The organism is Sphingomonas sp. Leaf407, assembly GCF_001425385.1.
In the GTDB taxonomy this organism is placed as follows: Bacteria; Pseudomonadota; Alphaproteobacteria; order Sphingomonadales; family Sphingomonadaceae; genus Sphingomonas.
The window spans coordinates 1-55,608 of sequence record NZ_LMQO01000001.1 but is presented as its reverse complement, the minus strand read 5'-3'; the positions used below and the strand labels follow the sequence as shown (position 1 = coordinate 55,608).

Genomic DNA, 55,608 nt, shown 5'->3' with positions numbered 1-55,608 from the left:
TTCATAGGGCGCGCACTGGATCAACGCGGCGATCGCCAGTTCGGACACACGCTGCGCATAGCGTTCGTTCTCGCCATCGATGCCCTTTTGCCCGCGCAACTGCGGCTTGGCGGCGAGCGTGCCGTCGGCACGCATCTGGAGGCGGATGCTGGAGCGGATCTGGTTCGCGCCCGGCCCCGGATTGGGGATGCGATTGGCGCAGGGCTGCACCTGTCGCTGGATCGCGCTGGCGAGGCCGGCGATCGACTGCGCGCCGACGACGGCGGCGCGCGGGGCCTGCGCCTTGCCGGGGGTCGGGGTGTCGGCGATGCCCTTCAGGAAATCATTGCTTAGCCGGCTGCCGCGCGGGCGCTGTGCGGTTGCCTGCGCGTTGGTCCCCTGCCCCTTGGTCGCGGCGGGCTTGGCCGCCGGTTTGGGCGAAGCGGCGGCGGGTTTGGCCGGCGCTGCCTTCGGAGCGGCTTTGGGCGCGGCTTTCGGCTGCGCGGCCTTGGGCTGCGCCGCCGGACGCGCCGGCGTCGGGCGCGGCGGGGTTCTGGCCGGCGCGGGTTTGGGTTCGGGGGCGGGCGCGGGTTTCGGCGCGGGCCGGGGCACCGGTTTCGGGACGGGCCTGGGTGCCGGGGCGGGTTTCGGCGCGGGTTTGGGTTCCGGCTTCGGTTCAGGACGCGGGGCCGGTTGCGGACGCGGCGCGGGTACGGGCGGTGCCGGGACCGGCGGCGCGGGTTCTGGCTCGGGCACGGGTTCTGGTTCGCTTGCCGCTTCGGGGGGCGCGGCATCTTCGGGCGGACCGGTGTCGGGGGCCTCGCTGACCGCCGGCGCTTCGTTCGGGTTGGGCGAGGTCTGCTCGGCGGCGACCTCTTCCGAGAAGCTGACGTCCATCGGCTTGGATTCGAGCTTCAGCGGGTTGGGCGTGGCGAGGAAGCCGATCGACAGCAGCCCGAACAGGACGGCATGCCCCGCGACCGCGACGCCAAGTCCGATCTTCTCCGCCTTCTGCATCGCGCTATTGCGCCACGCTGATGAGCGACACGCGGTTGAGACCGGCGCGGTTCAGTTCGCCCAGCACCCGGTTGACCCGGCCATAGTCGAGGCTGCGGTCGGCGCGCAGCATCACCTGCCTCGGCTCGGTGGCGCCGGCACCCGCCGCCGCGATCTTTTCGAGTTCGCCCGACAGATTGTCGCCCGAGATTTCGACATCGTCGAGGAAGGTGCGTCCCTCGGCATCCATCGACAGCGTCAGCGGCTCCTGTTCGGGCGTCACCGCCTTGGCGCGGCTGTCGGGCAGGTTCACCGGCACGCCGCTGGTCATCAGCGGTGCCGTCACCATGAAGATGATGAGCAGCACCAGCATGACGTCGACCAATGGCGTCACGTTGATCTCCGCCATCGGCGCGCGGCGGCCCTTGCCCTTGGCGGACGGCAGGTTGATCCCCACGCCTCAGACGCCTTCGAGCTGGCGCGAGAGCGTCGCGTGGAACGCATCGGCGAAGCGGTTGAGGCGCGATTCGATGCGGTTCACGCTATGGCTGAACCGGTTGTAGGCGATGACGGCGGGAATCGCCGCGAACAGGCCGATCGCGGTCGCGAACAGCGCCTCGGCGATGCCCGGCGCCACCACCGCCAGCGAGGTATTCTGTTCGGACGCGATCGAGGTGAACGAGCGCATGATGCCCCACACCGTCCCGAACAGGCCGACGAACGGCGCCACCGACCCGATCGTCGCCAGCACGTTCAGCCGGTCGGCCAGCGTCTCGCTCTCGTCCGCCACGCTCGACGCCATGGCGGTGGCGAGGCGTTCGCGCGTGCCGTCGCGGTCGATTGCCTTGGCGGCGGTCGACCGGCGCCATTCGCGCACCCCCGACGAAAAGACGCGGGCAATCGCGGTATCGCGTGATCCCTGCAGCCGGTGAAACGCGTCGATGTCCTCGGCGCGTTCGAACTCGCCCTCGAACCGGTCGATGTCGCGGCGGACCTTGCGGGCGCGCACCAGGAAGCCGACGATGATCGCCCACGTCCAGACGCTGGCCGCGAGCAGGCCGATCATCACCGCCTTCACCACCCAGTCGGCCTGGAGGAAGAGCGCGACCGGCGACATGGTCGCGGCGTCGGTATTCACGAAAACGTCCATCATGCCCCTTTTCCGGTTGTCGCCAGCCGCGCGAACACATCGATCCACGCCGCCGGTTGCCGCCGTGGTCGCCCGTTGCCGCCAACGAACGCCACCTCGACCCGCGCCGATGCCAACAACACATCGTCGCGGATGACTGTCTGCTGAATATCCACCGCCGCCGCGCGCACCCGGACGACCGTGCTGACCACGACCAGCGCATCGTTGAGCCGGGCGGGCGCCCGCCAGTCGAGCTGCATCGATCGCACGGCGTAATGGCCCTCGCCCGCTTCCTGCGCCGCGCGCTGGTCAACGCCGGCGACCATCAGCATGTCGCTGCGCGCGCGTTCGAAATAACGCAGGTAATTCGCGTGATAGACGACGCCCGACAGGTCGGTATCCTCGAAATAGATCCGCAGCGGGAAGCGGTGCGTGGTCCCGACGAAGCGGCCACCGGTCGGCTGGTCGGGGGCGGTCATGGGCGTGGTCTTACCCCCCGCAGGCGCATGGGGAAAGGGGGAGCGCGCCGGACATGCCGCCAAACACCCCGCCGGTATCGAAATATTAACCGACCCATGATTGGCTGACGCCATGGCTCCCAGCGTTCATCAGTTCGACGATCCGGCCTATACCATCCGCCTGACCCCGGAACGGCGGTTGTTGGAGATCAGTTTTCGCGGATTCTGGGACGATGCGATCTATGACCGGTTCGACCGCAAGGTGCGCGCGCTGCTGCCAGGAATGCCGCTGGTCGGCGTACCGATCGGGTCGCAGGTAACGTTGCTCGACCTGACCGGCTATCCGGTGCAGAACCGGCCGATGCTCGAACGGCTGGCGGTGGTCGGCAACGACACCGATCTGGTCGGCCACCGCGTCGCGACGCTGCTGGCCAGCGCGCTGCTGCGGCAACAGGCGCGGCGGACGGTGCCGGGGCACACGCTGTTCAGCGACCGGGGCGAGGCGATGGCGTGGCTGCTGGGCGAGGCGGCGCCCGCTTGAGCGGATCAGCCGGCCGCCGGGTCGGTGACGACGTTGACCTTCCGGAACCCGGCGGACTGGATCAGATGCAGGATGCCGCCCGCGACCCGCCGGGGCAGCGCGACCGTGCCGGCGACGTCGAGGACGACCGGGCGGCCCTTGTCGGGAATGGCGGCCAGCGCGACCGCCAGCGCGTCCTGATCGTCGGGCAGGACGAACGTCTCCGCCGCGATCGTGACCCGCACGCTCGCGTCCCCGGCCATGGCGACGCCAATCCGCAGCGGGACCGCGGTCGCGACCGGGGCGACGATCAACCCGCGCGCCGTCGACGACAGCCATGTCTTTTTCATGCCCCGCCCCTTCATTCGAACAGCCCGTCCTGCACGCCCGCCGGCGGCTCGAAGCCGAGATGCTTCCATCCGCCGGCATTCAGGCAGCGCCCGCGCGCGGTGCGGGCGATCATGCCGATCTGGATGAGGTACGGCTCGATCACTTCCTCGATCGTGTCGCGCGGTTCGGACAGGCCCGCCGCCAGCGTCTCCACGCCGACCGGGCCACCGCGATAGACGTCGGCGATCATCGTCAGATAGCGGCGGTCCATCGCGTCCAGCCCCTTGGCATCGACCTCCAGCCGGTTGAGCGCCGCGTCCGCCGTGCGCGCATCGACGACATCGACGCCCGCGACATTGGCGAAGTCGCGTACCCGCCGCAGCAGCCGCCCGGCGATGCGCGGGGTGCCCCGCGCGCGCCTAGCCACCTCGGTCGCGCCGTCGGTGGCGATGCCCAGACCCAGCAGTCCGGCGGCGCGGGTCACGACGCGGGTCAGTTCTTCGACCGTATAGAATTGCAGGCGGACCGGGATGCCGAAGCGGTCGCGTAAAGGCGTGGTCAACAACCCCTGCCGCGTCGTCGCGCCGACCAAGGTGAAGCGCGGCAGATCGATGCGGACGCTCCTCGCCGATGGCCCCTCGCCGATCATCAGGTCGAGCGCGCGGTCCTCCATCGCCGGGTACAGCACTTCCTCGACCGCCGGATTGAGGCGGTGGATTTCGTCGATGAACAGCACGTCGCCGTCTTCGAGGTTGGTGAGCAGCGCGGCGAGATCACCCGACTTGGCGATGACCGGGCCGGAGGTGGCGCGGAAGCCAACGCCCATCTCCCGCGCGACGATCTGCGCCAGCGTCGTCTTGCCGAGGCCCGGCGGCCCGAAAAACAGCACATGGTCGAGGACATCGCCCCGCCCGCGCGCGGCATCGATGAACACGCGCAGATTCTCACGCGCCGCCTTCTGCCCGACGAATTCGTCGAGCGCCTTCGGGCGGAGGGCTGCATCGACATCCTCGGGACGGCGAAGCGGGGTGGTCATGCGGTCGTCGGTCACAGGTGTTCCCTAGACGTTCGCGGGGTGGCGCGTCGAGGGGGTTGGTGAACGGTCGGACTTACGGCAGCCGGATTCCAAATTCAGCTCGCCACCATTCGCGATTTTCTACGTTGTCGAGCCTTCTGTCGCATGGGTTCTGGGAACCGGGCTTCGATATTACGGCGATCGCGTCCGGCACCCGTGAAAGCCAGGTGAATAAATCCTGCAACTGTTGCCAACCGATATGGTGCTCGACACCATTGAGTTGCCAAACCAAGCTTCCCGGGTTTGCCCCGTTCGCCGAAGAAATGCCGATCAACCCGTGGCACAGCCCGTTTCGAACACCGAGCGGTTGTTGAAGCCGTTCGCAAAGCGTCTCCGCCAGTAACGTTCTGAGCGGAGCGTTCGCCGGCATGTCGGAAACGATGGCCTGCCATGTCCGAAGGGTTGCCGCGATACCGCGCGCCTGTTTGGGAAGCAATCCGTTAGCGCGGACGATCTCGGCTTGCGCCGCCCGTTCGATCGCGGCCCACAGCAGCAGAAGTGAACCTAGCGAACCAGCCATCCGTTCATAGGTCATATTCGGCTCCCAGACATTTTACCGAAAATGCTACCGCGACGCCTTCCTCAACGCCAACCGCACCAGCGCGTCGAGGGTGACACCCGGCCCCAGTTCCTCCGCCGCCTTGCCGACCGCCGTGGCCGCCTCCGCCGGGCGGAAGCCGAGGTTAAGCAGCGCCGATACCGCATCGCCTTCCACGCCGCCTTCGGCCGCCGCCGGAGCGACCGTGCCGGGGCCGAGCGCGATGCCGCCGACCTTGTCCTTCAGCTCCATCGCGATGCGTTGCGCGAGTTTCGGGCCGACGCCGTTGGCGCGCGCGATGCTGGCCTTGTCGCCGCGCGCGATCGCGGTGCGGACCTCGTCGGGCGACAGCGTCGAGAGGATGCCGAGCGCGACGCGCGCGCCCACCCCCTGCACCCCGGTCAACAGGCGGAACCAGTCGCGCTCGTCGGCGCTGGCGAAGCCGACGAGGCGGATGAAATCCTCGGCGACGAGCATTTCGGTGTGGATCGTGACACTACCCCCGACCGGCCCCAGCGCTTGCAACGTGCGCGACGACGCGCCGACGAGATAGCCGACGCCGCCGACGTCGATGACGGCATGGTCGATGCCGGAGACGGACAGCGTGCCTTTCAGATGCGCGATCATGATGTGCCTGTCTGGAATGGATGGTCGCGACGTTCGGTTTCTCCCCTCCCTGAAAGGGAGGGGGCGGGGGTGGGTCGGGCGGTTGTGGAGCGCCTATCTTTCCTCGCGGGCCAACCCACCCCCAACCCCTCCCTTTCAGAGAGGGGAGCGATGTGGACCCCGGAACAAGTCCGGGGTGACGGCCGGGGGTGGGGCATCGTCACCCCCCGATCCCGGTCGATCGCCGCGCGCGGGCGTGGGCGCTGGCCAGATGGTGGGCGTGGGTGATCGCCACCGCCAGTGCGTCGGCGGCGTCCGGCCCGGTCAGCTTCACGCCGGGCAGGAGATGGCCGACCATTGCCTGAATCTGTTTCTTGTCCGCGCCGCCGGTGCCGACCACCGCCTTCTTGACGACGCTCGGATGATATTCGCCGATGGCGAGGCCGGCGGTCGAAGCGGACAGCAGGACGACGCCGCGCGCCTGCCCGAGCTTGAGCGTCGACTGCGCGTTGCTGTTGCCCAGCACCTCCTCGACCGCCGCGCCGTCGGGGCGTTCGGTGCGGATCACTTCGCCCAGCGCCCCGAACAGCAGCGCCAGCCGCCTCGGCAACTGCATCGACGGATCGGTGCGGATCTGCCCGTTGGCGACATGGCTGAGCCGATTGCCATCGGCGCGGATCAGCCCCCAGCCGGTGGTGCCGAGGCCGGGATCAAGGCCGAGGATCAGCATGGCAACCCTCCCCGTGGACCGGGGAGGATGGCGATGTTCAACCCAGCTTCTCCATCACCTCGTCGGAAACCTCGTAGTTTCCCCAGACGGTCTGCACGTCGTCGTCGTCGTCGAGCGCGTCGATCAGCTTGAACAGCGTGGCGGCATCGTCCTCGCCGACCGAGACCATCGTCTGTGGGCGCCATGCGAGCTTCGCGCCCTCGGCCTCGCCCAGCACCGCTTCCAATGCCTTGGCGACTTCGTGCAAGTCGGCGACGGCGGTCCAGATCTCGTGCCCGTCCTCGCCCGACGTGACGTCCTCGGCCCCGGCTTCCAGCGCGGCCTCGAACACCTTCTCGGCGTCGCCGGCCTTGGCGGGATAGCTGATGAGGCCGACGCGGTCGAAGCCGTGGCTGACCGACCCGGCGGTGCCGAGGTTGCCGCCGTTCTTCGACACGGCGGTGCGCACGTTGGTCGCGGTGCGGTTGCGGTTGTCGGACAATGCCTCGATGATGAGCGACACGCCCGCCGGGCCGAAGCCTTCGTAGCGGATTTCCTCGTAATTCTCGAGGTCGCCCTTCGACGCCTTGTCCACCGCGCGCTGGATATTGTCCTTGGGCATCGACTGCGCCTTGGCGGCGTTGATCGCCGCGCGCAGGCGCGGGTTCATGTCGGGATCGGGCAGACCCATCTTGGCCGCGACGGTGATTTCGCGGCTGAGCTTGCTGAACATGCCCGAGCGCTTCTTATCCTGCGCGCCCTTGCGGTGCATGATGTTCTTGAATTTACTATGGCCTGCCATCGGTGCCTCTTGAGGTTTAGCGCCCGCTCTAGCCCCGGGCGGCGTGTTGCGCCAGCGCGTCGATCTTCGCCTCCAGCGCGGCCAGCCGGTCGATCACGTCGGTGTCCAGCTTGGCGTGGAGCGCGAGGATGTCGATCTCGGCGCGCAGATTGGTTTCATAGTCGAGCCGCGCCGCCAGCCGGTCCTTTTCCGACTGCCGGTTCTGGCTCATCATGATGACCGGCGCCTGGATCGCCGCCAGCGTGGAGAGCATCAGGTTGAGAAAGATGTAGGGATAGGGATCGAACGCCAGCCCGAAATGCGACAGCACGTCGGAGTTGAGCAGCATCCAGCCGAGCAGCACCACGGTGAACGCGATGATGAAGCCCCACGACCCGCCGACCGCCGCCACGCGGTCGGCCAGCCGGTCGCCGAGCGTCGATCGCGCGTCCGATTCGTCGGCGGCGTCACGGCTGACCGGCGCGCCGCGTTCGATCGCGGACAGGACACGGGCCTCTTCCTCCCCATGCGGATCGCCATGCCCCTTGAGCAGACGGGTCGCGAAGTGAAAGACGCTGGCCATGGTCCCACCCCCTTCCCTGCCTAGATGCCGAGCGCGGTCTTGTAGGTTTCGAGCAGCATGTCCGCTTCGTCGCGGTGATGCTTTTCCATGCGACGCAGGCGGATGATCGTGCGCATCGTCTTCACGTCGAACCCGGTCGACTTGGCTTCGCCATAGACGTCCTTGATGTCGTCGCTGATGCCCTTCTTCTCTTCTTCCAGCCGTTCGATACGCTCGATCAGCAGCCGCAGTTGTTCGGCGGAGACGTTGTCGGTCATGGGGTTCCCTTGGATACCGGAGCAAATGGTGAACGGGCGCGCCTAGCCGATCGGCGCGCGCGTCTCAATGGGGGCGTATTGGCGGTTACTTCGGCGGGGAAATCGCGGGCGGATCGCTCGCCGGGACGCTGTTATCGAGCGCCTCGTTCCGGGCCACGCTGGCCTTCATCCGCGCGATCTGTTCGTCACTGGCCGGCTGCTGATGGTTGGCCTTCCAGGTGGCATAGGGCATGCCGTACACCGCCTCGCGCCCCTCGTCCTTCGATATGCCGGCAGCCTCGCCCAGCCAGTCGCCAAGGCAGTTGCGACAGAAACCGGCCAGCCCCATCAGGTCGACATTCTGCGCGTCGGTGCGATGTTGCAGGTGGCGCACCAGCCGGCGGAACGCGGCGGCCTGTGCCGCTTCGTCGATGGAATCGATTGTTGCCATGACTCGGCCCTCCAAGGTTGATCGCGCCGCAATAACCCTTAGAGGCAGGCGCGCAAACGTCGGAGAGTGACAATGACCAAGGCCATCAGCCCCCGTTCGCGTAAGGTTCGCGTCCTTGCCACGCTCGGACCCGCCAGCAACACCCCCGAGATGATCGCCAAGCTGTTCGAGGCGGGGGCCGATGCCTTCCGCGTCAACATGAGTCATGGCGACCAGCAGTCGAAGGTCGCGGTGATCGCGGCGATTCGCGGGCTGGAGCGCGAATATGGCCGCCCGACGACGATCCTCGCCGATCTTCAGGGACCGAAGCTGCGCGTCGGCCGCTTCGCCGAGGGCCGGGTGACCCTCGAAACCGGACAGGTCTTCACCCTCGACCGGTCGAGCGAGCCGGGCGATGCCACCCGCGTCGAACTGCCGCATGACGAGATTTTCGCGGCGATCACGCGCGATGCGCGCCTGCTGCTCGACGACGGCAAGCTGGTGCTGCGCGTCACCGATCACAACGCGGACACGATCGTGACCGAGGTGGTCGTCGGCGGCGCGCTGTCGAATTCGAAGGGGCTGAACGTTCCCGACGTGGTGCTGCCGATGGCCGCGCTGACGCCCAAGGACATTTCCGACCTGCATTTCGCGGTCGATCAGGGCGTGGACTGGATCGCGCTGTCGTTCGTGCAGCGGCCCGAGGATCTGGCCGAGGCGCGCAAGCTGATCCAGGGCCGCGCCGCGCTGCTCGCCAAGATCGAGAAGCCCTCGGCGGTCGCGCGGCTTGAAGAGATCGTCGAACAGTGCGACGGCGTGATGGTGGCGCGCGGAGATCTGGGCGTCGAACTGCCGCCGCAGTCGGTGCCGCCGCTCCAGAAGCGGATCGTCGAGACCGCGCGCCGGCTGGGCCGGCCGGTCGTCGTCGCGACGCAGATGCTCGAATCGATGATCTCGTCGCCCTCGCCGACCCGCGCCGAAGTGTCCGACGTCGCGACCGCCGTCTATGATGGCGCGGACGCGATCATGTTGTCGGCCGAGAGCGCGGCGGGAAGCTGGCCGGTCGAATCGGTCGCGATGATGAACGACATCTCGCATGCCGTCGAACGCGATCCGGCGCATGGCGACCGCGTCCACTTCACCGTGCTGCGCCCCGACCCGACCACCGCCGACGCGCTGGCCGAAGCCGCCAAGAACATCGCCGCCACCGTCGATGCCAAGGCGATCCTGTGCTTCACCAAGTCGGGATCGACCGCGCGCCGCATCGCGCGCGAACGCCCGGCGGTGCCGATCATGGTGCTGACCCCGCAGATCGACACCGCGCGGCGGCTGGGGCTGCTGTGGGGCGTCCATGCCGTCCACACCCGCGACGTCGAATCGTTCGAGGAAATGGTTGCCAAGGCCAAGCGCATGGTGCTGCGCCACAAGCTGGCCAATGCCGGCGACCGGGTGGTGGTGTGCGCCGGCGTGCCGTTCGGGACGCCGGGGTCGACCAACGTGCTGCACGTCGTCCAGATCGTCGGCGACGAGCTGAAGAACTACGCCAACAACCACGAGGGTTGATTCGAACCGCGCCCCTCCCTGACAAGGGAGGGGTTGGGGGTGGGTTGGCCTGCGAGGGTAGTATTGGTGTCCCCGAAACCTACCCACCCCGGCCCCTCCCTTGTCAGGGAGGGGAGCAGTCCTGAAGTCGGGGGGCAGTCCTGCCTTACGCCGCCTCGCTGCCTTCGACCCGGACGTCGACGTCGAGTGCCTCGTCGCCGGTGCCCATGCGCACGCCAGCGATCGGTGCGGCGCCGGCGGCGTCGAGCGCCACCGCTACGCGGATATGGTCGAGCCCCGAGCGCCCGCCGACCGCCGGGTCGAACGCATACCAGCCGCCCGCGACATAGGCTTCGGCCCACGCATGCGGCGCGGGCGTGCGGCGTTCGTCGTCGCCCGACAGACTGTAGCCCGAGACATAGCGCGCCGGCACGTCCGCCGCGCGCGCCGCCGCGACGAAGATCTGCGCCATGTCGCGCGGCGACAGCCGGTCGTCGGCGGCCGCTTCCGCCGCGCTGCGGATCGCGCGTGCCGGGCGGCGGTCGAGCGGCCAGCGCGCGTGGATCGCGCCGGCGAGGTCGGTCATCGCCGCCACGCTGTCACCGCCGCCCAGCGCGAGGATCGCAGCGTCGGCGCGGGTGAGCGGTGTTTCGCGGCGGAACAGGTCGGCGGGGAAGGGTTCGATCGTCCCCTCGATCGCGCCATCGTCCTCGGTCAGCAGCACCTCGCCCGACACTGTCAGCAACAGCCCCTCGACCGGCCCTTCGGCATAGAGCATCCGCGTCAGATTGCCGTAGCCGTCGACACTTTCGCGCAGCCGGGCGTCGCAATCGACATCGATCCGCCAGTGGATGACGGTCTGGTGCGTGGTGTCGCCGGGGAACAACCGCAGCAACTGGACGATACGCGCCTGCGGTTCGGAGAACCGATAGCGCGTCTCGTGGTGGACCGACAGCCGCATCAAATGAAGCGGAACTGGCGGGCGATGGCGGCGTCGAGCATCGCATTCTCCCGGATGAAGGCGGTCAGATATTCGTGCAGCCCGCTCACGATCACCTCATGCGCACGGGTCTTCTGCATCCGCGCGAGGCGGGCGCGCGCCATACGGTCGGCCTCGCCCTGAAAACCGGTGCGCTTGCCGAGCAGGTTGAGCATCTCGACCGTCTCGTCGACGCACGCGGCCAAACTGCGCGGCACCTCGCCCCGGCACAGCAGCAGTTCGATGACATGCGCGGGTTTCAGCCCCTCGCTGTAGAGCCAGCGATAGGCGGTGACGGCGGACACCGTCTGGAGGATCGTGGTCCACTGGTCACGATCGATCGCGCCGCCGACGCGCTCCCCCTCGGGCAGCAGCAGGTGATATTTCACGTCGATCAGCCGCGCGGTATTGTCCGCCCGTTCGATCGCGGCGCCGAGCTGGATGAACCACGTCGCCTCGTTCTTCATCATCCGCTGCACCGCGCCCTCGAAGCCGCGCGCCTCGGCCTTGATCGCTTCGACGAGGTTGAGGATGTCCTCCTCGCCCTCCTCCGTCGGGCCGTTGAAGACGATCCATGCCCGATTGATCGCGGTCCATGCGTCGCGGGTCAGCGCGGTACGCACCGCCTTGGCATTGTTGCGCGCGGCGTCGAGGCACCACAAGATCGATCCGGTGTGGCTGCGATCGCAGGTCAGGAAGCGCGCGACCGCCCCCTGCCCGACCGCCTGCCCGCTGGCGGCGAAACTTTCCTCGGTATAGCTGACCGCCAGTGCGCTGGCCCATGCGGCATCGCCGGCGGGGCGCGACGACAGCGCATCGAGCCGTACCGTCGCCTCGACCAGCCGGGCGAGGAAATCGGCGCGCTCGACATAGCGCCCCAGCCAGTAGAGCGACGCGGCGGTGCGCGAGAGCATCGCCATCAGCGGCCTCCCTGGCGTTGGGTCATGCCGCCCATCGACTGGACCTGTGCAGGTGGGCCGTCGTCGAGCAGGACGAAACTGTCCTTGGTGCCGCCGCCCTGGCTGGAGTTGACCACCAGCGATCCTTCCTTGAGCGCGACGCGGGTCAGGCCGCCGGGCACGACCTGCACGTCCTTCGCGCCGGTCAGCACGAACGGGCGGAAATCGACGTGGCGTGGGCTGAGCCCCGCATCGGTCAGCGTCGGCACGGTCGAGAGCGCCAGCGTCGGCTGGGCGATATAGCGCTGCGGTTCGGCGATGAGCGCGCGGCGGAAGTCCTCGATCTCTTGTTTGCTCGCGGTCGGGCCAACGAGCATGCCATAGCCGCCCGATCCGTCGACCAGCTTCACCACCAGTTCGTCCAGATGGTCGAGGACGTATTTGAACGCTTCGGGTTCACGGCAACGCCATGTCTCGACATTGGGGAGCAGCGGCTCGCTGTCCGAATAGAAGCGGACGATTTCGGGCATGTAGCTGTAGATCGCCTTGTCGTCGGCGATGCCGTTGCCCGGCGCGTTGACCAGCGCGACGTTTCCGGCGCGGTAGGCGGCGATCAGCCCGGGGACGCCCAGCAGCGAATCGGGGCGGAACACCACCGGATCGATATAATCGTCGTCGATCCGGCGATAGATCACGTCGACCCGCACCCGCCCCGACACCGTCTGCATATAGACGCAGTCGTCGTCGATCAGCAGGTCGGCCGGTTCGACCAGTTCGACGCCCATCGAATCGGCGATGAAACTGTGTTCGTAATAGGCCGAATTGAAATGGCCCGGCGTCAGCACGACGCACACCGGATGCGCGCCCGCACGTTCGGGCGCGACCGAGCGCATGGTTTCGAGCAGCCTGTCGGGATAGCTGTCGACCGCCGCCACCCGGAAATTGCGGAACAGTTCGGGGCACAGCCGGATCATCGCCTCGCGATTTTCCAGCATGTACGACACGCCCGAGGGCGTGCGGGCGTTGTCCTCCAGCACGAAGAATTCGTCAGGGCCGGTGCGCACCAGATCGATGCCGCAGATATGCGCCCAGACCCCATGTGGTGGGCGGATGCCGGCGATTTCGGGGCGGAACTGGCTGTTGCCGAAGATCAGGTCGGGCGGCAGGACGCCCGCTTTCAGGATGCGGCGCTCGCCATAGATGTCGTCGAGGAAGGCGTTGATCGCCTGCGTCCGCTGAACCAGCCCCTTGGACAGCCGCGCCCATTCGTCGGGCATGAACACACGCGGCACGATATCGAACGGGATGATCCGCTCCGCCGCCTCGCTGTCGCCATAGACGGCGAAGGTGATGCCGAGTTGGCGGAAGGTCGCTTCGGCCGCCTGCAATCGCCGGCGCAACTCGCGCGGCGGGACGCCCTGCATCCACCGCGCCAGCCCGGCCAGTTCCTCGCGTGGCGAGTCCGGCCCGCCATGTCCCCAGATTTCGTCGAACGCCTGCCCCATCCATCCTCCAAAACGCCGACTGCGGCTTTGGTTGCATGCTGCATTGCGGCAGGAGCAACGGCAAGGCCTATTGCGTGACGAGGCCGGTCAATGTCGCCGGAGTCAAGACCTGCGGCAGCACGCTCGGCTGCGTCGCGCCTGCCGGATACCATAGATACAGCGGCACGCCGGCACGGTTGTGCGCTTCGATGAAGCGGCCGAGTGCGGGATCGCCGTCGGTCCAGTCACCGACCAGCACCGCGACCTTGGCCTTGCCGAAGGCATCGGCGACGGCGCGCGTCTCGATCGCGGCTTTTTCGTTCACCTTGCAGGTCAGGCACCAGTCGGCGGTAAAATAGGCGAATACCGGCCGGCCTTGCGCGCGCAACGCGGCGAGGCGCGCCTCGCTGAATGGCTCTGCCCCGGCGATCGTGGCCGAAGCACCGGGCGCGGCACGGCTGACGAGCAGCGCGAGGGGAAGCGCCAGCACCAGCGCGGCGGCGGTCGGCCACCATGCGCGCGTCAGACTACGAAGCTGACGCCGCCCGGTCCACCACAGCCCCAGCGCGAAGATCAGCAGCGCGGCGAGGCCCAGCGTCATGCCGTCGACCCCGGCCTGCCGCCCGAGCAGCCATGTGAGCGCCAGCGCGGTCGCGAACATCGGCACCGACAGCCCCTTGCGCAACCGGTCCATCCACGCCCCGGGCTTGGGCAAGCGCCGCCGCAACGCGGGCACGAACCCGAGCAGCAGGAACGGCAGCGCCAGCCCCAGCCCCAGCCCGGCGAACACCGCCATCGCCGCGACCGGCGGCAGGATTAGTGCCGATCCCAGCGCCGCGCCCATGAACGGCCCGGTACACGGCGTCGCGACGAAGGCCGCCAGCGCGCCGGTGGCGAACGCCCCGCCGCGCCCGCTGCGCATGCCGACCTGCGGCGTCGGCAGTTCGAACAGCCCGGCGAGGTTCAGCGCGATCCCGCCGGTCAGCAGCAGCAGCAGCAGCACGATACGCGGATCGGTCAACTGAAACGCCCATCCCGCTGCCGCCCCGCCCGCGCGGATCGCCAGCAACATGCCGCCCAGCGCCATGCAGGTCGCGACTGCTCCGGCGGTATAGGCGACTCCCTCCGCCCGCGCCTTCGCATCGCTTTCGCCGGCGCGGGCGAGGCTCAGCGCCTTGAGGCTCAGGATCGGGAACACGCACGGCATGACGTTGAGCAGCAATCCGCCGAGCAGCGCCCCGCCGAACGCCAGCAACGCGGTCCGCCACCAGCCGCCTTCACGCGGAACGGCGACCACGCCCGGCGTGGCGCGGATTGCATAGCCCTGCCCCTCGCCGGTCGCGAGCACGCCTTCGACCACCGGCGGCGTCCCTGCCCCCTTTGTGGAGAGGATGATCGCATCGCCGTCGCGCACCACCGATTGCGGCGCGGCATAATCGATCGCGCCTTCGGTCTGTGCGAAGAAATACGCATCGTCCGGGGCAACGTCCGCCGGAAACGGGATGCGCAAGCGGAAAGCGTCACCACCCTGAAACACCGCCGGCGATCCGATCGGCCGGGGCAGCGCGCGGCGCCAGCCGTCGAACGCCTGCCGCCGCTCCACGCTGACCGCGCCGTCGCCGACGATCAGGTCGGTCGCCAGTTCGGCCTTTTCGGGCACGCAGATTTCGCGGGTGCAGACCAGATAGTCGATCGACAGTCGCACCGGCAGCGGCGTTCCCGCCGACAGCCCGGCGGGTACGCGCAACTCGGTCAGGATCGTCCACGGCCGTTCGTAGACATAGTTCATCAGCCCGGCGACCAGCAGCCGTTCGGGCACCGGATAGCGCAGCGCCCCGACGCTTGCTCCGGTGGGCAAGGTCCAGTCGAGCCGCGACTGGCTGCCGACCGCGCCGGGGTTCTGCCAATAGCCGTGCCAGCCGGCATCGGGTTCGGACACCAGCGCCAGCGCGACACTCTGTCCCGCCGCCGGCCGATCGCTTTCGGCGACCAGCCGCATCGCGACATGGCGCACCGGCGCGGTCTGTGCCGCCGCCGGCAGCGCCGGACCCAACAGCAAGAGCAACAGGATGATTCGCTGCCAGAGCGTTCTTGCCGGTGTCATGGACGCGGAGTAGCGGAAGTCACGGACGGATGCACCGTCCCCGGAGTTGTCGATGCGTCTCGTTCCCCTCGCCGCCGTGCTGCTGGCGACCGCCGCCCCCGCGCTTGCCCAGACGGCGGCCCCCGCCGCGCCGCTAGTCGATCCGGTGGCGGTGCCGCCGGGCTATCCGGCGACGCCGCCCAAACTGATCGTCGCGATCTCGGTCGATCAGTTCTCCGCCGACCTGTTCGCCGAATATCGCGGGCGCTTCACCGGCGGCTTCACCCGGTTGATGCAGGGCGCGGTGTTCCCGGCAGGCTATCAGAGCCATGCCGCGACCGAGACGTGCCCGGGCCATTCGACGATCCTCACCGGATCGCGGCCGGCGCGCACCGGGATCATCGCCAACGACTGGATCGACCAGAAGAGCGGCCGCGCCGACGGCAAGGTCTATTGCGCCGAGGACGAGCGTATTCCGGGATCGACCTTCGATAATTACACCGTGTCCGACGTGCATCTGAAGGTGCCGACGCTGGGCGAGCGGATGAAGGCGGCGGACCCGCGCACCCGCGTCGTCTCGGTCGCGGGCAAGGACCGCGCGGCGGTGATGATGGGCGGCCACAAGGTCGACGAACTCTGGTGGTTCGGCAAGACCGGCTTCGTCAGCTATGCCGGGCGCGCGATGCCGCCGGTGGTCGCGCGCGCCAACGCCGCCGTGGCGAAGCGGATCGCGACGGCGCAGGTCCCGCTCGACCTGCCCGATTATTGCCGCCCGCTCGCCCGCGCGGTGCGGGTTGGCGACAAGACCGTCGGCACCGGCCGCTTCGCGCGCGCAGGCGGTGACATCGCCAATTTCCGGCGTTCGCCCGAATATGACGCGGCGGTGCTGGCGCTCGCCGCTGGCCTCATCCAGGACATGAAACTGGGTCAGGGGCCGCAGACCGACATCATCTCGATCGGCGCGTCGGCGACCGACTATGTCGGCCATGGCTATGGCACCGAGGGCAGCGAGATGTGCCTGCAACTGACCTCGCTCGACCAGTCGCTGGGTGCGTTCTTCCAGATCCTCGATGCGACCGGCGTCGATTATCAGGTGGTGCTGACCGCCGACCATGGCGGCAGCGACGCAAGCGAGCGGCTGGCGGCGCATGCCGTGCCCGACGCGGTGCGGCTCGACGGCGAGCTGACGGTCGACGGCATCGGCAAGGCGATCGGTGCGAAGCTCGGCATCGCCGGCCCGGTCCTGCTCGGCGGGGTCAATGGCGATGTGTGGTACGACGTGAAGCTGGGCGCGGCGCAGAAGGCGGCGGTCGAGCGCGAGGCGATCGCGCGGTTCGCGGCGCACCCGCAGACGCAGGCGGTGTTCACCCGCGCGCAGATCCTCGCCACGCCGATGCCGCAGCATACCCCGCCCGAAACCTGGTCGCTGCTCGAGCGGGCGCGCGCGTCGTACAATCCTGAGCGGTCGGGCGACCTGCTGGTCGCGATGAAGCCGCGCGTGCTGACCGTGCCGCATCCGGTGGCGGGCACGTCGGTGGCGACGCACGGCAGCTTCTGGGACTATGACCGCCGCGTGCCGATCCTGTTCTGGCGCAAGGGTGCCGGCGGGTTCGAGGAGCCGTTCGGCGTCGAGACGGTCGACATCCTCCCCACGCTGGCCGCGACGATCGGGCTGCGGGTGCCGGCGAACGAGATCGACGGCCGCTGCCTCGACCTCGATCCGGGCGAACCATCGATCTGTCGCTAAGGCCGGATCGACTTTCGACGAAGTGCCGACCCGACCTGCTCCCCTCCCTGACAAGGGAGAGGTTAGGGATGGGTCGGCCGGTTGTGGCGCGCCTATTTTTCCTCGCGGGCCAACCCACCCCCGGCCCCTCCCTTGTCAGGGAGGGGAGGTGCGATGGGCCGGCGTCAGGCCAAAGATCGATCTGTCGTTAGTCGCGCAGCCAGCCGGTGTCGGTGCCGAAGAACGCCGGCAGCCGCCACCGGCGGGCCTGCGCGGCGGTCAACTGGTGGGTGCGCGGTTCGCGCGTGGCGGGGGATGCGCCCTGCCCGCGCGAGCGATATTCGGCGAAATACGCGGTATCGAGCGTGGTCGTCTTGCCCGGCGTCCATTCGGTCCAGCCCGCCGGGATCACCGGCGCGTCGAGCCGCGCGTCGAGCAGGATCACCCGCGCATGGGGCCGCCATGCGCGGCCGAGCGCAATGTTGCGCGCGCCCGGTGCGGCGGTGAAGCGCGACCGGTCGAACACATAGGCGCTACCCTCGTCATCGGGCGCGTTGCGGCTTTGCGCGGTGTACCACACGGTTTCATGCGCGAGGCCGTGGAGCTGGCAGCGATTGAAATAGGCGTTGGCGTCGCCGAAGATGAAATCGACATGCCCCTCGATATAACAGTCGCGGAAATACTGCCGGGTCGGCCGGCGGTTGGGGCCGCGATTGGCGTAGAGCGTGTCCTGATGGCCGAGCAGCCGGACGCGGCGCACCACCGCCCGGTCGCCGGTAAGCGCCAGCGCCACCGCCTGCGACGGCGGATGCGCAGGGTTCAGCCAATAGTCATTCTGGATCGTCAGGTTGGTCGCGTGGAACCCGTCGCCGCTGACGGTCATCGACGCCGATTTGAGCGTGCCGCCGACCGTCGCCGACGCATCGCTGTACACCAGCACGACGTCGGCGGGGGTGCGGCCGGTGCCGCGCAGCCGCACGTCGTTGCCCCGGATCACCAGCTTCTCGCGGTAGCGGCCCGGCGCGATCAGGATCGTGCCGCCAGTCGTCGCCAGCGCGTCGATCGCGCGCTGCACGCTGCGATAGGCTCCTGCCCGGTCGGGGGAGACATGGACGACCCGGCGAGCGGCGGGCTGCGCGGGCGCGGCGACGGCGATCGTCGCCAGCATGACGGCAAGCGGGGCAAGACGCATCGTCCGCTCCCTCAGCGCAGCGGCAGCAGGGCGGGCTGCGTCGGGTAGAGCATCGGCCGCATCTCGGGCACCGTCCGTGCCAGCGCGCCGGCCATCAGCGCCGCGACATGGTCGGCACCGGCGCGACCCAGATGGGTGCGGTCGAACGACAGCTTGCGCTGGGCGAAGGGGGTGTCGTTCGTCTCGGTGGTGGCGGCCACGGGCGGCGCGGCGGTGGGTGGCAGTTGCGCGAAGCGTTCGGCCCATCGTTCGCCGTTCGCGTTCAGCTCGGCCAGCGTCAGCGCGTTCAGATCGATCAGCGGCACGTTCATTTCCCGCGCTATACGGCGGACGGCGTCGGCCCAGGGGGCGAGGTCGTTGTCGATCCTGCCGTCCTTGTAGATGCGGCGGCTGAGCGGCGTTACCAGCACCGGGACCGCGCCTGCCGCGCGCGTTTCGGTGACATAGGCGCGCAGATTGGCGGGAAATTCGGTGGCGAGGTCGGTCGAGCGGCCGGGTTTGCCCGGCTGGTCGTTATGGCCGAACTGGATCACCACCCATGTCCTGACGAACCCCGGCGTCCGCATCTCGGACAGCGCCAGCGCCCATGATCCTTCGGCACGGTAGCTGCCCGACGACCGGCCGCCGCGCGCGAGGTTCAAGCAGGCGAGGAACGAGGCGACATGTTCGGCACAGAAGCTGCCGCCCCAGCCGCCGCTGACCGCCGTGGTCGAATCGCCGACGAGGATCACCTTCGACGCGCGGATCGGCACCACCGGCGGCGCGGCGGCGGGTGCGACCTGACCGGTGGTCAGCGCGGCGGCGAGCAGCAGGGCAAGCATCGGCCAGCCCGTTCAGAGCGCGGTGAAGCGGAAGTCGCGGAAGCGCGCGGTGCCGCTGCCTGCCGAATACAGGCCGGGGCGCAGCATCAGGAACCCGCCACGGACATTGTGATGATAACCCGATACCTCCATGCCGCGATCGAACCGGCTCCATGTCCGCCCGCCGTCGCCGCTGGTATGGAACGAGACGATGTGGCGGTCGTTGGTCACGCGCATCCGCATCCGGCCCCCATGCGGATTGGCCGGCCGACCGCGTTCGATGCCGTACTGGTGCGTCACGAAGCGCTTCTCGTCGAAGCCCAGCCCGCAATAGAGCTTCTCGTCGTAGAACAGGATCAGCCCGGCGGTGCCGCCGGGCGCGATCTCGATGTCGCATTCGAAGCGATAGCCGGTGTCGCCGGCGATCAGCAGCAGCGGCGCGCCGTCCGACGGCGCCTTGCCCTTCGCGTCGAGTAGCAGCGCGCCGCCCTCGACCCGCGCCCGCGCGCGGTCCTCGGGCGTCGGCTTGAAGAAATTCCATTTGGTGCCGAGCGCCAGTTTCGCAAAATCGTCGGACAGCGGCTGGCCGTGACGGACCGCGCTGCCGCCCCGGGGCTTGGCGATCGGTTGCGACAGGTCGCCGCCCGTCATGCGGAACCAGCCGTCGGGCGTCCATTCGACCGGATCGAGCAGCGTCTGCCGCCCGAGCGTCCAATAGCCGTTCTCATAGCCGTGATAGACCGACCACCAGCTCCCGTCCGGCCCCTCGATCAGCGTGGCGTGGCCGCGCGACCACCATTTCTCATCGAGCGAGGTCGTGCGGACGATCGGGTTGCCGGGATGATGTTCCCACGGCCCGTGGATCGACTTCGATCGCGCGGCGATCACCATATGGCCGGTCGGCGGCCCCGCCGTGCCGCCGACCGCCGTGACGAGATAAAAGTACTTACCGTGGCGCATCACCTTTGGCCCCTCGGGGCTGAACCCCTCGACATCCCAAGTATCCGGATAGCGCCATGGGTCATAGACATGCTCGACCTTGCCGACCGTCGCGAGGCCGTCGTCGGACAGGCGGATACGGTCGCCACCCGACAGGAACAGCCAGCGCGACCCGTCCTCGCCGACCGCATGGCCGGGATCGATATGATCGGTCAGTTTCAGGTCGACGGGTTCGGACCATGGCCCGTCGATCCGGTCGGCCCAGATCACCCAGTTGGTCGTCGGATTCTTGGTCGGGATATAGAGGTAATAGCGGCCCTTGTGCTTGGTCAGTTCGGGCGCCCAGACCGATCCGATGTTCGTGGTCAACGCGGCGGTGCGCGGAGTCCAGTTGATGAGATCGCGCGAATGCCAGATGACCAGTCCCGGATAGGAATCGAAGGTCGAGAAGGTCATGTAATAATCGCGACCGTCCTTCAGGATGGTCGGGTCGGGATGGTCGCCCGCCATCAACGGGTTGAGGAACCGCCCGTCGCCCAGATCGGCGATCCGCTGGTTATCGTAGCCGCGTTTATAGTCCGGGGCGCGGCCCTGCGCCGACGCCGTGCCGCCGATCGCGGCCGGCAGGCTGGCGACCGCCCCGGCCGCGCCGAGGGTGCGAAACGCATCGCGGCGTGAGATCATGACCATACTCCTGACTGGAACGGATGTTCGGCAACGGATTGTTTATGGCGGAACGTCATACACTTGTCCCCGTTCGGGATCGCTCCGCGCCATTCCAGCCGGCCGAACCGGGAGAAAGGCCCCTCCGCCGGCGGGGCGCCGACGGAGGGAAGGCAGTCCCTGGGGAGAGACATCAGAACCGCAGCCGGGCGCCGACGCGGTAAATCGGACCCGATGCGCTGTACTGCGTCACCGCGTCCTGACCCTGATAGGCGTAGCGCTGGCTTGGCTGGTTGGTCAGGTTCAGCCCTTCGGCGCTGACCGACAGCCAGTCGGTGAATTTGTAGCTCATCGACGCATCGACGTTGGTCGTGTCGCGGCTGAAGATGAAATCGTTGACCAGCGGTGAATCGCACGGCGTGCCCGCGACCGACGGGTTGGCCGGACTGTTCTGCAACCCCGGCGCGCACGATCCGCCCGCGATCGGATAGGTCTGCGAATAGCCCTTGCGATAGGCGACCGAGACGCGCGCGCGGAACTTCGCCGTTTCATAGGCGAGCGTGCCGTTGACCGACTGCGGCGACACGCCGAGGAACGGGGCGGTGCCGGTGCTCGCCGGGATCGCGGCGAGGTTGCCCGAGGCCGCCCGGCCCGGATCGAGGATATAGTTCAGCTCGGACTTGATGTACGTGTAGTTGAGCTGGAGGCCGAGGTTCTTGAAATACCACGGCAGGAAGTCGAGTTCCTGCTGATAGCTGATCTCGACCCCGCGCAGATAGCCGCCCGGCGCATCGGCGAACTGGCGGGCGACGAACGGGTTGTTGGCGTTCAGATAGGCGAGCTGGATCGGATCGGTGATCTGCGCGCGGATCGCCTCGATCGTGGCGGCGTCGGTGAATTGCGACAAGGGACCGGCGAACGAGATCGTCTGCGGGAAGCTGGAGATTTGCTTGCTGAACCCGGCGACGCTGACGAGGCCGCCCGGCGCGAAATACCATTCGAGGCTGGCATCGAGGTTGGTCGAGCGGAACGGGTTCAGGCGCGGGTTGCCGATCGTCAGCGTGGCGCCCACCGCGTCGCCGGTGTTGGGGATGCTGAGGCCCGTGATCGACGGCGACAGATTGCCCAGCAGCGGCCGCGCCATCACCCGCGACGCGCCCAGCCGCACGAGGAGGTCCTCGACCGGTTCGTACACCACGTTCAGCGACGGCAGGAAATCGGTATAGCGGTTGGTGCCGACGATTCCGCGCCCGGCGGGCGTCGTGCCGTTCGACGTCACGTCGGTGATCGCGACGCGCGTGCCGGCGTTGCCGCGGAACGGCCGCCCGAACAGTTCGCTGGTCCAGTCGGCCTGGACGTAGAAGCCGGTATCCTTTTCGAGCACGTCGAAATTCTCGCGCCCGCCGTTGCGCCGGTCGGTAAGGCGCCAGTCGCCCCATTTGTTGACGCAGTTGCAGGTGAAGTCGAACAACTGGTCGAACGCGCCGATATTGGGCGTGTAGAAACGGGTGACGGTGCCTTCGGGCACGTCCAGCCCCTGCCCGAAATCGATGACCTGTCCCACCGATGCCGCGCTGGCCCCCGCCTCGCGCAGCGTCGGGTTGAGCAGGTCGTTGTTCCGTTCGAACTGGCGCGTCGCAAAGGCATATTCGCGGTAATTGCCGCCGAAGCCGACGTTGAAGCTTTCGTTGACCCTCCAGTCGAAATCGATCTTGCCCTGTTTGTAGGTGTTCTTGGTGAAGCGCAGATAGCGGCGGATGCCTGAGAAGCCCTTGACCGTATCCCAGTTGTTCGGATCGGCGGCATCGAAGCCGAAATTGACGAGCGGCATGTCGCCGCCGTCACGCGCGTCGAACACATAGCGTTGCGGTGAATCCATCCGGTTGAACTCGACCAGCAACCCTTCGGAATTGTTGGTCGATTCGGACGCGCCGCCGATGAACACCGCGCGGAAATTGTCGCTGAATTCATGTTCGAGCTGGAGCGACCCCTGCCGGAACTTGGTGGTATAGATCGACTGGTCGACCGCCGAGCGGAAGTCGACGTTGGTCGCGACCATGTAATCGACGTTGCCGTTGGTGACGTTCACTTCCTCCAGCCGCACCGCCGGCCGCCCGATCAGCGACCCGCGATAGGCCAGCCGATTGCTCGACGCGATATAGCCGACGGAATTGGGGTTGTTGTAATAATCATACGGGTCGAGGTTGAACGGATTGGTGCTGAAGATGTTCGACGTCGTCGGATTGTTGGCCGCGACCGTTCCCGGCACCACCGCCGAGGGGGCGAGCACCGATGCGACACGCTGTCCCTGCGCATTGAGCGCGGTCGCGAATGCCGGGGTGGTGCCATAGAGTTGCTGGCCGCAATCCTGTGCCGGGACCAGGCTCGACCCCGCATTGGGCGTGCAGATGCCGGGATAGAGCGCGCGTGCCGCCTGCGGCGTCAGGGTGTTGCCGGCGGTGTTGTAGGCGGCGTTGGTGTTGTTGCGGTTCAGCCCGACCGGCGACACCTGATAGATCGAACTGCGGTTCTTGAAGCGCGAATAGAGGCCATCGATGCTCAGCCGCGTCTTGTCGCCGATCTGCCACTGGTACGACGCGGTCAGGCCAAGGCGCTGATATTCGACGTCCTGCTGCTCGATCGAGGGCAGCGCGGGGAAGCGGACCGTCGAATTGTCGAACCGGCCCGGCGTGTTGAACGGCGCGCCGGGATACAGCGCGGCATAGGCATTGGGGTTCGATCCGGTCAGCGCGGCGATCGCATCGGGGTTGGTGATGGCGGTGCCGAAGCCGGTGCCGGTAGGCGCGGCGAACCCGGCGCGCTGCGGATTCTCGTTCCCCGCCCACGTCGATCCGCGATAGACATAGTCCGACTGTCCGGCGCCGCGACGATATTGGTCGATCGCGTTGCGCGATTCGCTCCACGCCGCCGATACCAGCAGGCCCATCGTGCCATCGGCAAAGGTCTTGGACGCAAGGCCGGCAAGGCGCGGCGTCCATTTGCCGATATTGTCCTGATAGCTGCCCTCCGCCGACAGCGCGAACGCACCCTTCTTGTAATCGAACGGCCGGCCGGTCTGAAGATCGATCGTCGCGCCCAAGGACCCTTCGTCGGTTTCGGCCGAGGGCGTCTTCTGCACTTTCAGCGAACTGAACAGCTCGGAAGCGAAGGTATTGTAGTCGAACGAGCGGCTGCGGTTGGGGCTGGTGCCCGAATCGTTCGAGCCCGCCGTCGCCAGCGCTTCGAGGCCGTTCAGCCGGGTGCGGTTGAAGTCGCCGCCAAGCCCGCGCACGGTGATCGACCGCCCCTCGCCATTGTCGCGGTCGATCGACACGCCGGGCAGGCGCTGGAGCGATTCCGCCAGATTATTGTCGGGGAAGTCGGCAATATCCTCGGCATTGATCGAATCGATCTGGACCGCCGCGTCGCGCTTCTCGACGATCGAGGTGCGCAGCGATGCGCGGTAACCGGTGACGATGATCTCGCCGGCGTCGCCGCCATCGTCGAGCGCCTGCGTCTCCTGCGCCTGTGCGCCCGGCGCGTTGCTCGCCTCGGGCGATCCGGGCGGCGGTGCCGGCCGGTCCTGCGCCGAGGGCAGCGGTGCCTGAGTCACCGGGGCGATGGCAGTGCCGTCCTGTGCGGCGGCGGTGCCGGCGATGGCCAGCGCCAGTCCCGACGCGCCGAGGCGGAGCATCCTGCGTGCGATCATGATTCCAATCCTCCCCTTTTTATCTTTGGAAACCGGTGTCATCTGCGAACCATAAAATCGAGATAGTCTTCGAGATTGGTGCGGCCGTCGCCGTTGCGATCGGCGTTGCCGTCGGGGCGCTGCGGGTCGAGGCCGTTGGCGCGTTCCCAGCCATCGGCCATGCCGTCGCCGTCACTGTCCCTCGCCGCCGGTCCGCCGCGCAGGGTCGGCCAGCCGCCGGCATCGGCTTCGGTATCGATCTGCCGGCCGGTGCCACGGCGCACCCCGTCGATGATCGCCACGTCGACGGAATCGCGCGCGCGGCTGGCCCCAGCATCGGCCAGCACCCGCTCGACCACGGCCAGCGCCGCGACGGTCGCGACCGGCGGCATGTCGACCGGCGCGGACAAGCGGTAGGCCCCGCCGGTTTCGCCCGACACCAGCGACCAAGGATCGGCCGGCACGTCGCCCGCCATCGCATTGTCGGCGAACCATGCCTGCGCATGGCGATTGCTTTCGGCAAAGGCGATCCGTCCCTTGCTGTCGGGGCCGGGCAGATAGGCGTTGGCGACGAAATTGTAGCGCGCGACGCTTTGCGTGTCGGCATTGTAGCCCGAACGGCCCCCGCCCCAGTTGTAGAAGACGTTGTTGCGGAAATCGAAGTCCGCGCCGCGCGGGTCGGCTTCGGCGGGGGCGTAATTGCCAGGGCGCGGCATTCGCGCGGCATGGTTGGCCCATAGATTATGGTGGAAGCTCATCCGCGATCCGCGACCGCCGCGCACCAGGCTGCCATAGCCGTGCTCGCCCTTCACATGGCCGGCACGGCGCAGCGAGTTGGCGATCACGCTCCACTGGACGGTCAGGTCGCCGATGCTGTTGGCGGCATCGCGGTAGTTGGCGGAGGCGGACAGGGTTTCGTCGACCGACCAGCTTGCCGAGACATGGTCGAGGAGGATGCGCGTGCCGCCGCTGATCCAGATCGCGTCACCCTGCGACTTCGATTCGGCCCCCAATCGCGAGCGGATGTAGCGGACGATCACGTCGTCGGCCGCGATCTGCAACGTCTGGTCGCGCAGGGTGATGCCGTCGCCCGGCGCGGTCTGTCCGGCGATGGTGATCCGGCCGTGCCGCACGACCAGCGGCGTGCGGAGCGCGATGGTGCCGGCGATGTCGAACACGATGGTTCGCGGCCGTTCGGCCTCGACGGCGGCTCTCAGGCTGCCCGGTCCCGCATCGGCCAGCGTGGTAACGCGCAGCACCTTGCCGCCACGCCCGCCGGTGGAGAAGCGCCCGGCGCCTTCCGCGCCGGGAAATGCCGGCACCGGCACCACGGCCGGAGCGGGTGCGGTCACCGGACCTGCGGCGAGCATGAGGATGGCGGACGCGAGCGTCATTGTCTCTCCCAATCGGTTCCACGCCCCATCGCATGGGGTCTATTGCCGGAAACCGGTGTCATTGCACCGATAACCGGGGGAGTTGTCAAGGGCGACAATCGCTTACAATGTCATCTGGTCCGAATTTTTCCCGCCACCGGGCCATCCGCCAGCACGGCATAGCCGCCAACCTCGCGCTCGTCGTCGATCACGCGGCCCGTGCCGTCGCGCACCTCGGCGACGATCCGGCGGTCGACCGCGTCGCGGTCCCACGGCCGCGCGCCGGCCTGTGCCGTGACCAGCGCCTCGACCTGCCCGGCGGGGATCGCGCGCAGTCTGGCCGGCCAGACGACCGGGCGCGGCCGGTCGATCACCTGCGGCCGGCGGACGGTCGGCACGATTCCGATCGGCTGCATCGCCCGGCCATCGGCATGGACCGCGCGATTGTCGGCCATGTGCAGCGCGAGATCGCCATCGCCCTCGACGATCAGGAACGGCAGGTCGCGCCGGGTCGAGCGGCCGCCACGCACGACATTGCCGACGATACTCATTTCGCCGGTGACGAACGCGCGATTGCCCCATTCGACGCCGTTCAGCGCATAGTGGAGACAGCGGTTGCCGGGATCGTAGATCAGGTTGTTGACGCACGCCACGCGCGCCCCGCCCTTCACCAGCGGATGGCGTTCGTGATTATGCGCGTACAGGTTCTGCGCGACGAGGATGCCGGTGGTATTGTCGTGGATCAGCGACCCCTTGCTGTGTTCGCCCTTGGCATGCGACGCATGCGACAGCCCCTCGGCGACGATATTGCGGGTAAGCGAGATGTTGCGCGAGGTATGCGCGCGCCATGCGTCCGGTGTCGTGCCGCCGTCGAAACGCGGTCCCGATGCCGACAGATTTTCGTCGGTCGCCCATGCGAACGAACAATGATCGATGACGACGTCGTGCGCGGCGGTGCAGGACAGGCCGTCGACTTCCCAGCCGCTTTGGGGGGCGGCACCGTCGGCACCGGCGCGAACGCGGATGTGGCGGACGATCACGTCATGCGTCGCGACCGAAATACCACCCCGGATCAGCGTGACGCCCGGCGAAGGCGCGGTTTCCCCGGCGATGGTGACGAACGGCTCGCGGATGCGCAGCGTGGCTCGCTTCAGATCGATGATCCCGCCGACCGCGAAAACGATCCGCCGCGCGCCGGGCACCGCCAGCGCGGCGGCCAGACTGCCCGGCCCGTCGGCGGCCAGCGTCGTGACGGTGAGCGTCCGCCCGCCCTCCCCGCCGCGCGTGGCGGTCCAGCCGGGCAGCGGTGTTTCGGCCGGGCTGCCGGCGGGGAGGACGGTGCCGAGGGCGAGAAGCGGGACGCCGCCGATCAGGTGGCGGCGGCGGATCGGCAGCGCGGCGATCGACGACGGCAGCGGTGACATGACGGGTTCCCCTCTGGCGACGCCGTTACCCGGATCGCCGTCCGGTTGCGTCGCGCGGGGTTCAATATGTCCGTATCGTTCAGCTTGTCCACCGGTAGCAACGGGTGCAACCCCCTGACCCGCCATTGTAACGATTTGTTTCTACGCTAGGTTCGACCGATCGCGAAGAGACGGAGGAAGTAATCGACGAACCGTCTCGCTTCGGCATCCATGCCATCGACGCCGGCAGGCTCGACGCCCCACAGGCGGCGGTTCTGCTGCGCGGCGGTCATGCCGATCAGCATCCGCGCCATGTCGATCGCGCCTTCGTCGCGCAGTCGCCCCGCCTCGATCTGGCGGGCGATATAGTCGGCCAGCGCGCGTTCGATATGGTGGGCGGCCTGTCGGTAGAAGATGCGCCCGACTTCGGGAAAGCGCCCGCTTTCCGCCACGACCAGCCGCCATGCCGCGACGGCATCGGGGTGTGCGGTCTTGTTCATGAAGCTGCGACAGAAGTTGACGAGCGTCGCCTCCAGATCACCGGGCGTCATCAACTCGCCCATCACCTGGCTACGGAACGCGGCGGTCACGTCCTCGATCACCGCGGCGAACAATTCCTCCTTGGAGGGGAAATAGCTCCACAACGTCGCCTTCGATCCGCCGAGCGTCGTGAGCAGCGCCGACATCGAGGTAGCGGCATAGCCATCGTCGAGGAACGAACGGCGCGCGGCGGCGACGATCGTGGCGCGGCGATCCTGTTTGCGCGCCTCGCGCCTGGTCGGAGGAATCTCGGAACTATCGGTCGTCATAAAACTGTACTATAGAGTACGGATATTCGTTGACAACCGATCGCCGCCGGATCATGCCGCAATCCGTACCCATTAGTACGGTTTTTCCGATGATGCGCCCGATTCCACGCGATGCCGCCCGCCCGATCGCGCTGGCGGCGGTCCTGTTCCTGTCCGCCTGCGCCAGCGTACCGCGACTGGGGCCGGCCCCGGCCGTCGCCCCGCCAGGCACTTATGCCGCCGCGCGCACACTTGCCGCGACCGGCGATGCCGCGTGGCCCGATGCGGCGTGGTGGCGCGCCTATCGCGACCCACAGCTCGACACGCTGATCGGCGAGGCGCTGGCCGGATCGCCCGACCTTGCCGCCGCCCGCGCCCGGATCGCGCAGGCCGATGGCTATGCGCAGCAGGCCGGGGCGGCGCGGCTGCCGACCCTCGACGTGGCCGGCAGCGCCGGACTGACCAAGCAGAGCTACAACAACGGCATTCCGGCGGACTTCGTGCCGAAGGGCTGGAACGATACCGGCCGGGTCGAGGGGCAGTTGGGCTTCGACCCCGACCTGTGGGGCCGCAACCGCGCGGGCTATGCGGCGGCGCGGTCGGATGCCGATGCGGCGCGGCTCGATCTGGCGCAGGCGCGGCTGACGTTGTCGACCAATGTCGCGGATGCCTATGCCGACCTCGCGGCGCTGTACGCCGGCCGCGCGGTGCAGGCGAGCGCGTTGGGTGTGCGGCAACAGACCGAACGGCTGACCGCCGACCGCGTCACCGCCGGGCTGGATACCCGTGCCGAGCTGAAACAGGCGCAGTCGGCGGTCCCCGCCGCGCGCGCCGATCTGGCGGCGACCGACGAACAGATTGCGCTGACCCGCAACCGCATCGCCGCGCTGCTGGGGCAAGGGCCGGACCGGGGCCTTGCCATCGCCGCGCCGCGCGCGACCATCGCGCCGCGCGGCCTGCCCGCCGACGTCACCACCGACCTGATCGGCCGCCGTCCCGACGTGGTCGCGGCGCGCACCCGCGTCGAGGCGGAGGCGAGCCGGATCAGGATCGCGCGCGCCGACTTCTACCCCTCGGTCCGGTTGTCGGCGGTGTTCGGGGTCGTGTCGCTCGGCCTCGACAATCTGCTGAAGGGCGGGTCGACCGCCGGCACGCTCGGCCCGGCGATCAGCCTGCCGATCTTTCGCGGCGGCGAGTTGGCAGGCCGCTACCGCGTCGCGCGCGGCGGCTATGACGCGGCGGTCGCCGATTACGACCGCACCGTCGCGCAAGCCTATCGCGCGGTCGCCGATGCGATCGTCAGCCAGCGGGCGCTGACCACGCGCCTTACCGAATCGCGCCGTTCGCTGGCCGATTCCGAAGCCGCCTATCAGGTCGCGCGGCTGCGCTACGAAGGCGGGCTGTCGCGCTTCCTCGACGTGCTGACCGCGCAGGAGCGGGTGTTGCAGGCGCGCTCGATCGTCGCTGGGCTGGAGGCGCGCGCCTTCACGCTCGACATCGCATTGGTGCGGGCGCTGGGTGGCGGGTTCACCGCGCCCGCGACCGCCGGACCGACCGACAAGGACCTACCCCATGGCTGATCTGGAACCCGCCTCCTCCGCCACCGATGCCCCGGCCAAGAGCAAACGCAAGAAACTGCTGACCGGGATCGCCGCCATCGTTCTGGTGGGCGGCGCGAGCTATGGCGCGTGGCACGTGCTGGTCGGCAGCCACTATGTCGAAACCGACAATGCCTATGTCGGCGCGGACACCGCGCAGGTGACGCCGATGGTCGCCGGACAGGCGATCGCGGTCGGCGCGGCGGATACGCAGGCGGTGAAGCGCGGCCTGATGCTCGTCCGGCTCGACGACAGCGACGCGCGGATCGCGCTCGCCACCGCCGAGGCCGAACTGGCCAAGGCGCGGCGCGCGTTCGGCCAGACCGCCGCGACCAGCACCGCGTTGTCCGAACAGGTCCGCGCGCGCGCCGCCGATGTGGCGAGCGCGCGGGCGCAACTGGCAGCGACCGAGGCCTCGTTCGCCAAGGCACAGGTCGATTTCGACCGCCGCCGCCGGCTGGTGCCGGCGGGCGCGGTGTCGGGCGACGAGCTGACCGCCGCCACCAACGCACTGGCCGCCGCCCGCGCCGCACGCGAACAGGCGCGCGCCGCCGTCGCGCAGGCGACGTCGCAGCGCGGCGCGGCGGCGGGCACGCTTGCCGCCAATCAGGCGCTGATCGAGGGCGCCAGCGCCGCGACCGCGCCCGACGTGCTGGCCGCCGAGGCGAAGGTGCGGCAGGCGCGGCTCGATCTCGACCGCACTATCATCCGCGCGCCGATCGACGGGGTGGTCGCCAACCGCACGATCCAGGTGGGACAGCGGGTCGCGGCCGGCACCACGGTGATGCGGATCGTGCCGGTGGGGCAGGTCTATGTCGATGCCAACTTCAAGGAAGGCCAGTTGACGAAGGTCCAGCCGGGCCAGCCGGTGACGCTCACGTCCGACCTGTATGGCGACGATGTCGAATATCACGGACGGGTCATCGGCTTTTCGGGTGGGACCGGATCGGCGTTCGCGCTGATCCCGGCGCAGAACGCGACCGGCAACTGGATCAAGGTCGTCCAGCGCCTGCCGGTGCGCGTCGCGCTGGACCCGCGCGAACTGGCGGCGCATCCGTTGCGGGTGGGCCTGTCGATGACCGCGACCGTCGACATCTCCGGGCGGTAGGGAGTTCGGCACATGGCCGGCAAAGACGATTTCAAGCCGTTCACCGGTCCGACGCTCTGGTTCGCCGGGATCGTGCTCGCGCTGACCAATTTCATGGTGGTGCTCGACACGACGATCGCCAACGTGTCGGTCGGGCATATCGCCGGGTCGCTCGGCATCTCGACCAGTCAGGGGACGTGGATCATCACCTCCTATGCGGTGGCGGAGGCGATCTGCGTGCCGCTGACCGGCTGGCTCGCCGGACGGTTCGGGACGCTGCGTACCTTCGTCGTCGGCATGATCGGCTTCGGCATCTTTTCGGTGCTGTGCGGGCTGTCGACCAGCCTGACGATGATCGTCGCCGCGCGGATCGGCCAGGGGCTGTGCGGCGGGCCGCTGATGCCGCTGACGCAGACGATGCTGCTGCGCATCTTCCCGAAGGAACAACATGGCCAGGCGATGGGCATGTGGGCGATGACCACCGTCACCGCGCCGATCCTCGGCCCTATCCTCGGCGGGACGATCAGCGATAGCTGGTCGTGGCACTGGATCTTCTTCATCAACATTCCGGTCGCGATCTTCTGCGTGTTCGGCGCGCTGCGGCTGCTGAAACCCGCCGAGACCGAGCGCCAGCCGCTCAAGGTCGACAAGATGGGCCTCGCGCTGCTGGTGCTGTGGATCGGCGCGCTCCAGATCATGCTCGACATCGGACGCGAGCACGACTGGTTCGAGGACCCGACGATCGTGATCCTAGGGCTGGTCGCCGCCGTGGGCGCGGCGGTTTTCGTCGTGTGGGAACTGACCGAGCGGCAGCCGATCGTCGACCTGCGCGTGTTCCGCCACCGGGGCTTCACCGTCGCGGTCGCCGCGCTGTCGTTCGCGTTCGGCACCTTCTTCGCCTCGGTCGTGTTGATCCCGCAATGGTTGCAGGCGAGCCTTGGCTACACCTCGACCTATGCCGGCTATGCCACCGCGTTCAACGGGATGGGCGCAGTCATCATGTCGCCGATCGTCGCGCAGTTGATGAAGAAGCACGATCCGCGCGCGCTGGTGTGTTTCGGCATCCTGTGGATCGCCGGGGCGACACTGATCCGGGTGGGGTGGACCACCGGGGCCGATTTCTGGACGCTGGCGTTTCCGCAGATCGTGCAGGGGTTCGGCATGCCGTTCTTCTTCATTCCGCTGACCACGATCGCGCTGGGTGCAGTCGAGCCGCACGAGACGGCATCGGCGGCGGGCGTGATGAGCTTCCTGCGCACCATGGCCGGGGCGATCGGCACGTCGGTATCGACGACGCTCTATGCCGACAGCATGATCGTCGCGCGCAGCGAGATGGTGTCGCGGCTCAACGCCGATCCGACCACGACCGCGCTGATGGCGCAGGGCTTCTCGCTCGATCAGGTCCGGGCCACGGTCGAGATGACGGTCGCGCGCGAGAGCAGCACGCTGGCGATCAACCACCTGTTCCTGTTGTCGGCGATGGTGTTCGGCGCGGCGGCGCTCATCATCTGGCTGGCCCCCCGGCCCAAGCGGATCGCGAAGCCGGGGGAAGCGCATTAGGACCGATCGACATTCAACCGGCCGTGACGCCGGCAAAGACCATCTCCGTCACCCCGGACTTGTTCCGGGGTCCACCGTGCAGCGATCGATAACGTTCGAGGCACTTGCGACAGCGTTCGCGGCCAGGTGGACCCCGGAACAAGTCCGGGGTGACAATGGAGGGTGGTGTTTTCGACCACGAGCTGCACCGGAATAGCTGAATGTCGATCGGCCCTAGAGGATAACCGGCACGCGACTGGTTCCGGTGCCCGCGAACAGGGCGTTCGCCACCCGCTGCGGATCGAGGTCATAGGCATGGGCGACGGCGGCCGAGATCAGCGCGTCGAGCTGCATCGTCGGGCGCAGGTCGCGCGCCTCGTGAAGCTGCGCGGGGGCCAGCCCCGGCCAGTCGGCGACGACCCGGCCGCCCTTGATCCGCCCACCGAACAGCATCGCTGCCGCGCCGGTGCCGTGATCGGTGCCGCCGGTGCCGTTCACCGCCACCGTCCGCCCGAATTCGGTCGCGACCAGCACGGTGGTGTCGCGCCATGCCGCGCCGAGGCCGGTCTGCAACGCGCCGACCAGCGCGTCGAGCCCCTTCAGGTTGGCGGCGAGCCGGCCGCGCTGTTGGCTATGGGTGTCCCAGCCGCCGGTTTCGATCATCGCGATCCGTGCGCCTTCGGCCGGGGCGAGCAGCTTCGCGGCGAGCGCGCCGGTCGCCGCCGCATCGCGTCCGCCGTTGCCGGTCAGGTCGCCGGCGAGCGTCCGGGTCGACAGTGCCTCGCTCCACAGCGAATGGAGCTGGGCATCGCCCTGATAGAGCATCGCGACCCGCTGGAGCAGGTCGTCGGACGCATCGGGCAGCGTCGAGGGGGCGTAGCTCGACACCTCATGCCGCCCGCGTAGCGCCAGCGGCACGGTGGCCGACACCGCAATCGCCTTCGCATTGCCTGACGGGATCAGGCCGAGCATCCGGTTGAGCCAGCCGTCCTTCACCTGATAGGCCCCTGCCCCGCCGGTTTCGAGGACGTTCTGCCCGTCGAAATGCGACCGGTCGCGATAGGGCGAGGCGACGGCATGGGCGAACAGCGCCTGCCCCTGCCGATACAGCGCCGCCGCCCCGGTCATCGCCGGATGCAGCGCGAAGGTCGTATCGAGGCGCGGCGCGGTCGCGAAGTCGGCGGCAAGTTGCCCACGCTGCGCGGCAAAGGCCGGATCGCCGACCGGCGCGACGATGCCGAGGCCGTCGGCCGCGCCGCGCTGGATGACGAACACGAAGCGACGGTCGGTTTCGGCACGGGCGAACGCCATGCGTGGCGCCACGCCCATCGCCAGCGCGGTAAGCCCTGAGCGGACCAACAGGGTACGACGGTCGATCATGGTCATCTCCGCATCATTTCCGGGCTGACGAGCAGCAGCGCCAGCCCCTGCGCCGGGCTTTCGGCGCGGGCGATCGCCTGCGTCGTGGCGGCCGACAGCCCATCGGGGAAGAGTTTCGCGCCGAGCGCGCGGGCGTCGGTCGCGGGGGTCCGTCCGGCCATGCGCTCGGCCGCCTCGACCCGGCGCATGATCGCATCGGGTCCGGCCCAGCTTGCCGCGACATCGTCATAGCCGATCGGCTGGCCCGGTTTCCACGCCGGCTGGCCGAGCTGGTTAAGCAGGCCGACGATCGCGCCGGGCTGCACCTCGCGCGTGCCGACCGCGCGGAAGGTCGCGACCGACCATTCCCATGGCGTGCGGAACTTGACCGGTGTCGGCACCCATGCCTCGGGCGAGGCGATGATCGCGCGGTACATTGTCGGCAGATCGCCGTTCGACGAGCGGTATGCCTGTTCCAGCCGGGCGATCATTGCCGGCGGGGGCACGTCGCCGGCGAAGTGGCGGGCAAGCTTGGTCGCGAGGTGCCGCGCGGTGGCCGGGCTGGCGGCGAGATCGGCCAGCACCTTGGTCGCCTGCGCCTCGCCCGCCGCCGGATAGCGGGTGCCGGTGATCGTGCGGTCGCCGGGTTCGTGCAGCGCGGGGGCGAACACGAAGCTGCCCGGCGCGGCATCGCCCGCAGCGCGCTGGGCGGGTCCCCGGGCAAGGCCGGCGACGGTCCAGCCGGTGAGCGCGCGGGCCAGTTCGATCACGTCGCCCTGGGTGTAACCGGTGCGGACGCCGAGCGTGTGCAGTTCGAGTGTCTCTCGCGCCAGATTCTCGTTCAGTCCCGCCCGGCGTCCGCCGCGCTGGCCGACCGGGCTGTTCGGGCCGACCGACACCGCCTGATCGAGATAGACGAGCATCGCCGGATGCCGTTCGACCGCCAGCAGCATGTCGGCGAAGCGGCCAAGGACGTGTGGCCGGATCGCCTCGAACTCAAGGGTGTGGGCAAGGCCGACCATCTCCAGCTTGTCGGCGGAGACGGCGAAGTGATTGGCCCAGAAATGCACCAGCCGCTCGACGAACGGCGTGGTCGTGGTGAGCGCGATGCCGGTTCGCACGGCGAGCGCGGCGGCATGGCCCTGTCGCAGATCACGCGCCGCCGCCTGCCGCGCGTCACGATACGGATCGGCTGGCGGCGCGGCGGTCGTCCCCGGACTCATTGGCGGCGGCACCGGGGCTGGGGCGGCGGGCTGCTGTTGGCGGCGCGGGCCATATTGTTCGCGCAGGTCGCGGCGTTGATCGTAGAACTCGGTCAGGCGCGCCGCGACCGCGCCGCTGGTGGGCACGGCGGCGATCCGCGCCGGGGCGGCGGTGTAGCGATCCAACTGGTCGAGCAGCCAGCGCCGGGGGTCGCCCGATGGCGTCTCGTCAGGCCGCGCGCCCAGCCCGAAGCGGGTCAGCGCGGTGGTGATGCCGGGCGTGGTCATGATCCGGTTCCTTGCGCGCCGCGCCCGCCGCGCAGCATGGTGGTTCGCAGTCCGGCGGCGAGCGCGGCGCGGTCGTCGGGCGACAGCGTCGCGGCGAAGGCGACGATCGCCGCTTCGCGCGCCTGCCGCAGCGTGAGGTCGGCGACGCGGGCGCGATCGAGCGCGGCGGCCAGCGCCGCTTGGTCGAACGGCTGCGCGACCAGCGCCGCCGCCGCATCGGCGCGGGCCTGTCGTGCCCGGTCGAGCAGCGGCCGGTTGGCGCTTCTCGCCTGCCGCAGCATCGCGCGGAACCGGGGCTGCTGCGCTGTGCTCAGCGCATTGCCCGCGTCGCGCAGCCGGGCAATGGGCGCAGGTGCCAGCGAGCGGGTGAGCATCCAGCCGCCGCCGAGCAGCGCCCCCAGCAGCAGCGCGTTGAGTGCCAGCGACATCATCAGCCAACGCCATGTCGATCGCGTCATCGTCCCGCCTCCCATCCGCCGAACGCGGTATCGGCATAGCCGCCATCGTCGCTGACGATCGGCGGCGGTGGCAGCAGCGTGACGGCCAGCGCCCCCGCCGCCGCGCCCGCCAGCGTCAGTCCGGCCAGTCCCGACCACCACAGCGCGATCGGCCCGCGACCGCGCGGTTTGGGCGCATGGCGCAGGATCGAGTCGGCCAACCCGTGCGGTACCGCCACCGGCGACCAATCGGCGAGTACCGCATCCAGCCGATCAGCCTGCGCCAGCAGCATTGCCCCTTGCGCCGACGAGGCCAGCCGGATCGCGGCCGCCTGCTCGTGCGCCGGCCAGCGGACGATCGTGCCGCCATAGGCGTCGCACAGCGCCGAAAACTGCTGCAAATCCATGTCACGCATCTCCGTCATCGACCAGGGCGGTGCGCAACGTCCGGCGCGCGCGGGCCAGCAGGCTTTCGACCGCCTCGACGCTGGTGCCCAGCAGCGTCGCCACCTCGGCATTGGGCAGGTCCTGATAGCAGGTGAGCAGCACCGCCTCGCGTTGGCGATCGGGCAGGCGGGCGACCGCCGCCGCCACCGCCGCCGCGCGCTCGCTCGCCAGCAGGTCCGCCTCGGCATCCGGTGCCGGGTCGGGCCGTTCGGGCGGATCGGCCATCACGATCGCGTGGGGCCTGCGCAGCCGGTCGCGACACAGGTTGAGCGTGACAAGATGGACCCACGTATCGAACCGCGCCGTCCCCGGTCGCCAGCGCGGTGCCTGTCGCCAGATGCGCGTGAAGACCTCCTGTGCGACATCCTCCGCCTCGCCGGAATCGCCGAGCATCCGCCGGGCGAGCGACAGGATGCGACCGAGCTTCGCTGTGACCATCGCGCGGGGCGCACCCGCCTCCCCCGCCGCCAGCCGGCGCAGCAGCGCGGCATCCGGGTCGGCGTCCGCGGTCACGCGGTTCCGGTCGGGGAAAGGGTCCGGCGGTGGTTCGGCATGGGCGTTTCATAGCATCCTTGTTCCCGTTCAACGCGATGGCACGACCGATCCGTCGCGAGCCCGATCGATTTTTCGCCGCGCGACCCTTCGCCGAAAAGCTGATACGCCAGTCGCGACCACGACGCTGAATGAGGGCACGATGCGCTCGGGACCATGGTTGCAGGCGTTTTCCGGCAGGTTCCTGCACCTGCGTTTCCGCTCGGGCGCCACGCACCGCGTCGAGATCGTCGAGCGGCCGCGCCGGACGCTGTCGCCGGCGGACTTCGCCGCGCTGGAGGCGGCATGCCGTACCGTGGTTGCCGCCTGTCTCGACGGGCGGCAGCTCGACTATGGCCTGTTCGCGCCCGATGGCCTGGCATGGGACCGCAGCGTGGTGACGCTGATCCGCGATGCCTCAAGCGGCGCGCCAGTCGCGTTCAACGCCATGCCGCTGCTGCCGGTCGAGCGCGGCGGCGTGGGCGAGGAGGTGCTGCATCTGGGACTGGTGATGGTCGATCCGGCGGCGCGCAGCGGCGGGCTGTCGTGGATCCTCTATGGCCTGACCTGCTTCGCGCTGTTCGTACGGCGTGGCCTGCGTCCGCTGTGGATCAGCAGCGTGACGCAGGTGCCCGCCGTCGTCGGCATGGTCGCCGAGACGTTCGACGACGTCTATCCGGCGCAGGCGGCCACGCGCGCCAGCTTCGCGCACCGGCATCTGGCGCATCAGATCATGCGCGGCTCTCGCGCGGCGTTCGGCGTGGGCGCGGAGGCCGGGTTCGACCCCGTCGGCCATGTCATCACCGACGCCTATACCGGCGGGTCGGACCATCTGAAGAAACGCTTCGACGTCGCGGCCAAGCACCGCGACGAACGCTACAACCGCTTCTGCGCCGAAACGCTCGATTACGATCGCGGCGACGACGTGTTGCAGATCGGGCGGATCGACCTTGCGACTGCGCGGCGGTTCCTGTCGCGCAGCGTGCCGCGCCATGCCGTCCCGCAACTGGCGGTGCAGGGGGCGATCATCGCGGTGCAGGCGGTAGTCGCGCCGTTGCTGCAATGGCTTGCCGCCGACCGGCCCCTTGGCAGATTGAGACCCGTGCGATGACCGGCTTCGACTATGGTGAAATGACCACGCGCAATCGCGGCTTCGTGAGCGAGGCGGAGCAGGCGCGGCTGCGCGCGGCGTGCGTGCTGATCCCCGGTGTCGGCGGCATGGGCGGCGCGGCGTTCATGGCGCTGGTGCGCGCCGGGGTTGGGCGGTTCGTGATCGCGGACATCGATACGTTCGAGGTGTCGAACCTCAACCGGCAGTTGTTCGCGACGCTCGACACCGTTGGCATGGGCAAGGCGGCGGCGGCGCGCGACGGGGCGCTGCGGATCAACCCGCAGGCGGAAATCGAGGTGCTGGGCGGCGAATGGCCGCACGCGCTCGACCGGTTGGTCGCGATGGCCGACGTGATCGTCAACGGGATGGACGATGCGGCGGCGGGGGTCCATCTGTATCGCCGGGCGCAGGCGGGGGGCCGCACCGTGATCGATGCCTATGCCTCGCCGCTACCGTCGGTCACGGTGGTCCGCCCCGACGCGCCCCGGCCCGAAGTGCGGCTGCGCTACCCGACGGTCGGGGTGGCGTGGACCGAGATCGACGCGGACATGCGCGTCGCCTGCCTGCAACGCGAGATCGAATATGTGCTGACCCACAGTTCGTCGCACGCCCATGTCGACCTTGGCGTCGCGGCGGAGGTGGCGGCGGGCAAGCGGTCGCGATTCTCGTTTGCGACGATGGTGACGATGGCGGGGACGATGATGGCGGAGGAGGCGATCCGCGTGATCCTCGGCCGCGCGGGCGGGACCGATCATCGCGGCTATTTCCTCAACCCGCACCGGGTACGGATCGAACGGCCGCTGCCCGCTCCGATCGCGGCGGTGCGCGGCATCGTGGTCCGGCGGTTCCTGCGGCGGATGATGGCGTGATCGATACGATCATCCTCGGCATGGCGCTCGTCGCGCTGCTGATCGCGCGGCAGGGGGTCGCCGTGACCGCCGCGCGATCGGCGGTCGCGGCGCGGTTGCGCGCGCTCTATACGCTCACCGCGATGCTGGCGGGGTTGCGGCTGCTGACGCCGGTCGTCCCCGCGACGCCGGTCGTCGTGGCGTTGATGACCGTCGCGGCATGGCTGCCGTTCGCAGCACTCCGGCTGGTCGAGGAACTGTGCCGCCGCCATGCCCGGCGGAGTGTCAAGCTGCTGGCGCTGGGCGGTGGCCTAGGCTTTTCGGTGCTGGCGGTGACGCTGGGGGTGGTGTGGAGCGCGGCGGCGCTGCTGGCGCTGGCCGGGTTTCAGGCGATGATGCTGGTGCTGATGATCGCGCAGATGGCGCGAGCGCGCCGCGACCTTAGGCTCGCCGAGCGGCGGACGCTCGACAGTTTCCTGCTGGCGCTGGCGCTGACGATCCCGCTGGCGCTGACCGATTTCACCGCGCTGCTGCCCGACGCGCCGGTGCGCGGCGGGGCGATCGCCGCGTTGGTGATGGTGCTCGGATCGTCGCGGCTGGCCGAGGATCGCGGCACGCCGCTGGGGCTGGTCGCCGATCTGATGGTGGCGATCGGCGCGGGCGGCGTGCTTGTGGCGATCGGCCGGGCGGTGCTGCCCGACGTCGACCTCGCAAGCGGATTACGACTGACCGCCGCCGGTGGCGCGCTCGCCGCGCTGCTGCTGCTGATCGAGCGGACGCGCGATCTGGCGGGACAGGGATCGGGCCTGACCGCCGCGCTCGCGCGGGTCGCGGGCGACGACATGGGCGCGATCCTGTCGGCGCATCCGCTGCTCGACCATGCGCGGATCATCGAGGGCGACGCGCTTGCCGCCTATCCCCCGGCGAGCGTCGCCCGGCTGCTCGACCACCGCGTCGTGCGGGGCGATCTGGCCGATGCCGAGGCGCGCGATGCGGCGTGCGACCTGCTGCTCGCGACCCAGGCGACGCATCTGATCCGCCTCTCGCGCGATCCGCCACGGCTGCTCGCGGTGGCGGCCGGGGGCCTTGCCGGACGCAGCCTCGACGATGAGATCGCGCTGGCCGCCCGACTGATCGAGCGGGCGGCATGACGATCGAGCTGCGCACCGGCGACCGCGAGGCGTTCTTCGACGCGCCGTTCCACGCCTATCGCCCGCACGACGGCTATGTCTCGCCGCTCAGGAGCGACATCCGGCGGATGCTCGATCCGGCGGCCAATCCGTTGTGGCAGGCGGGCAATCGCTTCGCCTTCTGGACCGCGCATCGCGACAGCAGACCGGTCGGGCGGATCGTCGCCCATGTCCACGGCCAGTCGAACGAGCGCCATGACACCGCCCGCGCGCAGTTCGGCTTCTTCGACTGCGCCGACGATGACGTGGCGGCGGGCGTGCTGCTGGGCGCGGCGGAGGATTTCGCGCGCGATGCCGGGCAGCGCGAGCTGATCGGCAACTTCAACCTGACGGCGATGCAGCAATGCGGGGTGATGACCGACGGTTATGGCGCGCCCGGCTATACCGACATGGTCGTCAACCCGCCGCATGTCCCGCGCCTGCTCGAAGCGCATGGTTTCACCCGCTGCTTTCCGATGCGCACGTTCGAGCTGGACCTGCGCGATGCCCGGATCGATGGCCTGCGCGTGCCTGCGGCGGACGGGGGCTTCCGCTTCGCACCCATCGAAAAGGCGAGCTTTGTCGAACGGATGGAGGAAGCCCGCGCGGTGCTGAACGACGGGTTTGCCGATAATCCGATGTTCGTGCCGCTGACCGCCGACGAGTTCCGCTTTCAGGCGGGCGAGATGATGTCGATCCTCGACCCCCGGCTGTCGTCGGTATTGCTGCATCACGATCGCCCGGTCGGCACGATCGTCTGCATCCCCGATCTGAACGGGTTTCTCGCCGCGACGCGGTCACGGATCGGGCTGACCACGCCGTTCCACTATCTGCGCTATCGGTTGCGGCGCAGGCGGGCGGTCATCATCTTCTATTCGGTGGTACAGGACCATCACGGACAGGGGCTGATGGGCGGCATGCTGGCGCGTACCGTCACCGCGCTGCGCGATGCGGGCTATGAACGGCTCGGCATCACGTGGATCGCCGATGGCAATGTCGCCAGTCTGCGGCAGATGGAAAAGCTCGGCGCGCGGTCGCTGCACCGGCTGCACCTGTTCCGCAAGGATGTCGCAGGATGACGATCGACCGTGGCGTGTTGATCGCCGAGGCGGCGCTCGCCCCGAGTGTCCACAATGTCCAGCCGGCGCGCTGGCGCTGCATCGGGGACGACGGGATCGCATTGTTCGAGGATGTCGCGACCCGGCTCTGCGTCGGCGATCCGACCGGCAACGATGCGCGGATCAGCCTTGGCGCGGCGGCGGAAGGGCTGCGGCTTGCCGCCGGACGTGCCGGATTTGCGCTGCGCGAGGCGGAGCTTCCCTTGGCCGAACCGGGTCTGGTGCCGGTCGCATGCTACCGGCTCGTGTCCGACGCGGCGGCTGCCGATCCGCTCGCCGGGGCGGTCGATGCCCGTCGGTCGTGGCGCGGGGCGTTTGCGAAGACGGACGATGCCGATCGCGGCGCGGCGGCGGCGCTGGCCGGGGCGAATGCTAAGGTCGTGACCGATCGGGCGCTGCTCGCCGAACTGGCGCGGGTCTATGATGCGGCGAGCTATGGCGTTATGCGCGATGCCGGGTTCCGCCACGAGTTGCTGTCGTGGATGCGGTTGCGGCGCGGCCATCCGCGCTGGGCGATCGATGGCCTGAATGCGCGAGCGATGGCGATGGGCGCGGTCGAGGCGCGCGGTGCCGGGGTAGTGCTGGGCAAGGGCTTCGCGCTGCTCGACCGGGTCGGGCTAGCCCGGCCGTTGCTGGCGGAGGGGAGCAAGATCGCCACGGCGGCGGGGCTGGTCGTGTTCCATCGCCCCGGCGACGAAGCGCCGTTCGAGAGTGGCCGCCACTTCTACCGCCTGTGGTTGCGGCTGGAGGCGGCGGGGTTCGGCGCGGCGGTGCTGGCGGCGCTCGCCGACGATCCTGCGGCGGCGCGGACGGTGGCGGCTATGGCCGGGGTGCCGGCGGGCGAGCGGGTGGTCAGCGCCTTTCGGATCGGGCGGCGTCCGGCGGGGGCGGCTCCCCTGCCCCGCGCGCGGCGCTCGCTGGATGATCTGCTGGTGTGAGGATCACAGCAGTTTGAGGAAGGCGATCAGCGCCGCCTTGTCCCGCGCCCGCAGATCGGCACCGAAGCCGTGGCCGCCGTTGCCACGTCCCGGCTGGCGCGTATCGATCCATACGCCTTGCGAAAACGGGCGATAGCCGCGCGGATAGCCGCCGTCCGCGCTAAGCCGCAGCCCGACCCGGTCGAAATCGAGCGCATGGCCGCCGACCTGAAACCGCGCGGGCCGCCGCTCGGGCGACAGCAGCGCGTCGAGCGTCGGCACCGATCCGTTGTGGAGATAGGGCGCCGAGGCCCACAGCCCGGTCAGCGGCGGCGCGGCATAGCCCTGCCCCGCCGTCACCGCGATCCGGCTGCGATAGGCGGTGCGACCGACCGCATCGGCCAGCGGTTTGGCGAAAGTGGCGGCGCGCAGCGGATCGGTGCCGACCTCGCCGATCCAGTTGGGATAGCGCTCCAGCCGCGCGCCCCGCCCCGACAACCGATAGTCGCCGTGGCAGGCGGCGCACGCCTGGGCATAGACCGCTGCCCCGGCCCGCGCTTCTCCCGGATCGACCACGCCCGGAAACGGCGGCGGGCGATAGGTTTCGAGGAACGCGACGACCGCCGTCGCATCGCCGAGGCTGTCGAGCGCGGCATCGGGATGCACGCCCATGCTGGGCACGGTAAAGAAGGTGGTGATCGCCGCCAGCGCCCGGCGATGCTCGGGTGTCAGGTCGGCGCGGGTCGTCGCGCGCCGCGCCGCGCCCGGCACGCCATAGGCACCGTCGACGAGCAACCGGGTCCGCAGCACCCGGTCGCCGAGATCGGGGATCGAGACGGTGCCGACGTCCCCCGTCCCGCCGCCGATCAGCGGCAGACCCAGCGCCGCCTTCAGCGCGGCGACGCCGTTGGTGGTGCCCGGCGTGCCGTTGGGAAAGGGCAACGGCCGCGCCGCGTCACCCAGCGCCGCCAGCCGCCGCCGGACCAGCGGCAGGACGATCAGCCGCAGCGTCGCGCGCTCGCGCAGGCTCATGTCGGGGAACAGCGCATCGGCGGCGGGGAGCAGCCGGTCGCTGGCGGCGAAGCGGCGCAGCGCGGCGAACACCGTCATGGTATAGGCTTCGAGATCGAGCGAGGTGTTGGGCATCCCCAGCACCGCCCGCGCCGGATCGGGCGTACCGTCGGGGCGATAGGCGACGCCGGCGTGGCAGGCGGCGCAGCCGAGATTGGCGACGCGTACCACGCTGCCGCCGACCGGCGCGACATCGCCGGTGGTCAGCCCAAGCGGCATGGCAGTCGCGGTCGCCGCGACACCCGGCGGGCGGTTGACGACGGCGGCACCGTTCAGGAACCCGAAGCGGGCGAGGACCCGTGCCAGCGTCGCCGCGTCGATGCGCACGGCAGGATCGCGGGCCTGCTCGTCAAGGACCAGCGCGGCGGCGACCAGCCGCCACGGCACGGCATTGCGCGACAGCGCGGCCATGCTGATCCCGCCGAACCCGGCCCCCTCGAACGCCGCTGCGCCTCTTGCCACCGCATCGGCCTGACGGGCGACGGGGGGACGGGTCAGCGACTCTGCGACCGGATGCGCACCGCCCCATAGCAGCGCGGCGAGCAGCGGCAGCGCCGACACTACCAGCGCGCGCCGGCCCCAGCGTCGTGGCAGAGTCATCGCCCTGTGCCGATCATCGGTCCGGCGTGCAGGCGTGGAGGATCGTCGTACCGGCGATCGCGCTCGCCCGGCGACAGGTAAGCGTGATGCGCGTGCCGCGTGCCGGATCGGGCGGTACGATGCCCTCCGCAAGATTGGCGGCGACATAGTTGAAGCGGGTCCGCCCTTCGAGCGACAGCGACGGGTTGGTGCCGCCGGTCGCCGAGACGATCGTGCCGGTCGCCGTGACCGGCTGGTCGTAGCGCGCGCTGGCGGCTGCAGGATCGTCGCGGAATGCCGCGTCGATCGCGGCGACGGTGGTTCGGGTCGCCTGGACGTCCCGGACGTCGCGTCTGTCCGTGGCCGGCGTCGGTTCGGGTGCGGCGATCAGGCGGGCCGCGTCACGCTGGTCCCACAGGAAGATGCCGATGATGGCGAGCGCCACGACGATCATCGCCGGCAGGATCAGTCCGCCCCGCCCTTCACGTTGCGCCTTCGCCGGCGCGACGGCATCGGCTGCCGCCGCGCCGCAGGTGGGACAGAAGCGCGCGTCGGCGGGAAGGTCGGCCCCGCACCGGGTACAAAAGGCCATGGAGTTTCTCCTTGGGTCTGCATCGAAGCGACGGTCCGTCACGGCAGGAACGGCAGCGATTCGATCACGCTCTCGCCGGTGTGGCGCTTGCACAGCCGGTCGATCGCGAACATCGTGACGATGGCGGCAACCAGACCCGCGATCGCGGCAGCAGCATCGCCCCAGCCGCTAGCCCAGCCGGACACGACCACCAGCGCGACGATCGCTCCGATCGCTTCCGCGACGAGATAGCCAACGAACAGCAACCGCTTGCCCCACGTCATCGGCGGAGCGACGGCCACTTTCGCGGCGCGGCGCGGAGGCGGCGGCGCGGCCGACGGCGCATCGATCGGCGCCTGTCCGGCCAACGCCCGTGCGGGTGCCCGCATCGCCCACACCAGCGAGCGATAGAGCGCGACGCCGATCAGCAGCAGGAAGCCGCCCATCATCACCATCCCGCCCACCTCGCCACCCCGGGGAAAGACCAACGAGGTCAGCATCGCCGCCGCGACGATCGACAGGCAGAGAGCGACGACGTGCAGCAGGAAGCTGACCCCGGCGCGGCGGACGAAGCGGACATAGTCGCGCTGCGTCACCGGCCACGCCGGCCCCTTGCCGTTCACGCGGTAGAGATAGCCTTCGGGCCGCTTCTCGAACTGCATCGCCATGAAGCCGCCGCATAGCGTAAGGATACCCATCGCCTGTCTCCCGATGGCGGTTACAGCGCCTTGTAGAACAGCTTGCCGGTGCGCGGCGTCGCGTCGGCCGAGGCGGTGAGCGCCTGTAACGCGGTGACGAGCCCGCGCGGAGTGCGCGTCAGCGTGAACAGCGCCTGCCCCCGGCGATAGCCGCTGTCGAACATATTGTCCGCACCATAGCCGTGGAATTTGATGACGATCGACTTGCCCTGCGGCGTGACGGTGCAGCGGATGCGCTTGTTGGTCTGAAACCCCTGCCCGTTCAGCGTGCAACCGGTCGGGCCGTTGCCGGGGCCGACGCCGAGCGTGTAGGTGATGAATGCGACGATGCTGTCGGTCGGGGTGTTGCCGCCGTGCCGGCCGACGTTCTCTTCCCAGACATATCGGCCGTTCCAGCCGGCGTCCTGTGCCGAGGCCGGAGTGGTAAACGTCGCTGCCATGGCGGCGAGCGACAGGGTGATCGTTGTGGTAGCCGCAAAACGGGTTCGCATGACGAGTCTCCTCAAGGCTTGATAGTGAAGGGAATTACGTTCGGGCGTCAACGCGCGGTCAGCGGCAGGCGGCCGGTGAGCGGGGTGATGGCGAAATCGGCACCGCCGCGCGGCGAGGGCCACATCGCGATCTGAAACCGTTGCCGGGCGGCGCAGACGTTCATCGTCCACACCTCGAAATGGCCGCCGAGCGTGCGCGCCGGCCGGGTCGGCTGACGCGGCACATAGCTGCGCGGCATGATCGCCCGGTCGGCGGAATAGATCATCCGGCAGCCGCCGGTGCGGCTGGAATAATCGGCGATGGCGCTCAGCACGTCGGCCTGAAGCCGGGGACTGGCCATGCTCGCTCCGGTGATCCTGAGCGGATAGGCGGCGGCGGGCGTCGCGCCCGCGATCGTGCCAGTGACGAGAGCGGCGGCGATGAAAGACATGCGTTTCATGGTCCTTACTCCTTCATGGCGCCCGTCATGAGGGCACGAAGCAGTAATTAGGCACCGTTCAATTAACCGCAATTGAACATCGATCAATTGTTGGCCGGTTGCGACGAACCGAGCTGCACCGCCCGCGACCGGGCGGGCGCGGTGCTGTGCCGCAGGACCAGTTCGTGCGGCAACGTGACCTGTCGTTCGATCGCGACATCACCGTTCAGGATAGCGATCAGCAGGTCGACCGCGCGCGCGCCGATGACCGCCTTGGGCTGGGCGATGGTGGTGAGCGGCGGATCGAAATAGCAGGCGAACGGCAGGTCGTCGAAACCCGTAACCGACACGTCGGCCGGACACGAGAGGCCGGCGGCGCGAATCGCGCTGATCGCGCCCAACGCCATCTCGTCGCTGAAACAGGCGATGGCGGTGACGCCCCGCGCCACCAGTTCGGCCGCCTGTTCATACCCCGACCGGGCCGAATAGTCGCCCGCGCGCACGATCGCCTTGTCCTCCAGCCCGTGCCGGCGCGCCGCCGCCAGTGCCCCGGCCAGCCGGTCGCGGCTGATCGGGCTGGCGGCGGGACCGGTGACGATGCCGATCGCGGTGTGGCCGAGGGCGACGAGATGCTCGATCGCTTCGGCACTGGCGGCGGCATTGTCGATATGCACGCTCGGCACCGTCAGGCTCTCGCTATATTCGCAGCCGTTGACGATCGGCGCGGTCGCGCCGTCGCGCGCCAGCAGCGGAGCGAGCGTGGCGGGTAGACGGTGGCCGAGGAAGATCAACCCGTCGACCTCACGCCTCGCGAGCATCTCGGCATAGCGGTCCTCGATTTCCGGGTCGTGCCGCGTGTCGCCGACGATCACGGTATAGCCGGCGTCGCGCGCGGCTTCCTCGACGCCGCGAATGACGCTGGCGAAGAACGGGTTGGAGATGTCCGGCACGGTCAGCAGAATCTTGGCGGCCCGCAGCGTCCGCAGCGATCGCGCGGCGACGTTGGGGGCATAGCCGAGCGCCTCGACCACTGCCAGCACGCGGCGGCGCGTTGCTTCGGCCACCCGGTCGGGCTGGCTGAACACCCGGCTGACCGTCGCGATCGAAACGCCCGCGCCGGCAGCGACATCGATGATCGTCGGCATATTGCCTGTCTGGATCGGTTTCGCGACTTTGTCGATGTAAAGCTTTACATCGATCATCGTTCGACCTAGCCTCCGACCCAACTAAGCAGCAAAGCTGCACGAGGAGAGGATGGCGAATGGCCATGGCCGACGATAGCGTGCATGCGAGGCACGACGCCACGAGGGGCAGTCTGACCGCGCGGCTGAGCGTGTTGATGTTCATGCAGTTCTTCGTTTGGGGGGCATGGCAGGTCACGCTCGGACTGGTGATGCAGACGGTCGGCATCGGCAATCTGATCGGCGATGCGTTCTCGATGGGACCGATCGCGTCGATTGTCGGGTCGCTGCTGCTCGGCATGGTCGCGGTCCGCTATGTCTCGCCGCGGATGCTGATGGTGATCCTGCATCTGGTCGGCGGTGTGCTGCTGTTCCTCATGCCTGCGCTCATCACGCCCGAACGCGGTGCGACGTTCGTCGCGCTGCTGCTGGGCTATATGATCCTCTACATGCCGACGGTTGGTCTCGCGAACACGATCGCGCTCAAGAGCTTCGGCGACCGGACGGACAAGTTCCCGTTCGTCCGCGCGTTCGGCACCATCGGCTGGATCGCGTCGGGGTTCGTAATCGACTGGACCGGACTGCCCGCCAGTCCGCAAATCTTCACCGTCGCGGCGGTCGTTTCGATCGCGCTCGGCCTCTACAGCTTCAGTTTGCCGGCGGTCGATGCCGACAAGGCGCAGGGGGGAAGCCTTCTCAGGCAGGTATTCTGCGTCGAGGCGTTCTCGCTGATGCGACAGCGTTCGTTCCTCGTCTTCATCGCCTGTGCGACGCTGATCTCGATCCCGCTGGCGATGTATTATGCCTATGCCTCGAACTATGTCGGCGCGGTCGGCATCACGAACGTCGCGAGCACGCTGGCGATCGGGCAGATGTCCGAGCTGGTATTCATGTTCTCGATGCCGCTGCTCTATCGCCGCTTCGGGGTGAAGCCGCTGCTGCTGGTCGGTATGGCGGCATGGGCGCTGCGCTATGCGCTATTCGCCATCGGCGATGGCGGCGACGGGCTGTGGGCGGTCTACCTCGGCGTCGCGCTGCATGGGGTGTGCTACGACTTCTTCTTCGTCGCCGGTGCGATCTATACCGGCACGATCGCCAGTCCCAAGGGCGTGAACGCGCAGGCGCAGGGGATGCTGACGCTGTTCACCTATGGCGTGGGCATGCTGCTCGGCTCGCAGATCGGCGGGCTGCTCTATGCCGCGCTGCCCGCGACCCCCTCGGTCGCCGACTGGCATCAGCTCTGGTGGTATCCCGCCATCGCCGCCGCGATCATCGCCGTGCTGTTCCAGTTCACCTTCCGCGACACCACCAAGGGGGCGATGGCATGATGAAGGGTCCGGGCATCTTCCTCGCCCAGTTCAAGGGCAGCGAACCGCCGTTCGACACGCTGGAGAACCTTGCCGAATGGGCGGCGGGGCTGGGCTATGTCGGGGTGCAGATTCCGTGCGATCCGCAGTTGATCGACGTGAAGCTGGCCGCCGAGAGCAAGGATTATTGCGACGACCTGCGCGGTACCCTCGCCCGCCATGGCGTCGAGCCGACCGAATTGTCGACGCATCTGCAAGGGCAGTTGGTCGCGGTGCATCCGGCCTATGACACGCTGTTCGACGGCTTCGCGCCGCCCGAGGTTCACGGCAAGCCCGCCGAGCGGCAGGCATGGGCGGTCGAACAGGTGAAATATGCCGCGCGCGCCAGCGCCAATCTGGGCCTGAAAGCCCATGCAACCTTTTCGGGGGCGCTGGCATGGCCCTATGTCTATCCGTGGCCGCAGCGTCCGGCGGGGCTGGTCGAGGAAGCGTTCGCCGAACTGGCGCGGCGCTGGCGGCCGATACTCGACGTGTTCGCCGAGCACGGCGTCGCCTGCGCCTATGAAGTGCATCCCGGCGAAGATCTGCACGACGGCGCGACGTGGGAGCGGTTCCTCAAAGCCGTCGATTATCATCCGGCGGCGCGGCTGTTGTTCGATCCGTCGCATTACGTGCTGCAACAGCTCGACTATCTCGACTTCATCGATCGCTACCATGACCGGATCGCCTGCTTCCACGTCAAGGACGCCGAGTTCAACCCGACCGGACGGTCGGGGGTGTATGGCGGCTATCAGGACTGGGTCGATCGCGCGGGACGGTTCCGCTCGCTGGGCGATGGTCAGGTCGATTTCTCCGCGATCTTCAGCCGCATGGCGCAATATGGCTATGACGGCTGGGCGGTGCTCGAATGGGAATGCGCGCTGAAACGCGGCGAGGACGGCGCGCGCGAGGGTGCGCCGTTCATCCGCGATCACATGATCCGCCTGACCGATCACGCCTTCGACGATTTCGCGCAGAGCGGCGTCGATCGCGGCGCGATCCGCAAGCTGATGGGGCTGTCGCCCGACGGAGCCGCGGAATGAGCCGGCGTCTGCGTCTGGCGATGGCCGGCGGTGGCGAAGGCGCCTTCATCGGCGCGGTCCACCGCATGGCGGCGGCATTGGACGGCGACTGGGAACTGGTCGGCGGCGCGTTCAGCACCGATGCCGGGCGTAGCCACCGTTCGGGCGCGGCGCTGGGGCTCGACCCAACGCGGGTGCATCACGATCTGGCGGCGTTGCTGGCCGACGAAGCCTCCCGCCCGGCGGACGAACGGATCGACGCGCTGGCGATCGTGACGCCCAATCACCTTCATGCACCGATGGCGATCGCCGCGCTGGAGGCGGGCTTCCACGTCTTTTGCGAAAAGCCGATGGCGATGAGCGTCGAGGAAGCACGCGCGATCGCCGCTGCGGCGAAGGCGAACGGGCGGCACTTCGCGCTCGCCTTCACCTACAGCGGCTATGCGCTGGTCGCGGAGGCGCGGGCGCGGATCGCGCGGGGCGACCTGGGCGAGATCCGCCGGGTGCAGGTCGAATATCTGCAAGGCTGGCTGAGCGCGCCGATCGATGCCGATGGCAACAAGCAGGCGGCATGGCGCACCGATCCGGCCAAGGCCGGGATCGGCGGGTGTCTCGGCGATATTGGCACCCATGCGTTTCATCTGGCGGAACAGGTGTCGGGCTTGCCGGTCGCGGCGGTTTCGGCCGATCTGGCGACCCATGTCGCCGGGCGGCGGCTCGACGACGATGTCGGCGCGCTGCTCCGGTTCGACAATGGCGCGCGCGGCACGCTGGTCGCGAGCCAGGTCGCGGCGGGCGAGGAGAATGGCCTCCGGCTGCGCGTCCACGGATCGCTCGGTGGTCTGGAATGGTCGCAGATGGAGCCGAACACGCTGACCCTGCGCTGGCTCGACCGGCCGGCGGAGATCGTTCGCGCAGGCGGACCGGGGATGGACGCGCAAGCGGCGGCGCTGCTTCGTACACCGGCGGGTCATCCCGAGGGGTATATCGAGGCATTCGCCAACCTGTATCGCGGGTTTGCGGCAATGATCCGTGGCGACGAGGAACCGGCTATTCCGGGAGTTGGCGATGGCCTGCGAACGATGGCCTTTATCGAGGCGATGGTCGCGAATGCCGCAGGCAGCGACAAATGGACGCGGATCGACATGGGAGAGACGGCATGATTCGATGGATCGCGGGAACGGCGGGCGCGGTGGTCGCGGTGACGCTGGGCGGCATGGCGCTGGCGCAGATCGCCCCGGCCCCGGCGGCACCGCCCGCCTTCGCCGCCTGTCGCGCCTGTCATACGGTGAACGCCGGCGGCAGGAACGGCATCGGCCCCAACCTCAACGGCGTCGTCGGGCGCGCGGCGGCAAGCGTGGCCGGCTTCAACTATTCGCCGGCGATGAAGAAGGCGAACCTGCGCTGGGACGAAAAGACGCTGAACGAGTATTTGGCGGCCCCGGCCAAGAAGGTGCCGGGCACACGCATGCCGATCGCCACGCCCGATGCGGCGAAGCGCGCGGCGATCATCGCCTATCTCAAGGTCGCGAAATGACCCTGTCGCGTCGCACCGTCCTCGCCGGTGGCGCGGCCGTTACCGCCGCCTCGGGCGTGCTCGCCGCGCAGCGCCCGGCCGCATCGAACGCAGCGAAGTTCGGCCTGCATTTCGCACCGCACGAGGGCAGCTTCGCCAGTCGTGGCGGGCGGATCGAACAGATCGCCTATGCCGCCGACCAGGGCTTTACCGCATGGGAGGACAATGAGGCGGCGACCCGCCCCGTCGCCGAACAGGAGGCAATGGCGAAAGCGCTGTCGAGCCGTGGCATGAAGATGGGCGTGTTCGTCGCCAGCATGCCGAAATGGTCGCAGTCGCGCCCCCTGCTCGGCGGCAACGACGATAGCGAGCGCGACGGCTTCCTCGCCGATCTTCGTGCCTCGATCGAGGTTGCGAAGCGGCTGAACGCCGACCGGATGACCATCGTCACCGGTTTCCTCGACCCGAAGCTGCCGATCGATATTCAGACCGCGCGGGTGATCGACGTGATGCGCCGTGCCGCCGAGATCATCGCGCCGACCGGCGCGGCGATGGTGATGGAGCCGCTCAACACCCGCACGAACCATCCCGGCGTCTACATGCAGACGATCGCGCAAGGCTATGCCGTCGCGCGCGGGGTGAACAGCCCGGCGGTCAAGGTGCTGGCTGACCTGTACCATGAACAGATCCAGTCGGGGAATCTGATCCCGACGCTGGCGATCTGCTGGAACGAGATCGGCTATATCCAGTTCGGCGACAATCCGGGACGCAACGAACCCGGCACCGGCGAAATCAACTATGCCACCATCGTCCGCTGGCTGAAGAACAAGCGCTATGCCGGGGTGATCGGCATGGAACACGGCAATTCGGTGAAGGGCCGCGCGGGTGAGGAACGGCTGATCGCCGCCTATCGCGCGATCGACGTCGCCGCAGGAGAAGGTGCATGACGATCCGTACCGCAGCGCTGATCGCCTCGGCGCTGGTGATTGCTCCCGCCGGGGCGCAGGACAAGCCGGGGTTCCGCGATACGCCGACGCTGCCCGATGGCAAGTGGCGCGTTCACGACGCCGACCGCCCTGCCCCGACGGTCGTCGTTCCCGCTGCGACGCCGGGCGGCGCGCCGGCCGATGCCGTCATGCTGTTCGACGGGCGCTCGACCGCCGCATGGGTGGCGGAACGATCGATGTGGCCGGTCGCGGGCGGTGCGCTGACCATCCCCGCGCGGGCGACCAGCGGCGGCGAGAACAACCTGCGTACGAAGCAGGGGTTCGGCGACGTTCAGCTTCATCTGGAGTTCCGCTCGCCCAACCCGCCGACAAAGACGTCGCAGGATCGCGGCAACAGCGGCATCTGGTTCATGGACCGGTACGAGGTGCAGATCCTCGATGGCTGGCGCAACCCGACCTATGCCGATGGCACGATCGGCGCGGTCTATGGCTGGAAGCCGCCGCTGGTGAATGCGGCGCGGGCGCCCGGCGAATGGCAGAGCTACGACGTCGTGTTCGAACGGCCCCGCTTCGCGGCCGACGGCACGCTCGTCCGCCCGGCCTATGTCACCGCGTTTCTGAACGGCGTGCTGGTGCAGAACCATCAGGCGATGCTGGGCGAAACCGCGTGGCGGCAGGTCGCGCGCTACACCGCCCATGCCGATACCGCGCCGATCCGGTTGCAGGATCATGATTCGCCGGTGTCGTTCCGCAACATCTGGGTCCGTCCGCTTGGTGCCGAGGCGATCGCGCAGGACCTGCCGGAGAAGGCCCGATGATCGATCGCAGACATGCCCTTGCCGGGATCACCGCCATGTTCGGCACCGCCATGTTCGCGCCGATCGCCCGCGCGGCGCAGGCGGTCAGCGCGGTGCGCGGCACGGCGGCGCTACCAGTCATCAGCGACGGTCCGCCGAGCGTTGCCGTGTTCACCGCCCCCCAACGCGCGTTGATGACCGCGCTTAGCGAACGGGTGATCCCGACCACCGACACCCCCGGCGCGATCGCCGCCGGTGTGCCGGCGTTCATCGAAAAGCTGTTGGCCGACTGGGCCAAGCCGGAGGACAAGGCACCGATCCTCGCCGGGCTGAATGCCGTCGAGGCGCGCAGCATCGCCGACTACAAGGTATCGGCGGTGAAGGCGACGCCGGCGCAGCAGGACGCGCTGCTGACGCTGGCGATGAACAAGGCGCTGGGCGACGACGGGCGCTTCTTCGAGAATTTCCGCCAGCTCGTCATCACCGGCTATTACACGTCGGAAATCGGAATGACGCAGGAACGCGAATATCTGCCGGTGCCGGGCGAATATAACGGCGCCTTCCCCTATGCCCAGGTCAACAAGGTCTACAGCGCATGATCCTTTCCCGTCGCCATCTACTGGCCGGCGCCGGCGGTTGCGCCGCGCTGACCCTTGCCGGAACGCCCGCCTTCGCTGCGCGGCTCGGGCCGATCGGCCTGCAACTCTATACGGTGCGCGAACTGTTCCAGAAGGACCCGGTCGCCACGCTGCGATCGGTCGCGAAGATCGGCTACCGCGAGGTCGAATATGGCGGTGGCGGGTACGACGCCATGGACCATGGCCTGCTGCGCCGGACGATGCACCGGCTGGGGCTACGCGCGCCGTCGATCCATGTCGGCTATGACGCGCTGCTCGGCAATTTCGACAAGTCGGTGGCGATGGCCAAGGCGCTCGGCGCGGACACGATCGTCCTGCCCTACATGACCGACGAGCATCGCACCGAGGCGGGCTGGCAGGCGGCGCTCCCCAACATCAACCGCTTCGGCGAGCAGTTGCGCCGCGCGGGGCTGGGCTTCGCCTATCACAACCATGATTTCGAATTCACCATCCGCCCCGGCGGCGTCAGCCTGTACGAACAATTGCTGACGCGGACCGACCCGGCGCTGGTGAAGGTCGAACTCGATCTCTACTGGGTCGCCTTCGCCGGCGAGGACCCGGCGGCGCTGATCGAGCGGCTGGGATCGCGTATCTACGGCTATCACGTCAAGGACATGCGCGCCGACCGCAGCATGACCGCGGTCGGTGCCGGACGCACCGATTTCGCGAAACTGTTCGCGCTGAAGGGCAGCGCCGGCGTCCGCCATTTCTATGTCGAGAACGACCAGGCACCCGCCCCCTATCTTCCCGACATCACCACCAGCTTCCGCACTTTGCGTAGCCTCCGGTACTGAGGATCCATCATGGCAGCGACCAACCGTTTCGACGCGATCGTCATCGGCTCCGGCGTCAGCGGCGGGTTCGCCGCCAAGGAACTGACCGAAAAGGGCCTGCGCGTGCTGATGCTCGACCGTGGCAAGATGGTCGAGCATGGCGAGGGCTATCCGTACGACGGCAAGCCCGCCTATGAGGTGCCCGCGCGCAACATCATGCCGCAGCCGCTGATCGAGAGTGATTATTTCATCGCCAAGCACGGCTATGTCGCCCCGAGCAACATGGGCTTCTACAACAACGACCGGCTGAACCCCTATGCGTTCGACGAGGGCGACAAATTCTACTGGATCCGCCCTGGCGCGGTCGGTGGCAAGTCGCTGATCTGGGGCCGCTGGACGTTCCGCTGGAGCCCGGACGATTTCGCAGCGAACCAGCGCGAGGGCGTCGATGGCGCATGGCCGATCGGCTATGACGATGTCGCCCCATGGTACAGCTATGTCGAGAAATACATCGGCGTCTCGGGATCGCGCGAGAATCTGCCCTATCTGCCCGACAGCGAATTCCAGCCGGCGATGCCGATGAACGTCGCCGAGAAATGGCTCAAGGGCCGGCTGGAAAGCGGGTTTCCGGGACGCAAGCTCATCAACACCCGCCTGTCCAACATGACCGAGGACAAGCCCGACCAGAACCGCACGAAATGCCAGTTCCGCAACCAGTGCGGCAATGGCTGTTCGTTCGGCGCCTATTTCTCGACACAGGCGGTGACGCTGCCCGCCGCGCGCGCGACCGGTCGGCTGACGCTCCAGTCCGACGCGGTCGTCACCAGCCTCGACTATGACGCGGCACGCAAGCGCGTGACCGGGGTGCGCTATATCGATGCCAAGACCGGACAGGCGCAGACCGTCAGTGCCGATCTGGTGTTCCTGTGCGCCTCGGCGATGGGATCGGTGCAGATCCTGATGAATTCACGCGCGCCGGGCAGCGAGCGCAGCCATTTCGATACCAGCGGGACGCTCGGCCGCTATGTCATGGACCATATCTTCCGCGTCGGCGTGTCGGGCGAAATTCCCGGCATGGAGGAGTTCATCGAATATGGCCGCCGCCCCGGCGGCGTCTACGTCCCCCGCTTCCGCAACCTGAACCCGACCGAGGATGTCGGTTTCAAGCGCGGCTATGGCTATCAGGGCAGCGCCCGCCGCGATCCCGCCGCCCCGGTCGGGTTCGGCGCGAGCATGAAGCAGGGCATGCGACGCTATTCGCCGTGGAAGTTCAGCATGGGCGCGTTCGGCGAATGCCTGCCCTATGCCGACAACCGCGTCTCGCTGAAGGCCGACAAGCTCGACCGGTTCGGCGTTCCGCTGATGCGTTTCGACGTCCGCTTCCGTGAAAACGAGCTGCGCATGATGCGCGACGCGCGCGAACAGGGCGAGGCGATGCTCAAGGCGGCAGGCATGCGCAACGTCACCAGTTACGAGGGCGAGCACGTCCCCGGCGACGCGATCCACGAAATGGGCGGTGCGCGGATGGGGGCGGACCCCGGCAAGTCGGTGCTGAACGGGTGGAGCCAGGCGCATGACGCGGCCAATCTGTATGTGACTGACGGCGCACAGATGGCATCGGTGTCTTGCGTCAACCCGTCACTCACTTTCATGGCGCTGACAGCACGAGCCGCAGATCATGCGGTCAAGACGATGCGGCAGGGATAAGGCATACGTCTGGCGATCGGCGGCACGCGCCGCCGGTCGCCAACCTTGTTGGCCGCCTGCGCGGAGACGCATCGTTGTATCGCGCCGAACGCAAGCTGGCCCGCAGTCCTGTTGGACGCGGGCTATGTGTTGTGAGGCGTTGTAGTTTTGGTTGCGGGGACAGGATTTGAACCTGTGACCTTCAGGTTATGAGCCTGACGAGCTACCGGGCTGCTCCACCCCGCGACACCTTGTTCGCCGTTGTAGGCGGAAGGGGTGTGGATATTTGAGAC

At 68.6% G+C, this 55,608-nt stretch carries 55 protein-coding genes and 1 tRNA gene (1 of these 56 only partly in view); 20 read left to right on the top strand and 36 right to left on the bottom strand.

The window, feature by feature from the left end; genetic code table 11:
• The 4 genes in view from ASG37_RS00275 to ASG37_RS00260 are tightly spaced (at most 4 nt apart) and all read right to left on the bottom strand, a layout consistent with a single transcriptional unit that may run on beyond the window.
• On the bottom strand, window positions 1-996 hold the 5' portion of the coding sequence (locus ASG37_RS00275; protein ID WP_055755294.1) for a hypothetical protein. It extends 66 nt beyond the left edge of the window; 996 of the gene's 1,062 nt are visible here — the first part of the coding sequence; it begins with the start codon at window positions 994-996; the stop codon falls past the left edge of the window.
• Between the two features lie 4 nt (window positions 997-1,000).
• Window positions 1,001-1,432 carry an ExbD/TolR family protein gene (locus tag ASG37_RS00270; protein ID WP_055755293.1) on the bottom strand — a complete coding sequence of 144 codons (432 nt, stop codon included), beginning with the start codon at window positions 1,430-1,432 and terminating at the stop codon, window positions 1,001-1,003.
• A gap of 3 nt (window positions 1,433-1,435) precedes the next feature.
• The gene (gene tolQ, locus ASG37_RS00265; protein WP_414887922.1) at window positions 1,436-2,125 is read right to left on the bottom strand and encodes a protein TolQ; all 690 of its coding nucleotides are present in this window, start codon (window positions 2,123-2,125) and stop codon (window positions 1,436-1,438) included.
• A complete protein-coding gene (locus ASG37_RS00260) occupies window positions 2,125-2,583 on the bottom strand; it encodes a YbgC/FadM family acyl-CoA thioesterase (RefSeq protein ID WP_055755291.1) in 459 nt (152 codons plus the stop codon). Before ASG37_RS00260 ends, tolQ begins: the two co-directional genes overlap by 1 nt.
• A 112-nt stretch (window positions 2,584-2,695) precedes the next feature.
• Between ASG37_RS00260 and ASG37_RS00255 the strand changes: the two genes are divergently transcribed.
• Entirely contained in the window at window positions 2,696-3,103 is a 408-nt protein-coding gene (locus ASG37_RS00255; RefSeq protein ID WP_055755290.1) for a hypothetical protein, read from the top strand.
• Window positions 3,104-3,108: 5 nt separating this feature from the next.
• Here the strand turns inward: ASG37_RS00255 and ASG37_RS00250 are convergent, their stop codons facing one another.
• The 9 genes from ASG37_RS00250 to ASG37_RS00215 all read right to left on the bottom strand — a co-directional run bounded on the left by ASG37_RS00250 (window position 3,109) and on the right by ASG37_RS00215 (window position 8,391).
• Window positions 3,109-3,432, bottom strand: a complete 324-nt coding sequence (locus ASG37_RS00250; RefSeq protein WP_156348983.1) for a hypothetical protein — start codon at window positions 3,430-3,432, stop codon at window positions 3,109-3,111.
• 11 nt (window positions 3,433-3,443) lie between these two features.
• Window positions 3,444-4,463, bottom strand: a complete 1,020-nt coding sequence (gene ruvB, locus ASG37_RS00245; protein WP_055755288.1) for a Holliday junction branch migration DNA helicase RuvB — start codon at window positions 4,461-4,463, stop codon at window positions 3,444-3,446.
• Window positions 4,464-4,521: 58 nt separating this feature from the next.
• Entirely contained in the window at window positions 4,522-5,022 is a 501-nt protein-coding gene (locus ASG37_RS17490) for a hypothetical protein (protein WP_156348982.1), read from the bottom strand.
• A gap of 30 nt (window positions 5,023-5,052) precedes the next feature.
• Window positions 5,053-5,652: a Holliday junction branch migration protein RuvA gene (gene ruvA, locus ASG37_RS00240; RefSeq protein ID WP_055755287.1), complete on the bottom strand. Its 600-nt coding sequence runs from the start codon at window positions 5,650-5,652 to the stop codon at window positions 5,053-5,055.
• A 199-nt stretch (window positions 5,653-5,851) separates the two neighbouring features.
• Window positions 5,852-6,361 (bottom strand): crossover junction endodeoxyribonuclease RuvC, encoded by a 510-nt coding sequence (gene ruvC / locus ASG37_RS00235; protein ID WP_055755286.1) that lies wholly within the window; start codon window positions 6,359-6,361, stop codon window positions 5,852-5,854.
• 37 nt (window positions 6,362-6,398) lie between these two features.
• The gene (locus tag ASG37_RS00230; RefSeq protein WP_055755285.1) at window positions 6,399-7,142 is read right to left on the bottom strand and encodes a YebC/PmpR family DNA-binding transcriptional regulator; all 744 of its coding nucleotides are present in this window, start codon (window positions 7,140-7,142) and stop codon (window positions 6,399-6,401) included.
• 28 nt (window positions 7,143-7,170) lie between these two features.
• Entirely contained in the window at window positions 7,171-7,704 is a 534-nt protein-coding gene (locus tag ASG37_RS00225) for a DUF1003 domain-containing protein (RefSeq protein ID WP_055755284.1), read from the bottom strand.
• A gap of 20 nt (window positions 7,705-7,724) precedes the next feature.
• Window positions 7,725-7,961 (bottom strand): DUF2312 domain-containing protein, encoded by a 237-nt coding sequence (locus tag ASG37_RS00220; RefSeq protein ID WP_055755283.1) that lies wholly within the window; start codon window positions 7,959-7,961, stop codon window positions 7,725-7,727.
• An 85-nt stretch (window positions 7,962-8,046) separates the two neighbouring features.
• Window positions 8,047-8,391: a DUF1244 domain-containing protein gene (locus ASG37_RS00215; protein WP_055755282.1), complete on the bottom strand. Its 345-nt coding sequence runs from the start codon at window positions 8,389-8,391 to the stop codon at window positions 8,047-8,049.
• 72 nt (window positions 8,392-8,463) lie between these two features.
• Here ASG37_RS00215 and pyk point away from each other — a divergent pair, with 72 nt between their 5' ends.
• The gene (gene pyk, locus ASG37_RS00210; RefSeq protein ID WP_055755281.1) at window positions 8,464-9,933 is read left to right on the top strand and encodes a pyruvate kinase; all 1,470 of its coding nucleotides are present in this window, start codon (window positions 8,464-8,466) and stop codon (window positions 9,931-9,933) included.
• 145 nt (window positions 9,934-10,078) lie between these two features.
• Here the strand turns inward: pyk and ASG37_RS00205 are convergent, their stop codons facing one another.
• The 4 genes from ASG37_RS00205 to ASG37_RS00190 form a co-directional block, all read right to left on the bottom strand.
• Entirely contained in the window at window positions 10,079-10,873 is a 795-nt protein-coding gene (locus ASG37_RS00205) for a transglutaminase N-terminal domain-containing protein (protein WP_055755280.1), read from the bottom strand.
• The gene (locus ASG37_RS00200) at window positions 10,873-11,805 is read right to left on the bottom strand and encodes an alpha-E domain-containing protein (RefSeq protein ID WP_200909694.1); all 933 of its coding nucleotides are present in this window, start codon (window positions 11,803-11,805) and stop codon (window positions 10,873-10,875) included. Before ASG37_RS00200 ends, ASG37_RS00205 begins: the two co-directional genes overlap by 1 nt.
• Before the next feature lie 5 nt (window positions 11,806-11,810).
• Entirely contained in the window at window positions 11,811-13,295 is a 1,485-nt protein-coding gene (locus ASG37_RS00195) for a circularly permuted type 2 ATP-grasp protein (RefSeq protein WP_055755278.1), read from the bottom strand.
• Window positions 13,296-13,362: 67 nt separating this feature from the next.
• A complete protein-coding gene (locus tag ASG37_RS00190) occupies window positions 13,363-15,378 on the bottom strand; it encodes a protein-disulfide reductase DsbD family protein (protein ID WP_055755277.1) in 2,016 nt (671 codons plus the stop codon).
• A gap of 52 nt (window positions 15,379-15,430) precedes the next feature.
• On the opposite strand from ASG37_RS00190, the gene ASG37_RS00185 reads away from it, so the two are divergent.
• Window positions 15,431-17,104, top strand: coding sequence for an alkaline phosphatase family protein (locus ASG37_RS00185; protein WP_055755276.1), 1,674 nt, complete (start codon window positions 15,431-15,433; stop codon window positions 17,102-17,104).
• Window positions 17,105-17,291: 187 nt separating this feature from the next.
• Here ASG37_RS00185 and ASG37_RS00180 read toward each other — a convergent pair whose 3' ends face one another.
• The 7 genes from ASG37_RS00180 to ASG37_RS00150 form a co-directional block, all read right to left on the bottom strand.
• Window positions 17,292-18,275, bottom strand: a complete 984-nt coding sequence (locus tag ASG37_RS00180; RefSeq protein WP_082447886.1) for a pectinesterase family protein — start codon at window positions 18,273-18,275, stop codon at window positions 17,292-17,294.
• A gap of 11 nt (window positions 18,276-18,286) precedes the next feature.
• Window positions 18,287-19,096, bottom strand: a complete 810-nt coding sequence (locus ASG37_RS00175; protein ID WP_055755275.1) for a rhamnogalacturonan acetylesterase — start codon at window positions 19,094-19,096, stop codon at window positions 18,287-18,289.
• Window positions 19,097-19,108: 12 nt separating this feature from the next.
• Window positions 19,109-20,704, bottom strand: a complete 1,596-nt coding sequence (locus ASG37_RS00170; RefSeq protein ID WP_055755274.1) for a family 43 glycosylhydrolase — start codon at window positions 20,702-20,704, stop codon at window positions 19,109-19,111.
• Window positions 20,705-20,870: 166 nt separating this feature from the next.
• Complete coding sequence (locus tag ASG37_RS00165; protein WP_156348981.1) at window positions 20,871-24,386, bottom strand: TonB-dependent receptor; 3,516 nt, start codon at window positions 24,384-24,386, stop codon at window positions 20,871-20,873.
• 38 nt (window positions 24,387-24,424) lie between these two features.
• The gene (locus ASG37_RS00160) at window positions 24,425-25,759 is read right to left on the bottom strand and encodes a hypothetical protein (RefSeq protein ID WP_055755273.1); all 1,335 of its coding nucleotides are present in this window, start codon (window positions 25,757-25,759) and stop codon (window positions 24,425-24,427) included.
• A 110-nt stretch (window positions 25,760-25,869) separates the two neighbouring features.
• On the bottom strand, window positions 25,870-27,162 hold the full coding sequence (locus ASG37_RS00155) for a polysaccharide lyase family 1 protein (protein WP_055755272.1): 1,293 nt from the start codon (window positions 27,160-27,162) through the stop codon (window positions 25,870-25,872).
• A gap of 146 nt (window positions 27,163-27,308) precedes the next feature.
• Window positions 27,309-27,950: a TetR/AcrR family transcriptional regulator gene (locus ASG37_RS00150; protein WP_055755271.1), complete on the bottom strand. Its 642-nt coding sequence runs from the start codon at window positions 27,948-27,950 to the stop codon at window positions 27,309-27,311.
• An 89-nt stretch (window positions 27,951-28,039) separates the two neighbouring features.
• Between ASG37_RS00150 and ASG37_RS00145 the strand changes: the two genes are divergently transcribed.
• From ASG37_RS00145 to ASG37_RS00135, 3 genes are read left to right on the top strand one after another with little or no spacing between them, the layout of a single operon-like run.
• Window positions 28,040-29,509, top strand: coding sequence for an efflux transporter outer membrane subunit (locus ASG37_RS00145; RefSeq protein WP_200909677.1), 1,470 nt, complete (start codon window positions 28,040-28,042; stop codon window positions 29,507-29,509).
• Complete coding sequence (locus ASG37_RS00140; RefSeq protein ID WP_055755270.1) at window positions 29,502-30,635, top strand: HlyD family efflux transporter periplasmic adaptor subunit; 1,134 nt, start codon at window positions 29,502-29,504, stop codon at window positions 30,633-30,635. The genes ASG37_RS00145 and ASG37_RS00140 overlap by 8 nt, the downstream gene beginning before the upstream one ends.
• 12 nt (window positions 30,636-30,647) lie before the next feature.
• On the top strand, window positions 30,648-32,174 hold the full coding sequence (locus ASG37_RS00135) for a DHA2 family efflux MFS transporter permease subunit (RefSeq protein WP_055755269.1): 1,527 nt from the start codon (window positions 30,648-30,650) through the stop codon (window positions 32,172-32,174).
• Between the two features lie 213 nt (window positions 32,175-32,387).
• On the opposite strand, the gene ASG37_RS00130 is transcribed toward ASG37_RS00135, so the two are convergent.
• From ASG37_RS00130 to ASG37_RS00110, 5 genes are read right to left on the bottom strand one after another with little or no spacing between them, the layout of a single operon-like run.
• The gene (locus ASG37_RS00130; protein ID WP_055757114.1) at window positions 32,388-33,533 is read right to left on the bottom strand and encodes a DUF1501 domain-containing protein; all 1,146 of its coding nucleotides are present in this window, start codon (window positions 33,531-33,533) and stop codon (window positions 32,388-32,390) included.
• 2 nt (window positions 33,534-33,535) lie between these two features.
• Window positions 33,536-35,002 (bottom strand): DUF1800 domain-containing protein, encoded by a 1,467-nt coding sequence (locus ASG37_RS00125; protein ID WP_200909676.1) that lies wholly within the window; start codon window positions 35,000-35,002, stop codon window positions 33,536-33,538.
• Window positions 34,999-35,460: a periplasmic heavy metal sensor gene (locus ASG37_RS00120; protein ID WP_055755268.1), complete on the bottom strand. Its 462-nt coding sequence runs from the start codon at window positions 35,458-35,460 to the stop codon at window positions 34,999-35,001. Before ASG37_RS00120 ends, ASG37_RS00125 begins: the two co-directional genes overlap by 4 nt.
• Entirely contained in the window at window positions 35,457-35,855 is a 399-nt protein-coding gene (locus ASG37_RS00115) for a hypothetical protein (RefSeq protein WP_156348980.1), read from the bottom strand. The genes ASG37_RS00120 and ASG37_RS00115 overlap by 4 nt, the downstream gene beginning before the upstream one ends.
• Window positions 35,848-36,399 (bottom strand): RNA polymerase sigma factor, encoded by a 552-nt coding sequence (locus ASG37_RS00110; RefSeq protein WP_055755266.1) that lies wholly within the window; start codon window positions 36,397-36,399, stop codon window positions 35,848-35,850. The genes ASG37_RS00115 and ASG37_RS00110 overlap by 8 nt, the downstream gene beginning before the upstream one ends.
• A 181-nt stretch (window positions 36,400-36,580) precedes the next feature.
• Between ASG37_RS00110 and ASG37_RS00105 the strand changes: the two genes are divergently transcribed.
• From ASG37_RS00105 to ASG37_RS17860, 5 genes are read left to right on the top strand one after another with little or no spacing between them, the layout of a single operon-like run.
• Window positions 36,581-37,528, top strand: coding sequence for a hypothetical protein (locus tag ASG37_RS00105; RefSeq protein ID WP_055755265.1), 948 nt, complete (start codon window positions 36,581-36,583; stop codon window positions 37,526-37,528).
• On the top strand, window positions 37,525-38,397 hold the full coding sequence (locus ASG37_RS00100; RefSeq protein WP_055755264.1) for a HesA/MoeB/ThiF family protein: 873 nt from the start codon (window positions 37,525-37,527) through the stop codon (window positions 38,395-38,397). The genes ASG37_RS00105 and ASG37_RS00100 overlap by 4 nt, the downstream gene beginning before the upstream one ends.
• Complete coding sequence (locus tag ASG37_RS00095) at window positions 38,394-39,527, top strand: hypothetical protein (protein WP_055755263.1); 1,134 nt, start codon at window positions 38,394-38,396, stop codon at window positions 39,525-39,527. The genes ASG37_RS00100 and ASG37_RS00095 overlap by 4 nt, the downstream gene beginning before the upstream one ends.
• Window positions 39,524-40,624: a GNAT family N-acetyltransferase gene (locus tag ASG37_RS00090; RefSeq protein WP_055755262.1), complete on the top strand. Its 1,101-nt coding sequence runs from the start codon at window positions 39,524-39,526 to the stop codon at window positions 40,622-40,624. The genes ASG37_RS00095 and ASG37_RS00090 overlap by 4 nt, the downstream gene beginning before the upstream one ends.
• The gene (locus ASG37_RS17860; RefSeq protein ID WP_055755261.1) at window positions 40,621-41,601 is read left to right on the top strand and encodes a hypothetical protein; all 981 of its coding nucleotides are present in this window, start codon (window positions 40,621-40,623) and stop codon (window positions 41,599-41,601) included. Before ASG37_RS00090 ends, ASG37_RS17860 begins: the two co-directional genes overlap by 4 nt.
• Window positions 41,602-41,604: 3 nt before the next feature.
• Here the strand turns inward: ASG37_RS17860 and ASG37_RS18175 are convergent, their stop codons facing one another.
• From ASG37_RS18175 to ASG37_RS00055, 6 genes are all read right to left on the bottom strand, one after another.
• Window positions 41,605-43,251, bottom strand: a complete 1,647-nt coding sequence (locus ASG37_RS18175) for a c-type cytochrome (RefSeq protein WP_055755260.1) — start codon at window positions 43,249-43,251, stop codon at window positions 41,605-41,607.
• A 13-nt stretch (window positions 43,252-43,264) separates the two neighbouring features.
• Window positions 43,265-43,822: a zinc ribbon domain-containing protein gene (locus ASG37_RS00075; protein WP_055755259.1), complete on the bottom strand. Its 558-nt coding sequence runs from the start codon at window positions 43,820-43,822 to the stop codon at window positions 43,265-43,267.
• Between the two features lie 38 nt (window positions 43,823-43,860).
• Complete coding sequence (locus ASG37_RS00070) at window positions 43,861-44,499, bottom strand: hypothetical protein (RefSeq protein WP_055755258.1); 639 nt, start codon at window positions 44,497-44,499, stop codon at window positions 43,861-43,863.
• A gap of 20 nt (window positions 44,500-44,519) precedes the next feature.
• Window positions 44,520-44,990: a DUF5991 domain-containing protein gene (locus tag ASG37_RS00065; protein WP_156348979.1), complete on the bottom strand. Its 471-nt coding sequence runs from the start codon at window positions 44,988-44,990 to the stop codon at window positions 44,520-44,522.
• Window positions 44,991-45,037: 47 nt separating this feature from the next.
• Complete coding sequence (locus ASG37_RS00060) at window positions 45,038-45,430, bottom strand: hypothetical protein (RefSeq protein ID WP_055755256.1); 393 nt, start codon at window positions 45,428-45,430, stop codon at window positions 45,038-45,040.
• An 83-nt stretch (window positions 45,431-45,513) separates the two neighbouring features.
• Complete coding sequence (locus ASG37_RS00055) at window positions 45,514-46,554, bottom strand: LacI family DNA-binding transcriptional regulator (RefSeq protein WP_055757110.1); 1,041 nt, start codon at window positions 46,552-46,554, stop codon at window positions 45,514-45,516.
• 122 nt (window positions 46,555-46,676) lie between these two features.
• On the opposite strand from ASG37_RS00055, the gene ASG37_RS00050 reads away from it, so the two are divergent.
• From ASG37_RS00050 to ASG37_RS00010, 9 genes are read left to right on the top strand one after another with little or no spacing between them, the layout of a single operon-like run.
• A complete protein-coding gene (locus tag ASG37_RS00050; protein ID WP_055757107.1) occupies window positions 46,677-47,918 on the top strand; it encodes an MFS transporter in 1,242 nt (413 codons plus the stop codon).
• Complete coding sequence (locus ASG37_RS00045; RefSeq protein WP_082447880.1) at window positions 47,918-48,979, top strand: sugar phosphate isomerase/epimerase family protein; 1,062 nt, start codon at window positions 47,918-47,920, stop codon at window positions 48,977-48,979. The genes ASG37_RS00050 and ASG37_RS00045 overlap by 1 nt, the downstream gene beginning before the upstream one ends.
• The gene (locus ASG37_RS00040; RefSeq protein ID WP_055755254.1) at window positions 48,976-50,121 is read left to right on the top strand and encodes a Gfo/Idh/MocA family protein; all 1,146 of its coding nucleotides are present in this window, start codon (window positions 48,976-48,978) and stop codon (window positions 50,119-50,121) included. Before ASG37_RS00045 ends, ASG37_RS00040 begins: the two co-directional genes overlap by 4 nt.
• A complete protein-coding gene (locus tag ASG37_RS00035) occupies window positions 50,118-50,495 on the top strand; it encodes a c-type cytochrome (protein ID WP_055755253.1) in 378 nt (125 codons plus the stop codon). The genes ASG37_RS00040 and ASG37_RS00035 overlap by 4 nt, the downstream gene beginning before the upstream one ends.
• Window positions 50,492-51,421, top strand: a complete 930-nt coding sequence (locus tag ASG37_RS00030) for a hydroxypyruvate isomerase family protein (protein ID WP_055755252.1) — start codon at window positions 50,492-50,494, stop codon at window positions 51,419-51,421. Before ASG37_RS00035 ends, ASG37_RS00030 begins: the two co-directional genes overlap by 4 nt.
• Window positions 51,418-52,239 carry a DUF1080 domain-containing protein gene (locus tag ASG37_RS00025; RefSeq protein WP_055755251.1) on the top strand — a complete coding sequence of 274 codons (822 nt, stop codon included), beginning with the start codon at window positions 51,418-51,420 and terminating at the stop codon, window positions 52,237-52,239. The genes ASG37_RS00030 and ASG37_RS00025 overlap by 4 nt, the downstream gene beginning before the upstream one ends.
• The gene (locus ASG37_RS00020) at window positions 52,236-52,817 is read left to right on the top strand and encodes a gluconate 2-dehydrogenase subunit 3 family protein (RefSeq protein ID WP_055755250.1); all 582 of its coding nucleotides are present in this window, start codon (window positions 52,236-52,238) and stop codon (window positions 52,815-52,817) included. The genes ASG37_RS00025 and ASG37_RS00020 overlap by 4 nt, the downstream gene beginning before the upstream one ends.
• Window positions 52,814-53,650, top strand: coding sequence for a sugar phosphate isomerase/epimerase family protein (locus tag ASG37_RS00015; protein ID WP_055755249.1), 837 nt, complete (start codon window positions 52,814-52,816; stop codon window positions 53,648-53,650). Before ASG37_RS00020 ends, ASG37_RS00015 begins: the two co-directional genes overlap by 4 nt.
• Before the next feature lie 9 nt (window positions 53,651-53,659).
• The gene (locus ASG37_RS00010) at window positions 53,660-55,336 is read left to right on the top strand and encodes a GMC family oxidoreductase (protein ID WP_055755248.1); all 1,677 of its coding nucleotides are present in this window, start codon (window positions 53,660-53,662) and stop codon (window positions 55,334-55,336) included.
• 148 nt (window positions 55,337-55,484) lie between these two features.
• Here the strand turns inward: ASG37_RS00010 and ASG37_RS00005 are convergent.
• Window positions 55,485-55,561: transfer RNA gene (locus ASG37_RS00005), tRNA-Met, on the bottom strand.
• Between the last annotated feature and the right edge of the window lie 47 nt (window positions 55,562-55,608).

Bases quoted from the DNA above. Each gene is read 5' to 3' on its own strand.
- ASG37_RS00100 (WP_055755264.1), top strand. From the start codon at position 37,525: ATGACCGGCTTCGACTATGGTGAAATGACCACGCGCAATCGCGGCTTC.
- tolQ (WP_414887922.1), bottom strand. From the start codon at position 2,125: ATGGACGTTTTCGTGAATACCGACGCCGCGACCATGTCGCCGGTCGCG.
- ASG37_RS00065 (WP_156348979.1), bottom strand. From the start codon at position 44,990: ATGCGAACCCGTTTTGCGGCTACCACAACGATCACCCTGTCGCTCGCC.
- ASG37_RS00225 (WP_055755284.1), bottom strand. From the start codon at position 7,704: ATGGCCAGCGTCTTTCACTTCGCGACCCGTCTGCTCAAGGGGCATGGC.
- ASG37_RS00070 (WP_055755258.1), bottom strand. From the start codon at position 44,499: ATGGGTATCCTTACGCTATGCGGCGGCTTCATGGCGATGCAGTTCGAG.
- ASG37_RS00105 (WP_055755265.1), top strand. From the start codon at position 36,581: ATGCGCTCGGGACCATGGTTGCAGGCGTTTTCCGGCAGGTTCCTGCAC.
- ASG37_RS00200 (WP_200909694.1), bottom strand. From the start codon at position 11,805: ATGCTCTCGCGCACCGCCGCGTCGCTCTACTGGCTGGGGCGCTATGTC.
- ASG37_RS00115 (WP_156348980.1), bottom strand. From the start codon at position 35,855: ATGCGTGACATGGATTTGCAGCAGTTTTCGGCGCTGTGCGACGCCTAT.
- ASG37_RS00250 (WP_156348983.1), bottom strand. From the start codon at position 3,432: ATGAAAAAGACATGGCTGTCGTCGACGGCGCGCGGGTTGATCGTCGCC.
- ASG37_RS00180 (WP_082447886.1), bottom strand. From the start codon at position 18,275: ATGCGTCTTGCCCCGCTTGCCGTCATGCTGGCGACGATCGCCGTCGCC.
- ASG37_RS00230 (WP_055755285.1), bottom strand. From the start codon at position 7,142: ATGGCAGGCCATAGTAAATTCAAGAACATCATGCACCGCAAGGGCGCG.
- ASG37_RS00260 (WP_055755291.1), bottom strand. From the start codon at position 2,583: ATGACCGCCCCCGACCAGCCGACCGGTGGCCGCTTCGTCGGGACCACG.
- ruvA (WP_055755287.1), bottom strand. From the start codon at position 5,652: ATGATCGCGCATCTGAAAGGCACGCTGTCCGTCTCCGGCATCGACCAT.
- ASG37_RS00045 (WP_082447880.1), top strand. From the start codon at position 47,918: ATGAAGGGTCCGGGCATCTTCCTCGCCCAGTTCAAGGGCAGCGAACCG.
- ASG37_RS00120 (WP_055755268.1), bottom strand. From the start codon at position 35,460: ATGACGCGATCGACATGGCGTTGGCTGATGATGTCGCTGGCACTCAAC.
- ASG37_RS00220 (WP_055755283.1), bottom strand. From the start codon at position 7,961: ATGACCGACAACGTCTCCGCCGAACAACTGCGGCTGCTGATCGAGCGT.
- ASG37_RS00015 (WP_055755249.1), top strand. From the start codon at position 52,814: ATGATCCTTTCCCGTCGCCATCTACTGGCCGGCGCCGGCGGTTGCGCC.
- ASG37_RS00050 (WP_055757107.1), top strand. From the start codon at position 46,677: ATGGCCGACGATAGCGTGCATGCGAGGCACGACGCCACGAGGGGCAGT.
- ASG37_RS17490 (WP_156348982.1), bottom strand. From the start codon at position 5,022: ATGACCTATGAACGGATGGCTGGTTCGCTAGGTTCACTTCTGCTGCTG.
- pyk (WP_055755281.1), top strand. From the start codon at position 8,464: ATGACCAAGGCCATCAGCCCCCGTTCGCGTAAGGTTCGCGTCCTTGCC.
- ASG37_RS00025 (WP_055755251.1), top strand. From the start codon at position 51,418: ATGACGATCCGTACCGCAGCGCTGATCGCCTCGGCGCTGGTGATTGCT.
- ASG37_RS00035 (WP_055755253.1), top strand. From the start codon at position 50,118: ATGATTCGATGGATCGCGGGAACGGCGGGCGCGGTGGTCGCGGTGACG.
- ASG37_RS00150 (WP_055755271.1), bottom strand. From the start codon at position 27,950: ATGACGACCGATAGTTCCGAGATTCCTCCGACCAGGCGCGAGGCGCGC.
- ASG37_RS00055 (WP_055757110.1), bottom strand. From the start codon at position 46,554: ATGCCGACGATCATCGATGTCGCTGCCGGCGCGGGCGTTTCGATCGCG.
- ASG37_RS00175 (WP_055755275.1), bottom strand. From the start codon at position 19,096: ATGCTTGCCCTGCTGCTCGCCGCCGCGCTGACCACCGGTCAGGTCGCA.
- ASG37_RS18175 (WP_055755260.1), bottom strand. From the start codon at position 43,251: ATGACTCTGCCACGACGCTGGGGCCGGCGCGCGCTGGTAGTGTCGGCG.
- ASG37_RS00130 (WP_055757114.1), bottom strand. From the start codon at position 33,533: ATGATCGACCGTCGTACCCTGTTGGTCCGCTCAGGGCTTACCGCGCTG.
- ASG37_RS00155 (WP_055755272.1), bottom strand. From the start codon at position 27,162: ATGTCACCGCTGCCGTCGTCGATCGCCGCGCTGCCGATCCGCCGCCGC.
- ASG37_RS00010 (WP_055755248.1), top strand. From the start codon at position 53,660: ATGGCAGCGACCAACCGTTTCGACGCGATCGTCATCGGCTCCGGCGTC.
- ASG37_RS00040 (WP_055755254.1), top strand. From the start codon at position 48,976: ATGAGCCGGCGTCTGCGTCTGGCGATGGCCGGCGGTGGCGAAGGCGCC.
- ASG37_RS00020 (WP_055755250.1), top strand. From the start codon at position 52,236: ATGATCGATCGCAGACATGCCCTTGCCGGGATCACCGCCATGTTCGGC.
- ruvC (WP_055755286.1), bottom strand. From the start codon at position 6,361: ATGCTGATCCTCGGCCTTGATCCCGGCCTCGGCACCACCGGCTGGGGG.
- ASG37_RS00125 (WP_200909676.1), bottom strand. From the start codon at position 35,002: ATGACCACGCCCGGCATCACCACCGCGCTGACCCGCTTCGGGCTGGGC.
- ASG37_RS00190 (WP_055755277.1), bottom strand. From the start codon at position 15,378: ATGACACCGGCAAGAACGCTCTGGCAGCGAATCATCCTGTTGCTCTTG.
- ASG37_RS00195 (WP_055755278.1), bottom strand. From the start codon at position 13,295: ATGGGGCAGGCGTTCGACGAAATCTGGGGACATGGCGGGCCGGACTCG.
- ASG37_RS17860 (WP_055755261.1), top strand. From the start codon at position 40,621: ATGACGATCGACCGTGGCGTGTTGATCGCCGAGGCGGCGCTCGCCCCG.
- ASG37_RS00090 (WP_055755262.1), top strand. From the start codon at position 39,524: ATGACGATCGAGCTGCGCACCGGCGACCGCGAGGCGTTCTTCGACGCG.
- ASG37_RS00075 (WP_055755259.1), bottom strand. From the start codon at position 43,822: ATGGCCTTTTGTACCCGGTGCGGGGCCGACCTTCCCGCCGACGCGCGC.
- ASG37_RS00160 (WP_055755273.1), bottom strand. From the start codon at position 25,759: ATGACGCTCGCGTCCGCCATCCTCATGCTCGCCGCAGGTCCGGTGACC.
- ASG37_RS00135 (WP_055755269.1), top strand. From the start codon at position 30,648: ATGGCCGGCAAAGACGATTTCAAGCCGTTCACCGGTCCGACGCTCTGG.
- ASG37_RS00165 (WP_156348981.1), bottom strand. From the start codon at position 24,386: ATGATCGCACGCAGGATGCTCCGCCTCGGCGCGTCGGGACTGGCGCTG.
- ASG37_RS00145 (WP_200909677.1), top strand. From the start codon at position 28,040: ATGATGCGCCCGATTCCACGCGATGCCGCCCGCCCGATCGCGCTGGCG.
- ASG37_RS00215 (WP_055755282.1), bottom strand. From the start codon at position 8,391: ATGGCAACAATCGATTCCATCGACGAAGCGGCACAGGCCGCCGCGTTC.
- ASG37_RS00170 (WP_055755274.1), bottom strand. From the start codon at position 20,704: ATGGTCATGATCTCACGCCGCGATGCGTTTCGCACCCTCGGCGCGGCC.
- ASG37_RS00185 (WP_055755276.1), top strand. From the start codon at position 15,431: ATGCGTCTCGTTCCCCTCGCCGCCGTGCTGCTGGCGACCGCCGCCCCC.
- ASG37_RS00060 (WP_055755256.1), bottom strand. From the start codon at position 45,430: ATGAAACGCATGTCTTTCATCGCCGCCGCTCTCGTCACTGGCACGATC.
- ASG37_RS00140 (WP_055755270.1), top strand. From the start codon at position 29,502: ATGGCTGATCTGGAACCCGCCTCCTCCGCCACCGATGCCCCGGCCAAG.
- ASG37_RS00030 (WP_055755252.1), top strand. From the start codon at position 50,492: ATGACCCTGTCGCGTCGCACCGTCCTCGCCGGTGGCGCGGCCGTTACC.
- ASG37_RS00255 (WP_055755290.1), top strand. From the start codon at position 2,696: ATGGCTCCCAGCGTTCATCAGTTCGACGATCCGGCCTATACCATCCGC.
- ASG37_RS00205 (WP_055755280.1), bottom strand. From the start codon at position 10,873: ATGCGGCTGTCGGTCCACCACGAGACGCGCTATCGGTTCTCCGAACCG.